General features: G+C 44.3%; 56 protein-coding genes, 1 pseudogene and 1 riboswitch (1 of these 58 running past the window's edge). Of the genes and pseudogenes, 36 read left to right on the forward strand and 21 right to left on the reverse strand.

Features of this window, described 5'->3' with window-relative positions:
- Window positions 1-431: the 3' portion of an MBL fold metallo-hydrolase gene (locus AB6E30_RS06055; protein WP_102427727.1), read on the forward strand. It extends 361 nt beyond the left edge of the window; 431 of the gene's 792 nt are visible here — the last part of the coding sequence; its start codon lies beyond the left edge, outside the window; its stop codon occupies window positions 429-431.
- Between the two features lie 294 nt (window positions 432-725).
- Here AB6E30_RS06055 and AB6E30_RS06060 read toward each other — a convergent pair whose 3' ends face one another.
- Window positions 726-1,241 (reverse strand): DUF3299 domain-containing protein, encoded by a 516-nt coding sequence (locus AB6E30_RS06060; RefSeq protein WP_102320869.1) that lies wholly within the window; start codon window positions 1,239-1,241, stop codon window positions 726-728.
- A 116-nt stretch (window positions 1,242-1,357) separates the two neighbouring features.
- On the reverse strand, window positions 1,358-2,179 hold the full coding sequence (locus AB6E30_RS06065; protein WP_102320870.1) for a DUF4437 domain-containing protein: 822 nt from the start codon (window positions 2,177-2,179) through the stop codon (window positions 1,358-1,360).
- 136 nt (window positions 2,180-2,315) lie between these two features.
- Here AB6E30_RS06065 and AB6E30_RS06070 point away from each other — a divergent pair, with 136 nt between their 5' ends.
- The gene (locus AB6E30_RS06070) at window positions 2,316-3,269 is read left to right on the forward strand and encodes a LysR family transcriptional regulator (RefSeq protein WP_102320871.1); all 954 of its coding nucleotides are present in this window, start codon (window positions 2,316-2,318) and stop codon (window positions 3,267-3,269) included.
- A gap of 211 nt (window positions 3,270-3,480) precedes the next feature.
- A complete protein-coding gene (locus tag AB6E30_RS06075) occupies window positions 3,481-4,017 on the forward strand; it encodes a tyrosine-type recombinase/integrase (RefSeq protein WP_102394471.1) in 537 nt (178 codons plus the stop codon).
- Between the two features lie 163 nt (window positions 4,018-4,180).
- Here the strand turns inward: AB6E30_RS06075 and AB6E30_RS06080 are convergent, their stop codons facing one another.
- The 5 genes from AB6E30_RS06080 to AB6E30_RS06100 all read right to left on the reverse strand — a co-directional run bounded on the left by AB6E30_RS06080 (window position 4,181) and on the right by AB6E30_RS06100 (window position 7,822).
- Window positions 4,181-4,411 (reverse strand): hypothetical protein, encoded by a 231-nt coding sequence (locus AB6E30_RS06080; protein ID WP_004735670.1) that lies wholly within the window; start codon window positions 4,409-4,411, stop codon window positions 4,181-4,183.
- Window positions 4,412-4,777: a type II secretion system pilot lipoprotein GspS-beta gene (gspS2, locus tag AB6E30_RS06085; RefSeq protein ID WP_016788065.1), complete on the reverse strand. Its 366-nt coding sequence runs from the start codon at window positions 4,775-4,777 to the stop codon at window positions 4,412-4,414. It lies immediately after the preceding gene.
- Window positions 4,734-5,870 (reverse strand): alanine/ornithine racemase family PLP-dependent enzyme, encoded by a 1,137-nt coding sequence (locus AB6E30_RS06090; RefSeq protein ID WP_065584873.1) that lies wholly within the window; start codon window positions 5,868-5,870, stop codon window positions 4,734-4,736. Before AB6E30_RS06090 ends, gspS2 begins: the two co-directional genes overlap by 44 nt.
- Window positions 5,867-7,072 (reverse strand): DUF1611 domain-containing protein, encoded by a 1,206-nt coding sequence (locus AB6E30_RS06095; protein WP_102398493.1) that lies wholly within the window; start codon window positions 7,070-7,072, stop codon window positions 5,867-5,869. Before AB6E30_RS06095 ends, AB6E30_RS06090 begins: the two co-directional genes overlap by 4 nt.
- A 582-nt stretch (window positions 7,073-7,654) precedes the next feature.
- Window positions 7,655-7,822: a hypothetical protein gene (locus AB6E30_RS06100; protein ID WP_017062447.1), complete on the reverse strand. Its 168-nt coding sequence runs from the start codon at window positions 7,820-7,822 to the stop codon at window positions 7,655-7,657.
- Window positions 7,823-8,039: 217 nt separating this feature from the next.
- Between AB6E30_RS06100 and AB6E30_RS06105 the strand changes: the two genes are divergently transcribed.
- A complete protein-coding gene (locus AB6E30_RS06105; RefSeq protein ID WP_102320367.1) occupies window positions 8,040-9,089 on the forward strand; it encodes a cysteine synthase A in 1,050 nt (349 codons plus the stop codon).
- Window positions 9,090-9,185: 96 nt separating this feature from the next.
- Here the strand turns inward: AB6E30_RS06105 and AB6E30_RS06110 are convergent, their stop codons facing one another.
- Entirely contained in the window at window positions 9,186-9,752 is a 567-nt protein-coding gene (locus tag AB6E30_RS06110) for a helix-turn-helix domain-containing protein (RefSeq protein ID WP_017064371.1), read from the reverse strand.
- Between the two features lie 98 nt (window positions 9,753-9,850).
- On the opposite strand from AB6E30_RS06110, the gene AB6E30_RS06115 reads away from it, so the two are divergent.
- Window positions 9,851-11,044: a benzoate/H(+) symporter BenE family transporter gene (locus tag AB6E30_RS06115; RefSeq protein WP_372102944.1), complete on the forward strand. Its 1,194-nt coding sequence runs from the start codon at window positions 9,851-9,853 to the stop codon at window positions 11,042-11,044.
- A gap of 113 nt (window positions 11,045-11,157) precedes the next feature.
- On the opposite strand, the gene AB6E30_RS06120 is transcribed toward AB6E30_RS06115, so the two are convergent.
- Complete coding sequence (locus AB6E30_RS06120; RefSeq protein WP_136982649.1) at window positions 11,158-12,141, reverse strand: hypothetical protein; 984 nt, start codon at window positions 12,139-12,141, stop codon at window positions 11,158-11,160.
- A 423-nt stretch (window positions 12,142-12,564) separates the two neighbouring features.
- Here AB6E30_RS06120 and AB6E30_RS06125 point away from each other — a divergent pair, with 423 nt between their 5' ends.
- A complete protein-coding gene (locus AB6E30_RS06125; RefSeq protein ID WP_372102945.1) occupies window positions 12,565-12,951 on the forward strand; it encodes a hypothetical protein in 387 nt (128 codons plus the stop codon).
- A gap of 148 nt (window positions 12,952-13,099) precedes the next feature.
- Here the strand turns inward: AB6E30_RS06125 and AB6E30_RS06130 are convergent, their stop codons facing one another.
- Window positions 13,100-14,032, reverse strand: a complete 933-nt coding sequence (locus AB6E30_RS06130) for a LysR family transcriptional regulator (protein WP_372102970.1) — start codon at window positions 14,030-14,032, stop codon at window positions 13,100-13,102.
- A gap of 199 nt (window positions 14,033-14,231) precedes the next feature.
- Between AB6E30_RS06130 and AB6E30_RS06135 the strand changes: the two genes are divergently transcribed.
- On the forward strand, window positions 14,232-15,257 hold the full coding sequence (locus tag AB6E30_RS06135) for a zinc-binding alcohol dehydrogenase family protein (protein ID WP_372090482.1): 1,026 nt from the start codon (window positions 14,232-14,234) through the stop codon (window positions 15,255-15,257).
- A gap of 113 nt (window positions 15,258-15,370) precedes the next feature.
- On the opposite strand, the gene AB6E30_RS06140 is transcribed toward AB6E30_RS06135, so the two are convergent.
- Both AB6E30_RS06140 and AB6E30_RS06145 read right to left on the reverse strand, forming a co-directional pair.
- Window positions 15,371-15,982 (reverse strand): CIA30 family protein, encoded by a 612-nt coding sequence (locus AB6E30_RS06140; protein WP_065584785.1) that lies wholly within the window; start codon window positions 15,980-15,982, stop codon window positions 15,371-15,373.
- 48 nt (window positions 15,983-16,030) lie between these two features.
- A complete protein-coding gene (locus tag AB6E30_RS06145; RefSeq protein ID WP_372090480.1) occupies window positions 16,031-16,297 on the reverse strand; it encodes a DUF3081 domain-containing protein in 267 nt (88 codons plus the stop codon).
- A 345-nt stretch (window positions 16,298-16,642) separates the two neighbouring features.
- Here AB6E30_RS06145 and AB6E30_RS06150 point away from each other — a divergent pair, with 345 nt between their 5' ends.
- The gene (locus tag AB6E30_RS06150) at window positions 16,643-17,623 is read left to right on the forward strand and encodes a bile acid:sodium symporter family protein (protein ID WP_032545880.1); all 981 of its coding nucleotides are present in this window, start codon (window positions 16,643-16,645) and stop codon (window positions 17,621-17,623) included.
- A gap of 71 nt (window positions 17,624-17,694) precedes the next feature.
- Here the strand turns inward: AB6E30_RS06150 and AB6E30_RS06155 are convergent, their stop codons facing one another.
- Window positions 17,695-18,315, reverse strand: coding sequence for a heme-binding beta-barrel domain-containing protein (locus tag AB6E30_RS06155; RefSeq protein ID WP_017062436.1), 621 nt, complete (start codon window positions 18,313-18,315; stop codon window positions 17,695-17,697).
- 396 nt (window positions 18,316-18,711) lie between these two features.
- On the opposite strand from AB6E30_RS06155, the gene AB6E30_RS06160 reads away from it, so the two are divergent.
- Window positions 18,712-19,131: a VOC family protein gene (locus AB6E30_RS06160; protein ID WP_017065925.1), complete on the forward strand. Its 420-nt coding sequence runs from the start codon at window positions 18,712-18,714 to the stop codon at window positions 19,129-19,131.
- Window positions 19,132-19,288: 157 nt separating this feature from the next.
- Here AB6E30_RS06160 and AB6E30_RS06165 read toward each other — a convergent pair whose 3' ends face one another.
- Both AB6E30_RS06165 and AB6E30_RS06170 read right to left on the reverse strand, forming a co-directional pair.
- On the reverse strand, window positions 19,289-20,188 hold the full coding sequence (locus AB6E30_RS06165) for a DMT family transporter (protein WP_048610851.1): 900 nt from the start codon (window positions 20,186-20,188) through the stop codon (window positions 19,289-19,291).
- A 42-nt stretch (window positions 20,189-20,230) separates the two neighbouring features.
- Window positions 20,231-21,241 (reverse strand): LysR family transcriptional regulator, encoded by a 1,011-nt coding sequence (locus AB6E30_RS06170; RefSeq protein ID WP_136982644.1) that lies wholly within the window; start codon window positions 21,239-21,241, stop codon window positions 20,231-20,233.
- A gap of 100 nt (window positions 21,242-21,341) precedes the next feature.
- On the opposite strand from AB6E30_RS06170, the gene AB6E30_RS06175 reads away from it, so the two are divergent.
- From AB6E30_RS06175 to AB6E30_RS06195, 5 genes are all read left to right on the forward strand, one after another.
- Window positions 21,342-22,694: an MATE family efflux transporter gene (locus AB6E30_RS06175; protein WP_136982643.1), complete on the forward strand. Its 1,353-nt coding sequence runs from the start codon at window positions 21,342-21,344 to the stop codon at window positions 22,692-22,694.
- Window positions 22,695-22,894: 200 nt separating this feature from the next.
- Window positions 22,895-23,140, forward strand: a complete 246-nt coding sequence (locus tag AB6E30_RS06180) for a hypothetical protein (protein WP_136982642.1) — start codon at window positions 22,895-22,897, stop codon at window positions 23,138-23,140.
- A gap of 327 nt (window positions 23,141-23,467) precedes the next feature.
- The gene (locus tag AB6E30_RS06185) at window positions 23,468-24,472 is read left to right on the forward strand and encodes a response regulator (RefSeq protein ID WP_136982641.1); all 1,005 of its coding nucleotides are present in this window, start codon (window positions 23,468-23,470) and stop codon (window positions 24,470-24,472) included.
- 1 nt (window position 24,473) lies between these two features.
- Window positions 24,474-24,911 carry a PAS domain-containing protein gene (locus AB6E30_RS06190; protein ID WP_004731659.1) on the forward strand — a complete coding sequence of 146 codons (438 nt, stop codon included), beginning with the start codon at window positions 24,474-24,476 and terminating at the stop codon, window positions 24,909-24,911.
- Between the two features lie 866 nt (window positions 24,912-25,777).
- Window positions 25,778-26,821 carry a GMP reductase gene (locus AB6E30_RS06195; protein ID WP_017062429.1) on the forward strand — a complete coding sequence of 348 codons (1,044 nt, stop codon included), beginning with the start codon at window positions 25,778-25,780 and terminating at the stop codon, window positions 26,819-26,821.
- 103 nt (window positions 26,822-26,924) lie between these two features.
- On the opposite strand, the gene AB6E30_RS06200 is transcribed toward AB6E30_RS06195, so the two are convergent.
- Window positions 26,925-27,599: a glutathione S-transferase family protein gene (locus AB6E30_RS06200; RefSeq protein WP_372102948.1), complete on the reverse strand. Its 675-nt coding sequence runs from the start codon at window positions 27,597-27,599 to the stop codon at window positions 26,925-26,927.
- Window positions 27,600-28,096: 497 nt separating this feature from the next.
- On the opposite strand from AB6E30_RS06200, the gene AB6E30_RS06205 reads away from it, so the two are divergent.
- The 10 genes from AB6E30_RS06205 to thiM all read left to right on the forward strand — a co-directional run bounded on the left by AB6E30_RS06205 (window position 28,097) and on the right by thiM (window position 36,790).
- The gene (locus AB6E30_RS06205) at window positions 28,097-29,194 is read left to right on the forward strand and encodes a YdcF family protein (RefSeq protein ID WP_017061919.1); all 1,098 of its coding nucleotides are present in this window, start codon (window positions 28,097-28,099) and stop codon (window positions 29,192-29,194) included.
- 107 nt (window positions 29,195-29,301) lie between these two features.
- Window positions 29,302-29,553, forward strand: a complete 252-nt coding sequence (locus tag AB6E30_RS06210) for a DUF2999 family protein (protein WP_004731647.1) — start codon at window positions 29,302-29,304, stop codon at window positions 29,551-29,553.
- Between the two features lie 245 nt (window positions 29,554-29,798).
- Entirely contained in the window at window positions 29,799-30,539 is a 741-nt protein-coding gene (locus tag AB6E30_RS06215; RefSeq protein WP_017061918.1) for an AraC family transcriptional regulator, read from the forward strand.
- Window positions 30,540-30,616: 77 nt separating this feature from the next.
- Window positions 30,617-31,534: a DMT family transporter gene (locus tag AB6E30_RS06220; RefSeq protein ID WP_017061917.1), complete on the forward strand. Its 918-nt coding sequence runs from the start codon at window positions 30,617-30,619 to the stop codon at window positions 31,532-31,534.
- Between the two features lie 98 nt (window positions 31,535-31,632).
- Window positions 31,633-31,744: riboswitch (TPP riboswitch) on the forward strand.
- 98 nt (window positions 31,745-31,842) lie between these two features.
- Window positions 31,843-32,727: a bifunctional hydroxymethylpyrimidine kinase/phosphomethylpyrimidine kinase gene (gene thiD, locus AB6E30_RS06225; protein ID WP_017064402.1), complete on the forward strand. Its 885-nt coding sequence runs from the start codon at window positions 31,843-31,845 to the stop codon at window positions 32,725-32,727.
- Window positions 32,717-33,475: an ABC transporter ATP-binding protein gene (locus AB6E30_RS06230; protein WP_017061915.1), complete on the forward strand. Its 759-nt coding sequence runs from the start codon at window positions 32,717-32,719 to the stop codon at window positions 33,473-33,475. Before thiD ends, AB6E30_RS06230 begins: the two co-directional genes overlap by 11 nt.
- Window positions 33,468-34,283 (forward strand): ABC transporter permease, encoded by an 816-nt coding sequence (locus AB6E30_RS06235; protein WP_372102950.1) that lies wholly within the window; start codon window positions 33,468-33,470, stop codon window positions 34,281-34,283. Before AB6E30_RS06230 ends, AB6E30_RS06235 begins: the two co-directional genes overlap by 8 nt.
- Before the next feature lie 46 nt (window positions 34,284-34,329).
- A complete protein-coding gene (locus AB6E30_RS06240; RefSeq protein ID WP_102428986.1) occupies window positions 34,330-35,286 on the forward strand; it encodes an ABC transporter substrate-binding protein in 957 nt (318 codons plus the stop codon).
- Between the two features lie 8 nt (window positions 35,287-35,294).
- Complete coding sequence (tenA, locus tag AB6E30_RS06245; protein WP_017061912.1) at window positions 35,295-35,975, forward strand: thiaminase II; 681 nt, start codon at window positions 35,295-35,297, stop codon at window positions 35,973-35,975.
- A 29-nt stretch (window positions 35,976-36,004) separates the two neighbouring features.
- Window positions 36,005-36,790 carry a hydroxyethylthiazole kinase gene (gene thiM / locus AB6E30_RS06250; RefSeq protein ID WP_372102952.1) on the forward strand — a complete coding sequence of 262 codons (786 nt, stop codon included), beginning with the start codon at window positions 36,005-36,007 and terminating at the stop codon, window positions 36,788-36,790.
- Between the two features lie 123 nt (window positions 36,791-36,913).
- Here the strand turns inward: thiM and AB6E30_RS06255 are convergent, their stop codons facing one another.
- Complete coding sequence (locus tag AB6E30_RS06255; protein ID WP_102428987.1) at window positions 36,914-38,857, reverse strand: methyl-accepting chemotaxis protein; 1,944 nt, start codon at window positions 38,855-38,857, stop codon at window positions 36,914-36,916.
- Window positions 38,858-39,118: 261 nt separating this feature from the next.
- Here AB6E30_RS06255 and thiE point away from each other — a divergent pair, with 261 nt between their 5' ends.
- The gene (thiE, locus tag AB6E30_RS06260) at window positions 39,119-39,736 is read left to right on the forward strand and encodes a thiamine phosphate synthase (RefSeq protein ID WP_193841486.1); all 618 of its coding nucleotides are present in this window, start codon (window positions 39,119-39,121) and stop codon (window positions 39,734-39,736) included.
- 99 nt (window positions 39,737-39,835) lie between these two features.
- Here thiE and AB6E30_RS06265 read toward each other — a convergent pair whose 3' ends face one another.
- On the reverse strand, window positions 39,836-40,180 hold the full coding sequence (locus AB6E30_RS06265; protein ID WP_017631329.1) for a hypothetical protein: 345 nt from the start codon (window positions 40,178-40,180) through the stop codon (window positions 39,836-39,838).
- Between the two features lie 404 nt (window positions 40,181-40,584).
- Window positions 40,585-41,487 (reverse strand): LysR family transcriptional regulator, encoded by a 903-nt coding sequence (locus tag AB6E30_RS06270; RefSeq protein ID WP_372102954.1) that lies wholly within the window; start codon window positions 41,485-41,487, stop codon window positions 40,585-40,587.
- Between the two features lie 137 nt (window positions 41,488-41,624).
- On the opposite strand from AB6E30_RS06270, the gene AB6E30_RS06275 reads away from it, so the two are divergent.
- From AB6E30_RS06275 to AB6E30_RS06295, 5 genes are all read left to right on the forward strand, one after another.
- Window positions 41,625-42,053 carry a PACE efflux transporter gene (locus tag AB6E30_RS06275; RefSeq protein ID WP_017071983.1) on the forward strand — a complete coding sequence of 143 codons (429 nt, stop codon included), beginning with the start codon at window positions 41,625-41,627 and terminating at the stop codon, window positions 42,051-42,053.
- A gap of 180 nt (window positions 42,054-42,233) precedes the next feature.
- On the forward strand, window positions 42,234-43,214 hold the full coding sequence (locus tag AB6E30_RS06280; RefSeq protein ID WP_372102972.1) for a helix-turn-helix domain-containing protein: 981 nt from the start codon (window positions 42,234-42,236) through the stop codon (window positions 43,212-43,214).
- Window positions 43,215-43,571: 357 nt separating this feature from the next.
- Window positions 43,572-44,951 carry an amidohydrolase family protein gene (locus AB6E30_RS06285; protein ID WP_017071981.1) on the forward strand — a complete coding sequence of 460 codons (1,380 nt, stop codon included), beginning with the start codon at window positions 43,572-43,574 and terminating at the stop codon, window positions 44,949-44,951.
- Window positions 44,952-45,032: 81 nt separating this feature from the next.
- The gene (locus AB6E30_RS06290; protein WP_372102956.1) at window positions 45,033-45,692 is read left to right on the forward strand and encodes a DUF3299 domain-containing protein; all 660 of its coding nucleotides are present in this window, start codon (window positions 45,033-45,035) and stop codon (window positions 45,690-45,692) included.
- 73 nt (window positions 45,693-45,765) lie between these two features.
- On the forward strand, window positions 45,766-47,007 hold the full coding sequence (locus tag AB6E30_RS06295; RefSeq protein ID WP_372102958.1) for a carbohydrate porin: 1,242 nt from the start codon (window positions 45,766-45,768) through the stop codon (window positions 47,005-47,007).
- A gap of 96 nt (window positions 47,008-47,103) precedes the next feature.
- On the opposite strand, the pseudogene AB6E30_RS06300 reads toward AB6E30_RS06295, so the two are convergent.
- Window positions 47,104-47,430: pseudogene (locus tag AB6E30_RS06300) on the reverse strand (hypothetical protein); the annotation flags it as partial.
- Between the two features lie 87 nt (window positions 47,431-47,517).
- Here AB6E30_RS06300 and AB6E30_RS06305 point away from each other — a divergent pair.
- Both AB6E30_RS06305 and AB6E30_RS06310 read left to right on the forward strand, forming a co-directional pair.
- Entirely contained in the window at window positions 47,518-48,522 is a 1,005-nt protein-coding gene (locus AB6E30_RS06305) for a Solitary outer membrane autotransporter beta-barrel domain (RefSeq protein ID WP_372102960.1), read from the forward strand.
- Between the two features lie 118 nt (window positions 48,523-48,640).
- Window positions 48,641-49,702 (forward strand): diguanylate cyclase, encoded by a 1,062-nt coding sequence (locus AB6E30_RS06310; RefSeq protein WP_372102962.1) that lies wholly within the window; start codon window positions 48,641-48,643, stop codon window positions 49,700-49,702.
- On the opposite strand, the gene AB6E30_RS06315 is transcribed toward AB6E30_RS06310, so the two are convergent.
- Window positions 49,680-50,735 (reverse strand): helix-turn-helix domain-containing protein, encoded by a 1,056-nt coding sequence (locus AB6E30_RS06315; RefSeq protein ID WP_372102964.1) that lies wholly within the window; start codon window positions 50,733-50,735, stop codon window positions 49,680-49,682. The two genes, AB6E30_RS06310 and AB6E30_RS06315, sit on opposite strands and share 23 nt — an antisense overlap.
- Window positions 50,736-50,894: 159 nt before the next feature.
- On the opposite strand from AB6E30_RS06315, the gene AB6E30_RS06320 reads away from it, so the two are divergent.
- Genes AB6E30_RS06320 through AB6E30_RS06335 form a run of 4 tightly spaced genes read left to right on the forward strand, consistent with a single transcriptional unit; the run spans window position 50,895 to window position 54,808 of the window.
- Window positions 50,895-52,016 (forward strand): HlyD family secretion protein, encoded by a 1,122-nt coding sequence (locus AB6E30_RS06320; protein WP_372102965.1) that lies wholly within the window; start codon window positions 50,895-50,897, stop codon window positions 52,014-52,016.
- Complete coding sequence (locus AB6E30_RS06325) at window positions 52,006-53,025, forward strand: DUF2955 domain-containing protein (RefSeq protein ID WP_372102967.1); 1,020 nt, start codon at window positions 52,006-52,008, stop codon at window positions 53,023-53,025. The genes AB6E30_RS06320 and AB6E30_RS06325 overlap by 11 nt, the downstream gene beginning before the upstream one ends.
- A 22-nt stretch (window positions 53,026-53,047) precedes the next feature.
- Entirely contained in the window at window positions 53,048-54,148 is a 1,101-nt protein-coding gene (locus AB6E30_RS06330; protein ID WP_017068458.1) for an AI-2E family transporter, read from the forward strand.
- A complete protein-coding gene (locus tag AB6E30_RS06335; protein WP_017061900.1) occupies window positions 54,149-54,808 on the forward strand; it encodes a potassium channel family protein in 660 nt (219 codons plus the stop codon).
- The last annotated feature ends 114 nt before the right edge of the window (window positions 54,809-54,922 follow it).

The raw sequence follows: 54,922 nt of genomic DNA on the forward strand, positions 1-54,922 counted from the left end.
ACTGGCAAACTATCGACTTTCTAGACGGAAAGCTCACCGCGGTTCCGGCTTTGCACGGCCATGGATGGATTCACAAGGTAATGGCTAATGGTGTTGGATTTTTCTTGGAGCTCCCCAATGAGCCTTCTATTTACATTAGCGGTGATACAGTTCTAACCGATGATGTAAAACGAGCGTTGACTGAGTTGAAACCTGATATCACAGTAGTCGCGGCAGGTCGTGCTCGTATGGACGTTGGTCAACCGTTATTGATGTCTATTGATGAGGTCATGGAGTTTATTCGCCTTTCCCCTAATAAGGTGGTTGCGAACCATATGGAGGCACTCAATCACTGTGCAGTGACTCGACCAATTCTTAAAGAAGCAATTGATAAAAACGGTTTGTCAGATAAAGTCCTTATTCCTGCTGATGGTGAGACCTTGGAGTTTTAGATACCTGAACTAATCCGGTGACTCCCGATTTAAGTAAATAGTCTAAATGATTTCTGTCCAAAAGCTTCTCGGATTGAATTTTTACCCGTGGCACTTTCTAACTCGAAAGTGCCCCATTCCAATTCGGGATGCATGTCTGTCACACTTCAAGGCTAGCCATTTGGCCTACATTTTCTAACCAGTGCAGTGTCTAGTGAAGTGCGGGCTAACCAAATGGCTCTTTCCTTAGTTGTTCACTACCAGATCATTGGTTTGGGTCACCCGCAGCCCTATAGAGTCTCTAGTTTTACTAGATCACACTTTGTTATATATCTCTAAGCTCGCACCTTCAATGGAATAGCCTGACTCGACCCCTATGTCATCAGAAATTACTGTTTCTGTTTTCAAGGTTCCTGTGATGTAAACGATATCCCAAAGGTCTTTAGTTGGAGTCCCTTCTTCAAACTTGACGTAAATAATCTGGTTTGGAGGTGGTGGTGGAACGTGAATACACGCACCATAAAAGGGAACCAAAAGAAACTCAGAGATTGACTCTGAGTCCCCTTCTAATGGAATCACGAAACCCGGTATTTTGACGTTGCTGCCATTCAGTTCTGGACGAACACTTCCCACTAGAGCCTGCTGAGCAACATTCGCACTATGGTCAAGGGCAGCAAGGGTTTCATCGCTGACGCGTGCACGTTCGCTTTCTGGGATCAGATCAAGCCACTCAATTTCTACCGTATTTTCATCGCGCACTTGGTTTGCTGCAAAAGAGGCAGAGCTGAATGTCACCATGATCAAAGAAGCGATGAACAATATGTGTTTCATATATTAACCTTTGTATTGTACATAACCCTTGTGCTGCACAGATTTGCGCGTCGATGGAAATTGCCACCGGTTTAAGGGGGATTAAGCCGATGGCGAGGGACAAAGCGAGCTAGGGCTTATTTCACTTGGTACTTGCTGTTAGTACGGATGTAGATTGTTGCCTCAGAGTCCCCCGTGTTGGTGATGTTATGAGAGAACTTGCCCTCAGATTCCACGTAGCTTCCCGGGTTTAAAGTAAGATTGCTGCTTTGTTCTTTTGAGTTGTACTCAATCGAGCCTGCAATCACAACGGCGCGGAACTCACTTGCGTCCGTGGTGATTTTTCCTTCAAAGCCGGCAGGCAGTTTGATCATTGAACCACCCATGTCAGAAGTGCTACCCCAAACATACGTTGATTGAACACCGTCTACTTTGATATCGTGAAGATCACTGCTGTTTAGCCACACGATATTGTCTTTATGCAAGTTTAGAGGACGTTCGCCATTATCGAACTTCTCTTCAGATGGTTGAACTAGATATGGACCCGCATCAATCTCAAGGTAGATTAGGTTTGTTTCACCGTTTGCGGCAGTGGTGTGGTCTTCACCTGCTGGTTGCGTCCAGAACGAGCCTGTTGGCATCCACATCTTTTCTGATGTTGGATCGTCATTATGCATTTGACCTTCAATGACCACACCGCGGTACGTGATGTTATGAATGTGCGGTGGTGACTCAAAACCCTTGTTAAAGCGTACCAACATACCTGTTGCGGTATCCGTTGTACGGTCACCCCAAAGGTCCGCAGCTCCCGGGCTAAGTACGCCGCGCAAAGGGTTTAGATAACCCCACTCAATATCGTTTACCGCGACAACTTTTGAAGAACCTTCATCGGCAAAAGAAGGTGTAGTAAGTAGCGTTGCGGCTAGTGCTAATGTCGATGCTTTAAATAATGATTTCATAGTAATGCCTCTGCTGTATTTGCTTGAGGTGAATATTATTCAAAATTATTCATTCGATAAACGGGCTAATCTTTAATACACTTTCCTTAAATCATGGATAATAAAACTGACCATTCGAGTAGTGAAGAGTATAGTGATGAAAATTTCAGATTTACAGGTTTTGTTGAAAGTTGCTGAGCTTCAATCGATTACAGCCGCGGCGAATCAACTTGATATGAGCTCTTCTGCTGCAAGTGTGTCATTAAAACGGATAGAGCAAGAGTTAGGAGCCGAGTTATTTGTTCGAACGACGCGAAAGATGCGCATGACCCCAGAGGGTGAGCGGTATCTACCTTTGTGCCAACAAGCATTGGATTTGTTGCAACAAGGGCAGGTGTTGGTCAATGAAGAGCAGCAATCCATCAGTGGGGAAGTTCGTATCGCGGTGTCTTCTGAGATGGGGCGCAACCTGATGCGCGTTTTGCTTAATGATGTAATGGACAAGCATCAAGACCTGTCATTGAGGCTCCATGTGAGTGATAGCCGAACCGATTTTTACCGCGATGGGGTCGATGTGGCGTTACGAGCTATGACTAAAGGTGCCGCGCAAGAATCCAACTTGTATGGATTTAAGATCTGCGATATCCCTCATGTTCTATGCGCTTCTCCTGATTATATTGAAAATCATGGTCGACCTTTGGTTCCTGATGATTTATATCAACATAAAGCCTTGCTCTACAAACTGTACGAAGTCGTGCACGACGGTTGGGATCTTTATCATGGTGATCAAAAATACAGAATAAAAATGAACAGTGATCGAGCTGTGAATGATGGTGATATTGTTCGTCGGTGGTGTATTGATGGGGTGGGGATAGCGAAGAAATCCGCTATTGATGTCGGTGAAGATTTACTCGCGGGCCGATTAGAGAGGATATTAGTTAATAGCGATATACCACTGACCGAAATGTGGCTGATATTACCGAGTCGTCAGTTGATCTCTCCAGCGATTCGATTAATACGTGATGAGCTAAAAGTCAGGATTCACCAGCTTCGCGACAACTTGCTTGAGCAAGGGTTGATTGAAACTCGTGAATGGCCGCTGGATAACTAGCTATGGTCGCCAATAATTGTTCTAGAGACAAGCTAAACCAGCGTTTGCCATACTTCAGTTAATTCGTCTTTCCCTAATTTAGCAAAAGTGCTAACTCAGAAATGTCCATTTCCTTCCAACTACAATCGTGATGACCAAATTAAAAAGGAGGTCATCATGGTAGTTTTCAACAAAACGAAGTGGCGTCAAAAAGCCTTTTCGGCTTGAGGAAATTTGGCGGATCAGAACCAGATTAGAAATTGAAAATAATTTGATGCAGCTTGCGTTGCTCAACTTAGCTATTGATAGCAAACTTAGAGCAAGTGATTTGCTCGTTCTCAGAGTTTGCGATGTATCTTCGCAAGATAGGATATTTAACCGCGTTAAGCATATCCAGCGCAAAACAGATATTGAAGTTCAATTTGAGATAACGACAAGAACTCAACAGAGTCTAATGAAATGGATTTTGATGGCTTCGCTACATGACAGCAATTTTATTTTCCCAAGCCAAAGGCGAAAGCAACAAGCGATTAGCTATTCGTACTATCGATACTTAGTGAGGAGATGGGCTTCTAATCTGGGGTTGGATCCTAACTTGTATGGCACTCACTCGATGAGGCGAACAAAAGCGACGTTAGTCTACGCAAAAACGAAAAATATCCGAGCGGTGCAGCTACTACTTGGTCATACCAAGGTAGATAATACAATCCGCTATCTTGGGGTTGAATTAGAAGATGCATTGTTGCTTTCAGAAGGTACTGAGTGTTAATCGAAAAGGAACCTAAATACTTAGGTGTTTCAATTGCTATTACGCTGAAAGTTGTTACCCATTCACCGCTACACTTGATTATTTTCAATACGTTAAGTGCAAATACTACTAATCTGTCCAAGGTTTGAGGACCTTGAACAGATTAGGTATACACAAGCTTAAATTAAACGTTGGAACGCGCGTTTTTCTTCTTTGATTTATAGGCTTTCATTGAAATTTTTAAAGCAAGCTGTTTTTGTTTAATTGAAATGAGTTGTCTAGTTACGACCTTATGGTGTAACTCTGTGATAAAGTTTTTTTCCCAAGGCGTAAGGCGGTCAAACCTCAATAAAATAGTGTCATTGAGTACATTGAACAACTCGTATTGGCTTTTATCCATTCGACTGCTAAGCATTCAATTAGAGCACTTAGCTAGAGAAATGACGTTAAGGCTTTCTACTTTCTCATTTTTTCCTAAGGTAATGATTCGATAAGAGATCCCACTCTCTAATAGTGGTCTTATTTCGATGTTGTCACAAAAACTAACGGCGACTTTTTCTACTAATCGGTCCATATTCAAAGTTTTCTTTTTTACGAAAACAAGAGTGACACTATCGCCCTCTGACTGTGCATTTACGAGTGTGATTGAGCCTAACTCTTGTGGAAGTTGGCTTGAAATAACTGTCGCTCTATAATCGGCAAGTCCATTAGATTTTATTGGGCTTATCTGACAACCGTTAAGCATGACACTGACGAAGAGAATTACAGTTGTTCGTAGCATTATGCGCTCCTTCTTCCTTTCTTCTCCCTTTAGGTGCCTTAAAATATTTATGGATATAACGTGAAGACATAGAAGATAAGAGCGCACTGTAATCTAAACTGAATGTGACTTTTTCCCCTACAAGTAGTGGTTTCTGTGAGGATTCAAGGACAAGGTGATCGCTAGTTGAAGACATGATCTTAATCCCATTCGGAGCCTTAAGCCCGCCGACACAAACATCTTGGCGGCCTAATGCCAGAATAGCTTGCGATACCTCCCCTCTATCTTGAAGGTTTTCTTTTTCACCAAAAGCATTTAACCCCCGACTTCCCCAAGGCAAAGTCGGTTTAATTTTGGATTCAATCACTTCAGCGGTCAAAGAAATCGCATCCGTATGTAAGCCTTTGATATTTTCGTGCTCTAAAGGCTCACAGCCTAAAAAAATTGCTTCTCCTATACGAAGGTGATTGACTCGAGTTAAGCCTGTTCTCTGAAGAGCCCAGTTAACTGAAGCAGAATTACCCCCTGAAATAATTTCTAGATTGATCCCAAATGTAGCTTCAATTCCATCGGCAAGATCAGAAAGAATATTCATATTTTTGTCATCTGGAGCGACACCATACCGACAAGCTAAATTCGTACCAATTCCTTTTATCGTGATGTTTGGTAAAGAAATAATCTCACGGATAAAATCAATAACGCGATTAGGCATCACACCTTCTCTGAGATCGCCAAGCTCAACCATAATAATAATATCGTGACGACAATTTTGTTGTTCCGCTGCATGTGAAAGCCTCTGAATCACTTCAACTTCAGAGTTTAAACTCATATCACTGTATTTTATTATGCTCGCCACTTGACTGAGCATGGGTGTACGTATCAGCATTTTGGGGATAGAAATGCCAGATTCAGTCATCTTTTGAAGATTTTCGATTCTTGAATCGGCTAACATTGGTGCGCCAGCATCAATAAGAACTTGTGCGATGATAGGGTGACCGAGGAAGGCTTTTGTTACAGGCGTAACGGATATATTTTTCAGTGAGAGCTGAGTAATCAGGAATTGAGCGTTATGGTGAACTTTCCCACAATCGATGTCTAACCTAGGGTAGTTCACCCTTTTTCGGCCAGTTTACTTTCTATTTTAGGGAAAGCTGACGTTACGATGTGCAACAGATGTTCGACAGGTTGTGACAAGACATCAGTAACAGGTAGACCAAATTCGGTAGTGTAACTGTCTATCACACTGCGTGTTTCATCCAACGACATATCTTCATGATTCAGTGTTAGTCCAATAACATTGGTATTAGAAAACGTTTCGATAAGATTGATTTCTGAGGCAATCGAAGGCATTGGGCAATCAGGAAAATCACTACGATATAAACGTTTAGGGGCATGTTGCAGTATCACACCCGTTGGACAGCTGCCACGTAAGATAAAAGCGCTGGTTGAAAACGCAGGGTGACTCAAGGCTCCTTGCCCTTCAATAATAATCAGATCCGGGTTTTCTTTTTCATAGGCCTGTACAATGACAGATTCCAACTCACCGGCACAAAATTGTGAAGGAACAGCATCGAGTGCAACGCAGTATTGTGCGCCTTGCATAATGCCTGTTTGACCGGTGGCAATCAGAACGACGTTAAGGCCTTTTTTAGTCAGTTCATTCGTTAATATTGTTGCTGTTGTTCGTTTTCCTAGCGCGCAATCCGTCCCCATGACAGCAATTCTCGGACATTTAACGTTGTGTATTTTCCCGATAAACGTTTTCAGATCGCCTTTATTTTTGGGTTTGCGAGTATCGAATATTCGAACGTTATTCTTTAAGCTGGCTTCTAAAAATAGAGGATCATCGGTTAGGAATTCATGTAAGCCATTTACGATGTTCATTCCTAGTGACATGGCATTTAAAATTATGCTTTTATCTAAGTCAGATAAAAAGCCACTTGATGGCGCAATGCCAAAAATGAAGTAATCAGGAATGCTTTCTGCGTGAATGATAGCTTCTTCAGCATTAGCAAGGATAGGTATTCCATTGGCTTTGTTATCAAGAACTTCACCAGCATCTAAGCCAGCAGACTCACTATCAATAACCGATAGAATACGATAGCTTAACGAATGTCTCACTAACCCATTAGCGGTTTTACCATCAATTTTACCAAAATTACCTTCGCAATATATAATCGCAGAAGGGATGACAGGTTTTACTTTCTGAGCAAGTGGTAACCAAGGTGAGAAATGGGGTACATCGTTGTTGATTTCTACATTTTCAATTCTAGTGAGTTTGAAGATGTTTCTTAACTTTTGGGTTGAAATGGACATAATTAAAGCCTGCGGTGAGGCTTAGGAGGGCAACTAAGGAGTGCCGAGATGTGAGTTCGGAAAAGAAAAGAAGTCCCCACTAAGCGGTAGGGATAACAACCAAGATAACACACTCACCAGACTTTTGTTGATTATTATTAATACGCTTTCTAAGTCTATCACTTTCAGGCTTCACCCATACTAACGTGATTGATTAGAGATCTAAGACTCATTGTTCAACGTCGCCGTATCAACCTCTCAGCTTTAAGGTTTCAAGATACTTTTTCTAATATTAGTTAAGTGAATTAGAGTTTTGAGTTTAACGCGTTTTTGTCCAAACCCGTGTTAATAGGTGCGATTATAATAGCTTGCCAACCAACGAAGAATTCGTGATTGCTCAACAGTCGGTAGAACTTCTGTAATCTGAACTGAAGTCTAAGCAAGAAAAAGACAATCAAAAGCGAGCCCAAGTGGCTCGCTTTTTGTGTCTAGTAAAGATGCGTCTGAATGTTTTAACAGGGGGATAGCCTACAAGGCGATCGTGAAACAGTTTTAGAACAGAGCTTAAATTGCGACTCATCGGGTGCTCTGGAAGCGCTAAGGTTATTTAGTCCCTGAGCGGTAGTTTGGATCTGTCCAGCATCGAGGTAACTCTTCCCCTGACATAAACATCAGTTCGGACTTTTTAAACATCTCAGGGTCTTGCTGTTCTTCGCCTGCTTGAAACCGACCTTCGATACTGTCTTGAAATAAGTTGGTTAATTTGGTCATTTCAGTTACATCAACGAGGTCACCGGTTTTTTCTCTTTTAGAAACATTTTTTTGCCCTCAATCTAATCGGTCACCCCAAATTATAATTGCTATTTGGAAAATGAGAGTCTTTTCAATTCCGGCACTTCTTGACTAAGCAGACCCCAGAGCTACGCTTATGATCATCGACAACCCAATCGATGAACAAACTTATCCTCAACAAATAAATGGAGTCGCGATGTCATCTGCCCATATTGCAAACAATCTCAGTGAACTGATTGGCGATACCGATCTTGTTAGAATCAACAGTCTTTCAGAGATATCAGGTTGTGAGATTCTTATTAAGTGCGAACACCAGAACCCGGGTGGTTCGATTAAAGATAGAGCGGCACTTCAGTTGGTTATGGATGCAATAGAAGCCGGTAAGCTTAAGCCGGGAATGACAATCGTTGAAGGTACTGCTGGTAATACGGGAATAGGACTTGCTCTGGTCGCTAAATCCCTTGGTTACAAAATGTTGGTGGTGATGCCAAAAGGGCAGGCACAAGAGAAAGAGCGCATGATCTCGCTTTATAATGCTGAACTGTTATTGGTCGACCCTTGTCCTTTTGCAAACCCTGAACATTTTTACCACACGGCTAAGCGGATTGGTGTCGAAAATGAGAGTTATTGGTGGGCAGATCAGTTTGAAAATCTCAGTAATTATCGAGCGCACTATTTAAATACTGGACCTGAGATCTGGCAGCAAACACAGGGGAATATTGATGCTCTAGTTTCAGTGGTGGGGACGGGTGGAACCATTGCCGGAAACTCACACTATCTATCTGAGCAGCAACCCAATCTCGAAACTTGGTTAGTTGACCCAAATGGGTCCGGCATTTATTCGTTTCTACGTAATGGACACTATCAATCAACGGGAAGTTCGTTCACGGAAGGCATAGGGATCATGCGAACGGTTGAAAATTTCAGGCAGGCAAAAATCAATCGTGCCATCACGCTTCCCGATCAGGATTTGGTGACGATATCCCGCCTTGTTGCGGAACATGACGGTATTCTTCTAGGAAGCAGTTCGTCGTTGAACGTAGCAGGTGCGCTATACGCTGCGGCTAGAATGGGGAAAGGGAAAACCATCGTTACATTTAGCTGTGACCTTGCTGAGCGCTCGTATTCGAAGCTGCACAACGAAACGTTTCTGAAAGAAAAAGAGATACAGCTTAATAAAGAAAACCTCTCTCAACTATGGGCTCGTTATCAAGCCGAAGATGGCAGCATGGTCGTCAACGTATAGTCGCTTTAAGTTAGTAACAGCCAGTGGTCTGCCAGCTCTTTCGTTAGCGCTGAACATCCGGTTAGAGCTAAACATCCGTTAGCACCAAATCCGGCACTATTGCTTGTTATTAGGGTAGTGAATCACATTATGAAATACGGCGTTTCCTTCACCGATATTTTTGTAGGCATGGGTCTGGTTGGCATTGAAGCGAACGGCTTGTCCTGCGCGTAACGTATGCCACTCATCATCAAACATCACGGCCATCTCTCCTGAAATGCATAAGATGTGCTCAGTGACGCCTGCGTTATGTGGGGCGGATTCATGCTGGTAATCGGGTGCTAGGGTGAGTTCGAATATTTCAAATCCTAGTGCTTCCTCAAAAGGAAACAACAAACTGACGAAAAAGCCAATGTTGTATTCCTCATGTCTTAGTTCGTTTGCATCTCTGAATAAACTCGTCAGTTCACTGTTTGGGCTAGCCGCGATAAAATTCGAAAGTGACACCTCGAACCCAGAAGCTATCTGCCAAAGCTTAGCGACTGTCGGGCTGGATTCTCCACGTTCAATTTGTCCTAGCATTGCTTTGCTCACGCCAGTTTCTTTCGCTGTTTTGTCTAAGCTCCAGCCTTTTTCTTGGCGAAGGCGTTTCAAGTTAACGCCAACTTTAATTTCTGTTTGCATATTTTCTCTACAAGTTTTTTACAAATAAGTTGTGCGTTATAGCGCACAGTGCTAGGTTTAGTCTATGGACGTTATAACGCACGCCGGAAGAGATTAACATGACTAAGCTAAAATTTTCTCACGTCAGTACCGGCTTTATCGCTATTTTCATTGGTTATGCGAGCGCCGCGGCGATTATTTTCCAAGCGGCAATGAGTGCTGGAGCAACCGAAGAACAAGTGGCGTCATGGTTTTGGGCGTTGGGAATTGGCATGGGGATAACCACAATACTGCTCTCGTTTCATTACAAGAAGCCTGTGGTTACAGCGTGGTCGACGCCTGGAGCGGCGTTGTTAATCACATCTCTTGAAGGGCTGACAATGAATCAGGCTGTGGCCGTGTTTTTGTTCAGTTCGATGTTGATCACGTTAGTTGGATTAGCGGGGATATTTGAGAAAGTCCTAAAACAGATCCCAACATCGATTGCCTCTGCGATGCTCGCGGGGATTCTATTGCAATTCGGTTTGGGTTTGTTCACGTCGTTAATGGAAGAGGCACAAGTCGTAACGGTCATGCTCGCTGTATTTATTCTGGCGAAAGCGCGGTTAGGAAATTTACTGATCCCAAGCATTTTTATTATCGCACTGGTCATGTGTGTGGGTTTTGGCAAACTCGATGTCAGTCAGGTGACTATGGGATTAACGACCCCGGTGTTCATTACGCCCGATTTTGAGTTCTTTTCGTTGTTCAGTGTCGGAATCCCATTGTTTATAGTGACGATGGCTTCACAGAACTTACCGGGATTTGCGGTTCTAAAAGCGAACGGATACCAAATCGATTCATCGAAGATCATTACCACCACTGGGGTGACGGGTTTGATTTTCGCGCCGTTTGGTGGCTTTGCGTATAACCTTGCAGCGATTACGGGCGCTATTTGCATGGGCCCGAATGCGGATGGCAATCCAAAGACACGTTACATGGCGGGGATCTGTATGGGCGGGTTTTACTTGTTAGCTGGCGTGATGGGGATGTCATTTGTGTCGCTGTTTAGCGCCGTGCCCTCCGAGATTGTCATTGCGGTTGCTGGCTTAGCGGTGATGCCGACCTTGATGAATTGCCTTGCGGTATCAATGGCAGACAGTCATTACCGAGAACCCGCATTGCTTACTTTCTTATTCACTGCTTCTGGTACTAATTTACTGGGAATCGGCAGTGCATTTTGGGGTTTGTGTATCGGGTTGTTTTGTTGCTGGTTACACAATTACAAAGCTAAGTCGCTTGGAGCAAGCAAGACTTCGCAAACTTCGTCGTAATGAAAGGACTCAAGATTATGATCAGGTTCGCTGTGAATTAGAAACACCAGCAAGTTGTTTGAGTAGTAAGCCCAGTCATACTTGTGACTGGGCTTGCTTACAAAGGAATAAAGCTACTTAACTTCGTATCTCAGTAGCACTTCATTATCGAGAACGACATTTGTCGACCAGATAAAGCTTGCGCCAGCACCACTGAATTTTTCGATAAAGTTCATGTACGCTTTTTTATTGTTCACGCCAATATCGTCTTCTGAATATACTGATGCTTGAGGCCAAGATGTTGAATCGAACTCTTGGTTCATCCAGTTGGTTGGTGTTTCCCAATGAGCGGCGTAGGCATCTTGACCGTGGTCTGTTCCTTCCGTGGTGCAGCTTTCAGAAAGACGCTTCCCGTCCACTTCACTCAAACAAGTCAGGTCATAAATCGGTGAGGTATAAAAGGTTTGTGCTTGCCAGTCTGGTCCTGTCACGGTTCCGTCACTAAAGCTCGCGATAAAGCCACCATCACCAGCGTGGTATGCCTTTCCGCGGTTATCTTCGCTGCCAAGACCTAGGTTTTCTTCCCAATCAATCACTTTCACGGCAATCGTGTAAGGCTTCTTCACCTTAAATTTGACGATGTTTGAGTTAAACGGTGTGAAAGGAACGGTATCTACCGCGATTAACTTGCCGTTGATATAAAGTTCGAAATAGTTATCGGCAAAAATATAACCTGTTATTTCCTCACCGTCTTGATCCACTATCGCTACAGGTACAGAGCTTTGATCGACTTCGGCTAGGCTACTTGGCGTGGTGTTTGAGCACTCTTCATAAAGATCAAAGGCTTTTGGCCCTGTCGCAAAGTTGTTCTTGGCTGGAACCGTCCAAACCTTTCCTTCGGAGTCCGTAATTTCCCCGACGCCCGCCACTCGGCTACGTCCGTTTGCACACTCAAAGAGATTCGATTCAACGGTGGTCGCCACACCCTGAGTAATACTCGCTGAGCCTTGGTAATCACTGATGTTGCTGACCGAAGGCGTATCTGATGATGGTGAGCAGCCTGTAGCGAGCAAAGCAACCGATGAAAGGGCAAGGGCTTGATATTTTTTGATGATCATTGATTGGGTATCCTAAATGGGTGATTTAAATAAGCGTGGTTCAAAATAAGCGAAGTGCAAGTAAGTTAATTGAAAACAAAGCTACTTCAAACAAATCCGAGCTAAGTAGCTAAGTAGCTAAGTAGTTAAGTAAGCCGTGAACTCATAGCTAATAGTTGGAGCGATGAAGCTAAGCAATGACCCAAATATTTGTGAGGTGCCACGCTTGTTATCTGATAAGGCATATATTACCCGTACAAATGTAAACAAGCGTAAAGGTGAGTAAGCATGGGTAAAACAGCGCTTTTATCGAATGATCACATCAGCTTGCGCGGCGCTGGTAAAAATACTCAGCATGAAGCGGTTTCAGGTTGTGATTGAGATAGTATTTTGCTACAAAACGCGCATAATCTCGCTATACAACATTTAAAGAAGAATTTACCTATGACTACCTTTCAATACTACTTTCACCAACTGCCTTGCTTCGACTGTAAAAAAACGACAGTAAGTACTGATCTTGGTTGGTTAACGCCTACGATGAAAGACGATGCTATCGCACAAGTGACAGCAACACTTGCACAAGGCGAGATTACACCTGATCTTTCAGCGGACGTGGTTTGTACGAAAGATGAAGCGCGTGAGTATTTACTACTGAACTTCTTCGGTTATTCAGAAGAAGAGCTAGCAAGCGGAATCGAAGCGGATGATGAAAAAGAAGTGGTAGACGAAATCGCAGAGCTAGTAGAAGAAGGTAAAGACACCATCACCTTCGAACATGAGATTGCTCTTCAGTGCTGTGCAGACTGCGATGTTGAAGACGAGTCAAACTAAGCTCTTGTATTAAGAGTATTAAACTAAGTACTCTTATTAAGGTTCATCATGAAGCTATGATGTTCAAATGATTAAAGGCGTTAGCGAATTGAAGTTCGCTAACGCCTTTTTTGTATCTCTGTTTCTTATCTTTAAGCTGCATTAGATCCTATGATATTTTTCTTTCTATAATGCCTTGTTCGCTCAATTGCGAAAGGATCTCAGCGGTTTTCTCTCTGAATAAATCTCTCAGTAGACGCACAGTAGGGGTGATGGATTGACGACTTGGACACACTAACCACAGCTCGGTAGGTGTCGGCTTAAATTCAGGCATAACTTTAACCACTTCGCCTGAAAGCAGGTGAGGAGACATGTCTAGACAAGATTTTATTGCCACCCCTTTACCTGCGATACACCAACGTCTTACAAGGTCTGCGTCGTTCGAAGCGCGATTTCCTTTTAGTTTCACTTTATGATCTTGAGTACCATCGTTAAACACCCACTCGTCTTGCAATATGTCATGAAGTTGGTAAAGCAAACCATTGTGCTGAGCTAAGTCACTCGGGTGTTTTGGTGTGCCCATTTCAGCCAAGTATTCAGGAGCCGCACACAATATCCTCGGCACATCGCATATCTTGAAACCATACATGTTGGCATCGGTCGGGGAGCCGTAACGCAGCGCCATATCGACGGAATCTCGGTAGAAGTCGATATTGCTATCACTGATGCTAGTGCGAAGCGTCGCCTTTGGGTATTCAAGCAAGAACTCATCTAACCAAGGTGTGATTAGGTTGCGTCCTAGATCCGATGAAAGCGCTATGCGAATTTCACCGTCAAGAATACCAAGCTCTTCGCGCATGTTGAGCTTCGCTTGCTCCAACATCTTTAAGGCTTGTTCGCATTCCGGTAAATAACGCTCGCCAGCTGAAGAGAGCCTTAGGTGGCGCGTGGTTCTTACAAATAACTCCGCACCGAGTGCCGCTTCAACACGTTTTACCGCTGCACTTGCTGTGGCAGTACGCATATCGAGGTTGGTGGCTGCTGCAGTAATACTGCGAAATTCCGCCACTTTCAAAATGACCTGTAAGTCTTCAAGAAGCATTTCGTTTCCCTGTTCTGAACCTTGAATCGGTTGTTCGGTTACCCATAAATTAGGCATTTTCAAATTGCTAATCTTAGTATTTTTCCTGCGCATATACATCTTATTATCAAAAATCATTTGATAATAATTCAAATATTAGGCTGTTTATCTAAAGCGAGAATTCTCTAAGATTCAATTATCGAATTTAAGGAGAAGTATCATGTCATTACCATTAACAATGAAAGCAATCGGATTTACTCAATCACTTGCGATTACAGAACAAGACAGTTTATTTGAGTTTGAAACGAGTCTGCCAGAACTAAAAAATAATGACTTGCTGGTAAAAGTGAGCGCGACTTCTATCAATCCTGCTGACGCTAAAATTCGTATTCGTAATGCCAAAGACAAAACTCTTGAGCAGCCAAAAGTGCTGGGCTATGACGCAGTCGGTGAAGTTGTTGGTAAAGGTGCTGACGTTGAAGGCTTCGAAGTCGGTGACCGTGTGTACTATGCGGGTGACGTAACACGCATGGGGGCTAACGCAGAATACCAAGCTGTGGACTACCGTATTACCGCTAAAGCGCCGAAGAGCCTTTCTGATGAAGCTGCAGCCGTTATGCCACTAGCGACGCTTACAGCATGGGAAGCGTTGTTTGACCGCTTGCGTGTTCGTCCTGAAGAGAAAAAGTCTATCCTGATCATTGGTGGAGCGGGCGGCGTTGGTTCAATTACGATTCAACTGGCTAAGCAACTGACCAACCTAAATGTTATCGCAACAGCTTCAAGACCCGAAACTGAACAGTGGGTAAGGGATATGGGGGCGGATTATGTGGTGAACCACCGTAACCTTGTCGAGTCTGTGCGAGAGCAAGGCATTCAACATGTCGACTACATTTTCAATGTTGCAGACACAAAAGGGCACTGGGATGCGATGGTTGAATTGATCGCACCGCAAGGCATGATCAGTTCGATTGTTGAATTTGATGGTGGCATTGACTTGTCAGCGCTGCAAGGCAAATCAGCAGGCTTTGTTTGGGAGCTGATGTTTACACGTTCACTGTTTAACACCGAAGATATCCAGAAGCAGCAAGACATCCTATTCCAAGCCGCGAATCTGATTGATGCGGGCCGTATTAAATCGACGCTAACCTCGACCCTAAATGGCTTTAGTGTGGAAACACTTAAAGATGCACACCAACGTATTGAAAGCAGTGCCTCGATTGGTAAAACTGCCATCAAATACTAATTGCTGATGTTTTAATCAGTCGTTGTTTTGAGTCGTTGACGGTTTAAATAGAAGAAGCCCCTGATATCTGATTGCTAGTCAAAAGGTTTCAGGGGCTTTTGTTTGTTTTCAGTTTAGTCAGCTTCTGGTGATGTGATAGGTTTCGATGTTCTGAAGTGAAGCTGTATTAGGTCTAGCTCAAAAGGCGAGGGCTCTTTGTCCGCAATCAAAAAACCGATTTGTTTGATGTCTCGTGCCTTAAGTTCCGGCGCATCGCTCAGTAGCCGACCTCTGAACACAGCTTGAAAATCATTGAAGTGGAACACCTTGTTAAGCCGCACTCCCTTTATCGTAACGAAATCGTGTTTGTATTGAACTCGATTACCATCTTTCGATGTTGTGAGCCTCAGTTGGTAGGTGCGACCATCACCAACGAAAACTAGCTCTGCGCTATCTATTTCATGGGCTGGTGATTCAATGGAGCGCTTTACAGAACTGAAACCACCATTGTTTTCTAACGATAGCTCGCCCCTAAATCGACTCATATCATCAAGATAAATGAGCCCGCCCGTTGAGATGCCACCCATTACATCGTCGTTGGTCGCTGTCCAATTCTTGTGTTCGTTCGGTTGTATAAAATCAATCATACCTATGCCTGCTACAGATACTTGAGACCATAAAAAGGAGAGGCTGAGTACTAGCCAAAAAGGGTGTCTTCGCTTAAGCAATGAAGCCGTTTCGTTCATGATTGTCTCCGTTAGCCGTTAGCCGTTAGCCGTTAGTCTGTTCGCGTTTTATGGAGAAGGTTCAGTGGCAAGCATACCCAGACAACGCTCAATAAATTCAGAATAATTTGAAGCATTGTCGTACTCGATTTTCAATGAACCATGAAACATCAGCGTCACCGTGACGTCTTTATAGCTTAGCCAACAGGTATAACCATCATAATCATGCCAAGCCGCCATTTCGTCCACTTGATATTTATTGTCCAGTTGCTCGCCAGAGGTGCGAATGCACTCAAACACTCTGAGAAACTCAATAATGGTGATTCTGTTGTCCATGTTTTGCTCCCGCTGAGTAGTTATTGGTAATAGGCTGAATATTGGTATCTAAATTTGTTACTGTTTGATTGCTGTCCCTACGGCTTGCCTTTGTGTTCCGATCACTGAAAGTGATCTTATCTTCTCGATAAACCTCTGTTTTCTAATATTTTCATCGTCATTCCATACATCCGATTAATCCTGAGCAAAACGGGTGTAACAAACTTAATAACGATGTTAACCCTCAAGATAAAGACAAGCTTAATTTACGTTTATGGTGGTTAATTAAAATTAGAGTCGATAGGATAAATAGCGTCGGAGCCTTGTTATTGGCTGAAATGGAATCTACAGAAAGTGCGTGTCAACATGATAGAAAAACTGAAAAAGGAATGGTTTCTTGTAGGGATGGTGGTGGCTATGGTCGTTGCTGTTTTTACGCCGGATTGGGGCAAATCGGGTGGGGTACTTCATCTCGATACGGTGACTGTTCTCGGCATCGCTTTGGTGTTTTTCTTACACGGTTTGGGTTTGTCTCCCAAAGCCATTCTTGAGGGGCTTTCGAATTGGAAGCTGCATGTTTTTGTACAAAGCGCGACATTCTTAGTTTACCCACTGCTTTGGGTGATATTCGGGCAAGGCTTTGTCGCTTATATGCCAGCAGCTCTGGCCTTTGGTTTCTGTTACCTCTTCGTATTACCGAGTACGATTTCGTCTTCGGTCGCGATGACGGTGATTGGAAAAGGAAACCTACCGGGTGCGATATTCAATGCATCACTTTCTAGTATTTTAGGCGTGTTCATTACGCCTCTACTGATCCAGCTCTTTATGGGGTTGGAAGGTGCAGAGCTAAACCTGATGGAATCGGTGATCTCTATATCTAAAATGCTGCTATTGCCAATGATTGTCGGCCAGTTGATGCGCCCGTTACTTTTTGAATGGACTCAGAAACACAAGTCAGTGGTCAATAAGTTAGATAAATACGTGATACTTCTGATCGTCTACAGTGCTTTCTGTGACTCTATTGAACACGGTATTTGGAGCGACTTTTCACCAATGCTGTTGTTGCTGTCAGCGGTGATTTGTTTAGTGGTATTGATGGTGATGGTACACGGCATTCAATGGAGTGCCCGAAAGGTTGGATTCAATCATCAAGATGAAGTCGCGGCAGTATTCTGTGGTACTAAGAAGACCTTAGCGGCAGGTATTCCTATGGCTAAGGTGATCTTTGCTCACAACCCTAATCTAGGGATGATATTACTACCAATCATGCTTTATCACCCGATTCAGATCTTTTACTGTGCAGTGCTAGCCAACCGTTACGCCAAGGTTGATACACAATCTAGTTAAACTTGTTTGTTGTTACAAGTACAACAGAAAAACGCCTTTCACTTCGCTGTGAAAGGCGTTTGTATTTGAATCTACTTCACTTTAATTAGAGTGCTTGAATCTGTATGAGCAAATGCGTTGTCGTAGATCTCTAAGCCTGTTGTTTGAGAGTACGTCAGCGTATCGTCTGAAATGCTAATGTTCATCGTGAAGCCCGTGGTGGTTGCGTTGTCCGTCATGTATTCGGACTCAGCGATGCCACGCTTAGACGCAACTAACGTCATTGTATCGCCAGCAGGGCCTTCTGCGGTGACACATGTGGTGCGTGGTACGCAGTAAGAGTTGTAGACGACCTGATTTTTTTGGTCGTAGATGAAGTAGCCACGTTGATCGTGGAACTTAGAGTCGTCGGCCTTTCTGAATACTTCTTGTTTGTAGTACAGAGCAACCAGATATTGATCGCTGGCATTGGTTGCATCTGCCGCAACCTCAAACGTCATTACTTCATAGAATGGTGTAACCGCGGGACCACCTGCACCCACTTCTGTGCCTTCTTGGCCTGGAGAAATATCAACGCCGCCAGTTTCGACTGATTTCCATGTGCCGACTAACTTTGCGAGTGGACCAAAATCCATACCATTGATTGTGTTGTGGTCGGCTACTGCTGGAGCCGAGATTACCGCTGCGATACCAAGTGCTAATAATTTTTTCACTTTAACTTCCTTTTTATTAATTATCTGACCCCAATAAAAATAAGGTTATTGTGAAACCAGTTTATTAACCCAGATCAGTGTTGTTGGCTAATATGAAATCGAATTGTAACTTGATGTATCAGTCAATAAGGAGATGTTAATGTGTATATATTGAGCAAGGTGCAGTGATTGGATCGTCTAATCTCAGCGATACATCATGTGTTTTTTGGCTCTTGAGGCTGAGTTAAGTCACATTGGATTAGGTCGTCTAAACTTAAAGCTTGTATCGCATCAAATACGACAATTTGGGCTCTAAAGACGTTCTCGAAATAAATGCAAATTAGTGCTTTACCTCAACTTAACTTGAGGTATTAGGATATGCAACGTTGCTTACGAGAATACTTTAAGGAGAGATGAATGATCCAACTTGAACATGTGAATTTAGTCGTCAAGGACATCCCTGAAATGCTGACTTTCTATAAAGCGGCGTTTCCACACTGGTACGTTCGTGATGAAGGAAAAGGCGAATGGTCAGGCAAGCCACGTAACTGGCTGCATTTTGGCGACGAGTACCAATACATCGCATTGAGTGATCACGGTGAGGGTGAAAACAGAGATTTGGCAGGGCACTCTGTTGGCCTCGCGCACTTCGCTTATGTGACCAATAATATCGAAAGCGTCACTCAACGTCTTATCGATGCGGGTTTCCCGATTGCTAAACCTGGCGCTGAAGAACCTTATCGAAAAAATGTCTATTTTGTGGATCCGGCAGGTTTTGAAATCGAGTTTGTTGAGTATTTGAGTGATGATCCCAAGTTACGAAATGCCACAAGTTAATCACGTAATACGCCGCTTTATTAAAGTTGGTTAGCGGCATGAAAACACGTTAGAGAATATTTATAGAAAAGGGCATCGTGGAATAATCCGCAATGCCCTTTTTCGTTCTATTTAATCGCTGATTAGCTAACTGATGTTGAGCTCTTTTCGCTGGTGTTTACTTAGCTTTAAACGGCACCAAAAGTTGTTTGCCAAACACATTGATTAGCGCGCCAGTCACGATTAGACCACCACCTAGGTAGGTCCAAACTGATGGAATCTCATTGAAGATCCACACACCTAATAGTGCTGAGAATACGATCTGAACGTATGAGTAAGCTGAAGCCTTGCCTGCTGCTTGGGTTTGCATCGCTTTGGTTAAACCGTATTGGCCTATTTGTGTGAAAATCCCGACCAGAACCAACATCATGGTTAGGAATAGGCTAGGCCACACAAAGTCGTTCCAGATAAGGGCGGTGGAGATTGGGAGAGCAACCAGTGGGAAGTAGAAGATGATGACTGAACTGTCTTCTGTTTGGCTAAGCTTCCTCACAATCACATAAGCAATTGAGCTACCAAATGCACCACATAACGCCACCATAATGCTGAATAGCGGTAACTCGCTGCTCGCGCCACTGTTCATGCTTGGCTGTACCATTACTAATAGCCCCGCTAAGCAGAACGCAATGCAGATCATGGTCGACTTTTGGACGCGTTCTTTCAGGAACAACACACCAAGTAGAGCGGTAAAGACAGGATGCACGTATTGTAGAATGGTCGCTTCTGCTAATGGCAAAGTGGTCACAGCGTAGTAAACACACATCAAGGCTGCTGTGCCAACTGCGCCTCGAACAAACAACAAAGGTTTGTTATTTCCCCAGATCGAAATGCCTTTTCGCTTAACGTCGATATAACTGATGATCAAAGACACTAAAGCCCTTGCTGCAACAATCTCGAATACAGGTATGCCGTAGTTGCTGATGTACTTCACACACGCAGACATCAGTGCGAATCCAAAAGCAGAGAGGATCATGAACCTAACCCCAACAGGGATCATTGAAAAAGAGAAAGAAGGCATAAAAATATCAATCGGTTGAGGGAACAGGAATCATAACTTAGTTTAGAAGAGCCGACCAAAGTCTTTGTCCTGTTCTATTACACCAAACCATTGATATTTCTGTGCGAGTACTTTCAGCAACTCGATCTCTTTCGTTGTCTCTTCTCTAAGCCATTCAATAAGGTCGTTGATGATAGGCGTGTGACTACGCTGGTGAATGAAGTAAGTCCAAGCACTGTGTTGGATCTTTGCATTCTTAGGACAGTACAAGAAGCCTCGTTGGAGATCTTGTTGTACTAACAATAGATCCGTGACCGTAACGCCTTCACCGGATAAACAAGCACTGAGTGCCATATCTAAAGACAAGAAACTGGTATTTCTGACGGGTTTCTTTGGTGGGAATTCAACATCGGCCAACCACACTTTCCAGTCGTGATGATCTAAGGTCGGGTGCAACCGTGGCATGGTTAAGATCGAATCGAGGTCGGTGTCTTTATTCGTTAAGTTGGTCGAATTAGTTAAATTGGCAGAATTAGTTAAGCTAGTCGAGCAAACCGGTGCCATAAACTCTTCCCGCAAGAAGGTAATGTCTGGTGCTTTGTCATAGCGTTTTTTGAAGCGCGTGTGGAAGATCAGTAGGTCATATTCGCTGCTATTGATTGATTCGTCTTCCTCAATTACAGGAACTATGACGATCTCATGATCTTGATAGCGCTCGTTTAATTCCCGTACTTTGGAGATCAATACTCGCGTCGCGAAACTCAGAGTCGCTTTGATCACAATACGTTTCTGCTTGGGCTCACTCCAAGAGGCGATAACGGCTTCGATATTGCCATAGCTTTCTCGCAAAGCGACATACAAATCATGACCTTGTACCGTTAATTCAATGGCTCGATGCTTACGAATAACCAGTGATGCGTTTAACTCATCTTCAAGCTGTTTGATCTGTCGACTGATCGCACTTTGTGTCACATGCAGCTCTTCGGCAGCCAGAGTAAAGCTCATCAGCCTTGCGGCAGCTTCAAAGGCTTTTAAGCCATTATGTGATGATGGCAAGCTAGGATATGGGGTCATAATTCGTTCGCATGAGTTTATGGAATGTTAGAGTCGCAAATTTATCAATTGAACGCCAGCCTCATCGATCGTATTTTGGGCGAAATTAACTGAGGCGCTCATGAAAAAAATACTCACTCTTGCATTCCCTTTGATCATTTCACAGCTGATCTCTATGGCTTTAGTCCTTACTGATGTTTGGATGATGTCGCGTATCAGTGTGTCAGCCCTTGCGGCTGGTGGCTTAGGCGCCTCTATCTACTTTTTTATCTTCATTATTGCGAGCAGCACTGTAGGTTGTGTCGCGAACTTGATTGCGATCGCTTATGGTCAGCGCGTCGCTCGCCCAGAGTTTGGTAATACTCAAATTAGATTGGCGGTGAAAGGCGCAACCATGTTGGCATTCGTGCTCAGCGTGACTTTAATGGCCAGCTTCTGGTTTGCTCCGTTGGTGTTAGAAGCCGCCAAACAGCCGCCAGAAGTGATCACTTTAGCCATGGAATATGTCCATGCTTTGAAGTGGGTGATGTTGCCTTCGCTTATCTTGTTGGTACTTCGTGGCTTAACCAGTGCGTTTGGCAACGTGCGCTCCATTCTTGTGATGTCGATTATCACCGTAATTCTGAATGTGCCCGTGAGCTACTTTCTCACCTTCCAATTAGACATGGGCTTAACAGGTTTGGGGCTTGGTACGGCTATAGCGGCATTTATCGTGATGGTCGGGTACACGGTTTGGGTATTTAAGCGTGACGAGTTTAAGCAGTTCGCCCCTTGGATAAATACAGAAGAGTACTCAATCAAGCTGATGAGCCCATTGTTGTTGATGGGTCTACCTATCGGCTTGGCAGCTTTACTTGAGCATGGCTTGATTTACGGTGGCACCTTAATGGCGGGCACGATCAGTATTGCTTCGCTAGCTTTGCACCAAATCCTGCTGCAATGCTTAAGCTTTACTTGGAACTTCAATTTCGGCTTCTCACAAGCTGCGGCGATTTTGGTTGGTCGTGATTTTGGCGCGGGTAACTACGAAGGAATAAAAAGAACTTCGATTCAAAGCTTCATATTGGTGTCGGTGTTGAGTGTGGCGTTGTCGGCCGTGTTTATCATATGGCCTGAGATGATCGCTTCTATCTTCAAGTTAGACGATGGCACTGGCGCGATGACCTCACTGTTGGCTTCAGTTATCTGGGTAGTGGCGCTGTGCTTTATCGTTGATGCTTGGCAACTGCTGGCGATTAACTTGCTAAGAGGGATGAAGATTGTCTCTATGCCAACCGTGATGACTGCCATCGGTTACTGGGTATTTGGGTTGCCTGCGGCTTGGTATTTGATGCCTAAGTTCGAATTGGCAGGGATTTGGGGCGGAATCGGTGTTGGTTTAGGCGTGACAGGTATTTTGCTGCTGATTCAATTGATGCGTGTAATCCAAAAGAATAACCAATCTCCAGATTTGTCGAATCATGCTTATACGTGATTTGCTTGTGATGCTCGCCTTTACCATGGAACCTTGAACGATAAACTTTGTACTGCTGACCGAGAACTATAAATTACCAACAATGACCTATAAGCCCTGAATTTCGTACTTCGTAATTTAGACCTTGGTCTTACAGAAACCGAGCTAAAAGGTGACTAGAATGATTTGAGTTGCTCACCGTTTTATCAAGGAATACACAAATGGAAGTTGGATTGTTCTGGGCTGAAAAAGGAATGTTAGTGCTTGGCGCACTGTTTGTTTTGACGAGCATGATGCAGTACGGAAGACGCAGTAGCGATTGGAAGGGCGTGATTACGATGTTTTATAAGCGTATCCCAATGAACATCTCCGAATACAAATGGTACCGTTTAGGCATCGCTCTGTTGGTCTTCGCCGTGGTGATTCGTTTCGCATTACTGATCCTATGGCCTTCATATCAGTTCTAGTTATTCACATTACGTCTCTTATCATGGCTACATAAAGCCGATAAATGAATGAGCAAACCGAGCCTTAATAAACTCACTTATTAAGGCTACCATTTCATAAACTAGCTCGATTGTTCTATCAAAAAGTGCTATTACTCTATAACGATGAACGATTATTACCTTTGTAGCATATTGTTTTTCATGAAGAATAATGCGAAATAATAGCTTACCTACCTGTTTCATCATTCTTACTAATAATCTGCACATAAATCCATTCACCCCGTACCTGATACCATAATGTTCTGTTACACTCGGTCGAATTAGCTCTAATTTGTCAGTGGTGCATTTATGTCGTTCCCAGTTCTTATATGTGATGATTCTGCGTTAGCAAGGAAGCAGATGGCTCGGTCACTGCCTAGTTCTCTAAATGCGGATATAACTTTTGCTGTTCATGGGCTTAATGCACTTGAAGAGCTCGCTCAAAACCAATTCAAATTGATGTTCCTCGACCTAACCATGCCGGAATTAGACGGCTATGGCACATTGGAAGAGATGAAACGTTTAGGCGATACCACGCCAGTTGTCGTTGTTTCTGGTGACATACAACCAAAAGCACAACAGAAGGTGCTGGATCTTGGCGCCAAAGCATTTTTGCAAAAGCCGATCGATAAAGAAGCGCTAAAAGCCATTTTACGTGAGCATGTCGAGCCGCCAAAACAGCCTCAAATCATTACCCCAACCGCTTTAGAACTGCCAATACTTCGCAGACGCGATATCTATATGGAAGTCGCGAACGTAGCGATAGGCCGTGCCGCTGATGCACTGGCTCGTCACTTTAATGTGTTTGTTCATCTACCGCTGCCGAACGTCAACATCTTCGAAGTGAGTGAATTACACATGGCACTTCGCGATCTAGCCGACAATGACCAAGTATCAGGTGTTTGCCAAGGCTTCAGTGGAGAAGGCATTGCAGGTGAAGCACTAGTTTTGTTGAGTGATTCCAGTGTGAGCGACCTTAAGAAGCTCATGAAGGTGCCAACAGAAAGCGAGCAGCTAGAAGAACTAGAGCTGCTGATGGATGTATCGAACATCTTAGTCGGCTCTTTCTTGAATGGGTTAGGGGAGCAATCAGAAGTTCGTTTCTTCCAGAGCTCTCCTGTGCTGCTAGGGCAACACATCTCGATTGATTCGGTGATTGAAAATACCAGCGGCTCGTTCAAAAAGACCATGACGTTCGAAGTTAGCTACAACATCGACGGCACGTCCATCCGTTGTGACCTTCTATTTATGTTTGTTGATGAGTCTTTGCCGCTTCTAGACAACAAATTGGCCTACCTAATGGAGGAGTTTTAATATGCTGAATCTTCCTGCTGAATTTGAACAGTTCCACTGGATGGTCGACATGGTTCAAAACGTCGATATGGGGCTGGTGGTCATTAATCGTGACTTTCAGGTACAAGTTTGGAATGGCTTTATGACGCACCATAGCGGTAAGCAATCGCATGATGCGATCGGTAAGTCTATCTTTGAACTGTTCCCTGAGATCCCAGAAGAGTGGTTTAGACTGAAAACCAAGCCAGTCTACGATTTAGGCTGCCGTAGCTTCATTACATGGCAACAAAGGCCTTATCTGTTTAAGTGCCGCAATGTTCGCCCTGTAACTCAACAAGCCGATTTCATGTATCAGAACGTGACGCTAAACCCAATGCGCTCTCCAACAGGGCAAGTTAGCTCATTGTTCTTGTCGATTCAAGATGCGACCGCAGAAGCGTTAGTCTCTCAAAAGAACTAGCACTGCTCTATTTACTAAACAGCACTTTTCTATGTGTGTATTAGCATCAGTCTAATCAGCGAATAAAAATGGCTAAGGTTAATTACCTGAGCCATTTTTTGCTTTTTATTCTTCAAATCTTATCTTTTCCCCCAGTTTTTCACGTCAACCAATCCTCTTTTTTTGAGCGCTTTGCAGAGTATTCTAGGTTACATGAACGAAAGGGCGACGACGAAACGTGCTTTTGGAGCCGTAATGCTATGGGTGAGTAGAAATTGGATTTATAAAGTCCAAGCTTGAAAGCTTCATTTAATGGAGTGCGAGGGCTCGACTCTCAAACCCAAGTGAATATTGGTCTCTAGATTGAGTCCTTTTCACTCTACTTTTCTAAGTGACCGCAAAACAGAAACGTCACGAGATTAGCCAATTTGGTCAAAAACAGAGAAAAATTAGAAAAAAATCGAATTTATTTAAGAAAAAAGGCATTTTTTTGTTGGATAAAAGTGTGGTTTTTATGTGATTTCGAGGCACTTTCTTCACATATTTGCATTATGAGGGCGATATTACGTGAAATATGAAGGAAAACGATTGCGCAATAAACCAACAGCGTTTGCGCGAATGGTTCGCTAAGTTATTAATTAATAAGAATTTAGTTGGGAAGTGTAACTGAGGGGTTTTTAGCGGATATGGAATCTTTGAGAGGATAGCATAAAAAAAAGTGAAATATCAGACTTGCTGTTACTAAATCACGACCTATAATGCTGAAAACCGGAGCGTCTGCCAACGCTCCGGTTTTTTTGTGTCCGAAGAAAAGTAAACTCGTCTGCCAACGGTTTTACGACGCATTTCGCGAGAGACACATAATTTTATGAATCAAGGAAAACACCATGCGTATCGAACAAGAACTTAAGTTAGGTTTCAAAGATGTACTCTTCCGTCCGAAGCGTTCTACCCTTAAAAGCCGTTCTCAAGTTGAATTAACCCGCGATTTTACATTCAAGCATAGCGGTCGTCAATGGTCTGGTACTCCAGTAATTGCAGCGAACATGGATTCGGTAGCAAGCTTTGAAATGGCAGCTGCTCTAGCAGAGCACGGTGTTATGACTGCAGTACACAAGCACTACACAGTAGAGCAGTGGGCTGAGTTCGCAAAAACAGCAGACAAGAAAACGCTGAACAACGTATTTGTTTCAACAGGTACTTCTGAAGCTGAGTTTGAGAAAACTAAGCAAATCATGGCGCTTAGCGACGAATTCGTATTTATCTGTATTGATATCGCTAACGGCTACTCAGAGCACCTAGTTGAGTATGTACAAAAAGTACGTGCTGAATTCCCGACTAAAGTTATCTCTGCTGGTAACGTTGTAACGGGTGACATGGTTGAAGAGCTAATCCTAGCTGGCGCAGACATCGTTAAGGTTGGTATCGGCCCTGGTTCTGTTTGTACTACACGTGTTAAAACAGGCGTAGGTTACCCTCAACTTTCTGCAATCATCGAGTGTGGCGACGCAGCACACGGCCTTGGCGGCATGATCATCGGTGACGGTGGCTGTTCATGTGCGGGTGACGTATCTAAAGCGTTCGGCGGCGGTGCTGACTTCGTAATGCTAGGCGGCATGCTAGCAGGTCACTCTGAGTCAGGCGGCGAAGTTGTAGAGCAAGACGGTAAGCAATTCATGAAGTTCTATGGAATGTCTTCACAGTCGGCTATGGACAAGCACTCAGGTGGTGTTGCTAAGTACCGCGCAGCTGAAGGTAAAACTGTTTTACTTCCGTTCCGTGGTTCTGTTCACAACACAATTTCTGACATCCTTGGTGGTGTACGTTCAACTTGTACATACGTAGGTGCAGCAAAGCTTAAAGAGCTAACTAAGCGTACTACTTTCATCCGTGTGCAAGAGCAAGAGAACAACGTATTCGGTAAAGAGTAATCTGAACGAGTTCGAATAGTTTGAAGATCAAGAGCCGCTTTTTAGCGGCTCTTTATGTTTGAGTTTTAGCTATCACTCAGTAGAGCATTAACTCTCAATTTTTCTACTTCGCATAATTCGAAGGAAACAGTGCTCGTTTCGCTTCTTCATCACGTTCGGTTTTAAATTGAACGTCTTTACCAGTTTCGCGAGCGCGAATTGCGGCAGGGCGGGCGTTGATTGCATCGAACCAGCGCTTTAAGTTCGGGTAAGGTGCTAGGCCTTCTTCACCAAGCACGAAAGGTGCTTTATCAATCCAACCCCATGCAGCAACATCGACAATGGTGTACTCATTTCCGACGAAAAACTCACGACCTTCCATGTGCTTTTCTAACACTTCGTAGTGACGTTGTGCTTCGCGTAGATAACGATTTACTGCGTAATCTAAGCCTGCTGGCGCAGCATGGCGGAAGTGTACCGATTGGCCTGAATATGGACCAAGGCCACTCGCGATAAACATCATCCAAGAGAGTAGTTCAGCTCTGTCTTCTGGCTGACCGCCAAGCTTGCCTGTTTTCTCTGAGAGATACAGAAGGATAGCGTTAGAGTCGAATACACGTTGTCCTTCATCTTCAATCGCAGGCGTTTTGCCATTTGGATTGATTAAACGATATTCCGGTGAATGCTGCTCACCCTTTAAGGTATCGACAGGAACAAGTTCAAAATCTAGGCCTGTCTCTTCCAAAAACAGAGCGATCTTCATTGGGTTTGGTGTTTGGTGAAAATAGAACTTAAGCATGGGGTAACTCCTTGTATTGGTCATTTATTAAAGCACCACTTGAACGATCGTTCAATGGTTGATTTTGAATTATTTGAAGATCTTCTGACTCGCATTCCAACTCTATGTGTTGAAGACCTCGTTATTTGAGCGAGGGGTAAAATCGCGCGATTCAGTGTGTTGGATTTTAAGTTGTTGAAAAAATGAGCTTAAAGTGGTTTTTTTGATTCGTTGCTTTATGCGGAGTTCGGATTTGTGATGGGTGGTTTTTGGCGGGATAGGGCGTATGAAATCCGCAGTCATATATTCCAACAAAAACGTTGAGCACTGGTTCAAACCAGAATTATCTGGATGCACAGGCTTATTGGTAAGTTCAAAATCGTGATCTGCTGCCACACCTTATGCAACAAATGAATATAAACGTTAGAGATTAAGGTGTGCTTCACGGTTTTTTAATCTTAGGGACTTACATTGGTGAGCAAATCTGATGTGAACACTTAACGACACAGGATCTTTTCATGAAAAAGAACATTATCGCCCTCGCTCTTGGTGGCATGCTGGCTTTTGGCGCAACACCTTATTCTTTTGCTGCTAACGACGGCGCAGTACAGGCTTCTGCGGATTACGCGCAGTTGGTGACTAAGCGACAAGTTGTCGACCAATTACTTCTTGATGCGTTGCAGGCGTTTAAGTCTCCGGCAAGAATTTCTCACGCGGGCTTTACGGCTAAAATGCCAAGCAACATGGAAATTGTGACTAACCGATTGTTAGAAGCTTACCAACTAGAACCTTACCGTACTGATTTGCTTATCTCGGCAGCGAACGCTCAGATCTACAACAAGAATGCAGAGCGCGCTATTGAGCTGTTTGAGCAAGCGCTGACGGTTGCACCAGACGATGTTGATCTTCATGCTTACCTTGCGGTTTGGCAGCGATTTGAAGGCAATGAAAGTGAATCCAATAAGCACATGGAGAAACTGGAAAGCCTGAACAAAGGTAAAGCAGAAGACATCAAACGCATTTTTGCTACGGTCGACCGCGTGTTAGAAACACCGTTGAAAGAGTCTGCGGATAAAGGCTTGCTTGATCATCATGGCGCGATTGTCACTTTGGGCTATGCGCTTAATCCAGACGGCTCTATGCATCAAATTTTGATTGAGCGTCTTGAGACAACATTGGCGATGGCTAAGGCGAACTCAGATGCGATGATCGTGTTAACGGGTGGCGTGCCCAAGAACCACAAGACTGAAGGTAAGTTAATGGCGGATTGGCTTATCGAGAAAGGGGTAAGCAAAGATCGCATCATCGAAGAGAATTACGCGACCAGCACGGTAGGCAATGCCTTATTCAGTAGCTACGCACTTGCTCGCCATGATATTAAGCACGCGACCATTATTAGCTCGGCAAGCCATGTTCGTCGTGGTCAAACTCTGTTTGAAATCGCTAGCTGGCAAACCGGCCCTCAGGGCATTACTTTTGATACGGTTTCTTACCCAGACAAGCCACTCGCAGATCTTAAGAAGGCGAGTGATGGTGAGCTACTAGGTATCTACCGAGATGCGCTTAGAACCTATGGTATGTGGAGCTACCGCTCTTACCCATTAGAGTCTCGCTAGGCTTAGGGTTACTTCACAGTAGGCAAAGTATAAGTTGCTAGTACAATCGAGCACAGCTAGATGGTATGCTGTGCTCCTACTTAATTTAGTGTTTCAAAGGCAAAAAAATGAACCCGATTTTAGCAATGTTGAAAGAGAACAATATTAGCGACGAGCAGATCAGCGAGCTATTCAAGACGTTGACCGAGAACCCTCTTGCAGCAATGGCGACGATCAGCCAACTTGGCTTACCACAAGATAAACTTCAAATGCTGATGGGCCAGGTAATGCAAAACCCTGCGCTAATCAAAGAAGCAGTTGAAGAGCTTGGCCTAGATTTTTCTAAGGTTGAAGCCGCTAAAGAGCAACTTCAAAAATAATAGAGTCTGAATGAGCGATTTTGTTAGGAAGTGATAGCCGATTCGGTTAACTGTTCTTGAGATTGCGAATTAGACTTGAGTAAAAAGCCGTTTGAGTATCAATACTTAAACGGCTTTTTTGATCCGACTTAGAAAGGCTAGAAAGAGATACGACAAAAATACTAGTCCGATGTGACTCCCTCGCTTAAATCATGTAATTTCTTTTTAACACTCATGTTTCAATAAACTGAATTCCGGCGTTGCTCATGAAATCTAGCCTAAGCATTCGATCTTACACCAAGCAATTTAATACTCATGCCCATGATGGCTACCATCAACTCGTGCTGCCTATTCAAGGGAGTATTAGTATTGAAATGGTGGGATATGTCGGCAAGGTGGCCGTGGGCGAATGCGTGGTGATTCCGGTAACCACAGCGCATGCGTTTAAGGCGGATGAAGCAGCGCGGTTTATTGTCGCAGATATGGCAGAGTTACCGCAGCACTTGTTAGAGCATGAGCTCTCGGTGTTTACTATCACGCCACCCTTAATGAGCTTCTTGCTGTTTGTTGAAAAGCAGTTGGAATACCAAGTGGACAGTGGCATTGAATCATCCATCTTGGATGTGTTTTCACTGTTATTAGAGCAACAAAAAGTCAGCAAGAGCATCGACCCTCGTATTCGAGCGGTCCAAAGGCTCATTGCGGATAATTACGCCCAGCCTCTCTCTATTTCTCAGCTTGCAGAAACGGCTTGCTTGAGCCCCACTCAATTTAAGAAGCGCTTTAAAGAGTGCATTGGAATCAGTGCGCTTAAGTACATCACTCGCTATCGTATGGAGAAAGCTCAAGCCTTGCTTAGCCATACCGATTTACCCGTTCAATTGGTCGCAGAAAATGTGGGTTATAGTGACTTGTCTGCATTCAGTCGACGCTTCTCTCAGCACTTTGGCATGTCTCCAAGGGCGTTTTTGGGCTCGATGAAAGAGAGTCTTCCAAAACAAGAATAGCGTCCTTTTGGCAAACTCAACTTAGTATATGTTCACTATTATCTATTTCAGAAATGAAAATAGACTAGGTAATAGAAATGAATCTTGCCATCAATCGCGTTAACGAATTCCAAACGGGCACTTTAGCCATCGTGTTTGCTTCTGTTTTATGGGGCACGACAGGCACCGCCGCAAGCTTTGCGCCTGATCTCAGCCCATTAGCGATTGGTGCTTTTTCAATGGGCGTCGGCGGCTTAATGCAAGCAGTCTTGGCGTATCGAAAGATCTTATCTTCACTTGATAAGCTTTTGCTCAACAAAAAGTTGTTAGCGGCGAGTGCGCTGGCTTTGGCGATCTATCCTCTGGCTTTTTACTCTTCGATGAAGTTATCGGGTGTCGCAATGGGCACAGTGGTGTCGATAGCTACTGCTCCTTTCTTTTCTGCACTTTTAGAGTGTCTTATTAGCAAAAAGAATAATATCAACAAACGTTGGTTAACGAGCTTTGCCATTGGCGTGGTTGGTATTGGGCTACTGGTATTTTCAGAATCATCATCAGCGAATGATTCTGGTGACGATCTGAAGCTTTTGGGCATTGGATTAGGGTTGATTGCTGGGTTGTGTTACGCCATTTATTCATGGGCGACAAAAGCTCTGATAGACGAAGGCATTAAGTCGCAAGCAGCGATGGGCAGCATATTTGGGCTAGGAGCGATGTTGCTACTGCCAACGCTTTGGTTTACGGGGGATAACTTGTTCGCATCGAATACCAATATATTGGTGGTGAGTTACTTGGTGTTACTTCCTCAATGTTTAGGCTATATCGCTTTCAGTTTTGGGCTACGCCATGTCACAGCGAGTAGCGCCAACTTGATTACCTTACTTGAGCCAGTCGTTGCCGCCGTGTTGGCCGTGTGTATTGTGGGTGAGCTTATTCCATTGGTTGGATGGCTAGGTATGTTCTTGATAGTGATGTGTTTATTCATCCAATCTCAGCCAACTAAAAAGCCATTATAAGTATTAGTTAAAACGGGATTAATTGAATTAAATTCATGCGTGATTCTTATAATTGAATAAAATGAGTATCTCAGTTGCGAGAGTGCTGTTACTATCGTTATCAATAGTCGGGGGGCATATACCTTAGTTGGTGTTTGCTGAGATCGTTATTCGAGACCCGTTGAACCTGATTCAGTTAACACTGGCGTAGGGAACTATGATTACTTTGCCTACGTGGTTCAACAATGATCTCTCATTGCTTTCACCTCCACACTCTCTTTGCGGCCAAAGTTCGGTTCTCTTACGTCTTTTAGACAGTAGGAGCGACCATGACACAGCATTCCAATTCTCAAGTATCACCTAACAGCACTCAAACACCAGAAAACCAATCTTCTTCGATCAATACTCCGATTGTTTTGACCATTGCGGGTTCTGACAGTGGTGGTGGCGCGGGCATTCAAGCTGATATTAAAGCCATGTCTGCAACGGGTAGCTTCGCTTGTTCGGTAATTACCGCGATTACATCTCAGAACACCCAAGGCGTGTCCGCTATATTTCCAATCCCACTAGAGCATGTCGCTAGTCAGTTAGATGCAGTGTTTACCGATTTGAATATCGTGGCGGTAAAAGTCGGCATGTTGGCGGATTCGCAAATCATCAAAGTCGTCGCGGACAAAATCAAACAATACCAACCTAAACACCTAGTGATTGACCCTGTCATGGTGGCGACAAGTGGCGACCTTCTTTTAGAAAACTCGGCGATCACCACGCTAAAACAAGAACTGATTCCGCTCGCAGACATCATTACGCCTAACTTGCCGGAAGGCGCAGCACTAACGGGCAAAGCTGTGCCTGAAAGCGAAGCCGAAATGCAGGATATGATTGAAGACCTGCGTGCTTTAGGTGCTAAAGCAGTCCTGCTAAAAGGCGGTCACTTGGAGAAAGATGAAAACAGTAACGATTTACTGATTCTGCCAACCACGTCTGCTTTGATTAGTGCGAAGCGTTTTCCTACCAAAAACACCCACGGTACGGGTTGTACGCTTTCATCTGCTATTGCTTCTTTCTTAGCGCAAGGCAACACGCTGTCAGAGGCTGTTGAGCTAGGCAAACAATACATTTCGCGCGCGATTGCTCATGCTGATGAGTTGCAAGTCGGCCAAGGTCATGGGCCCGTAAATCACTTCTTCGCTGGGCACGGGAATGTCCGTTAATACGGTGGGTGTTCAGCTCAGCAATGCCTCTTTACGTTATAACGACAGTGAGCACGCAACCTTATCGGGATTGTCGCTTAGCTTAAACGCAGGTAAGTGGACGGTATTGCTAGGTCGAAGTGGCTGCGGGAAAACCACGGTATTGCGTTATCTGGCAGGCTTGTTGGACGACAAGGTGGAGTGGCAGGGAACATTGACAACCTCTGATGAATTGCCTTTAACGGATCGCATCGCTTACATGGCGCAGCAGGATTTGTTACTGCCATGGCTGTCGGTTATCGACAATGTATGTCTGAGTCATTGTTTTCAAAATTCAGCTTCTGACAAAGCACTGCAAACCAATCAAGCACTCGAGTTGCTCGCTGCGGTTGGTTTGGCTGATTATGCGAATGCGATGCCGGATCAGTTGTCTGGTGGTATGCGTCAACGTGTCGCTTTGGCTCGAACTTTAATGCAAGACAAGCCAGTGGTGCTGATGGATGAGCCGTTCTCTGCGCTGGATGCGGTAACGAGACACAAACTACAGAGCTTAGCGTGTGAGCTGTTGAGAGATAAAACCGTTGTGTTGATCACCCATGATCCACAAGAAGCGGTGCGTTTGGCGGACAATTTGTATGTGTTGCAAGGCACACCGGCGAACGCTCAGTCTTTATCTGTGCCTCTCACTGCCACACCAAGAGTGTTAGATGGTGAATGTGCTGAGTTACAACAAGCGATCTTAGATCAGCTGGAGCGTGACTATGAATGATCTAACGCGGAGCGAAGCTGTGGCTCGTTCAACTAACACACAGATCACAACTACACGTCCTCGTCAGATGAATCCCGTTATGCGTTTGGTTATCAGCAGTGCTGTGATTCTCGGTTTATGGCAGTTAGTTGTGGTTGTCTTCGAGATGCCGAGCTTCATTCTGCCAGAGCCTGCAGAAGTCTTTATTAAACTATTCGAACGCTACGATGTGTTACTCAAACACACTTGGGTGACTGCGCAAGAGATCTTACTTGGCTTGTTACTCGGTTTGTCGATGGGGCTATTTTTCGCCCTGCAGATGTTGATGTTCGAACCACTAAAACGCTGGCTGTTACCTATCTTAATCGCTAGTCAAGCGATCCCTGTGTTTGCGATTGCTCCAGTATTGATGCTGTGGCTTGGTTACGGCATCGCCTCAAAAGTGGTGATGGCGGCGATCATTATCTTCTTCCCAGTAACCACTTGTTGTTACGACGGCTTACGTAATACTCCGACAGGCTATCTCGATCTTGCCAAAACGATGGGTGCATCGAAATGGCAATTGCTGCGTTATATCCAACTGCCTGCTGCGCTGCCAACATTAGCGTCTGGCATTCGTGTGGCTGTGGTTATTGCCCCAATTGGCGCGGTCGTCGGGGAGTGGGTGGGTTCGAGTGAAGGGTTAGGTTACCTAATGCTGCAGGCCAACGCGCGCATGATCATTGATGAGATGTTTGCTGCCTTGTTCATCTTGGCGGTGCTGTCTATCTCGCTCTACTTCGTTACAGATAAATTACTCAAAAAAGCTATCCCTTGGGAAAACCAATGATGGCTTCGCTCAACATAAGAATAATATTCAAAAGGAAAGGTTAACCGTGAAAAATACAAAATTGATAGGTGCAGTGGCACTGCTTGCTTCGTTAGTTTCAGGTCATGCTCTAGCGGACTCTGAACAAAAGAAACTGACATTGATGTTGGATTGGTTTGTAAACCCGAACCACGGCCCGATTGTGATTGCTCAAGAGCGTGGTTACTTTGCTGACCAAGGCTTAGAGGTTGAAATCCAAGAACCAGCAGACCCAAGCACGCCAGCAAAATTGGTCGCGGCAGGTAAGGTCGATTTAGCGGTAACTTACCAACCAAGTTTAACCATGGATGTGGCAGCGGGTCTTCCTTTAGTTCGTGCATCAACCCTTATCGCGACGCCACTGAACACACTAATGGTACTGGATAACGGCAAGAACGATTCGCTAGCGGATCTGAAAGGCAAGAAGATCGGTATTGCGATTGCGGGTAACGAAGAAGCGACTATCGGCACTATGTTAGCGCAAGAAAATGTTGCATTTACAGATGTGCAAACCATCAATGTCGGTTGGGCACTTTCATCTTCATTGGCATCGGGCAAGGTAGACGCAATCTGGGGTGGCTTACGGAACTTCGAAACCAACCAGTTAGCACTTGAAGGTTTTAAAGCTAAGGCATTCTTCCCTGAAGAGCACGGTGTGCCCGCTTACGACGAGCTTATCTTTGTTGCGAACGCAAAGAAACACGATGATGAAGCGATCAAAGCGTTCAACAAAGCATTGGAACAAGCAACGACTTACATTGTGAACCACCCCCAAGAGTCATGGAGTGAGTTTGTGGCGTATTCACCAGATACGTTGAATAACGAGCTTAACCAACGCGCATGGAACGACACGCTGACTCGTTTTGCACTTCGTCCTTCTGCTGTAGATATGAAGCGTTACGACGATTACGCACAGTTCATGTTTGACAAAGGCATTATCAAATCACTACCGAAAGCCGCTGACTACGTACCGACTTTTGACTAAGGAATCTCATGAAATACCAAGACTTAATCCAAGCCTGTCAACAAGATTGGCAAGACTACACCGAGCATGATTTTGTTAAAACGCTGGCAAACGGCACACTCGCTCAGCCGTGTTTTCTGCATTACTTGAAGCAAGATTTTCTGTTTTTAAAGCAGTATGCCCGCGCTTATGCATTGGCAATTTACAAGGCTAAAACCTTGGCTGATATGCGTCGTGCACTGCCAAGTGTTCATGCGTTGCTAGATTCTGAAATCTCTCACCATGTGACTTACTGTGGTCAGTGGGGTTTAACCGAATCGGATTTAGAAAACGAACCTGAAGATTTCGGCACTGTTGCCTACACGCGCTACGTTCTAGATGCGGGTATGACGGGTGATCTTGTCGACTTATATGCGGCACTGGCTCCGTGTTCAATCGGTTATGCCGTGATTGGTAAAGCGCTGTTAGAAAGCAGTGATACTGTTTTGGAAGGCAACCCATACGCAAGCTGGCTGCAACTGTATGGCAGTGAAGAGTTCCAATCTGGCGTAGCAACGGGCGCGGAATACTTCAATCAGTTGCTTGCTGAAATTGATATCAACAGCGAACGCGGTCAGAACATCGTTCATATCTTCAAAACCGCAACGCGTATGGAAGTGGCTTTTTGGCAGCAAGGGCTGAACGCTCTTGATGATTCAACAGCGGCTTAAAAGCGACTTTCACGAATAAGGATTTACCCATGCTTACTGAACAAATTATTCAATCGCTACGCGCAGTACGAGAGCAAAAACCACTGGTTGTGAACATCACTAACTATGTAGTGATGAACAACACGGCCAACGCGTTATTGGCGATTGGCGCTTCGCCTATTATGGCGCACTCGCAACAAGAACTGGCAGAGATGATGTCTTTCTCTGGTGCTTTGGTGATTAACATCGGCACGCTCGACAGTGTTTGGACGCCAAGAATGTGTTTTGCTGTTGAGCAAGCGAACGCGAACAACAAGGTTGTGGTTCTTGACCCTGTGGGTTGTGGGGCAAGTACGTTGCGTACCGAGACTTCTCGTGAAATTGCACGCTTAGCCGATAAGTTGATCATTCGTGGTAACGCGTCTGAGATTATCGCGTTAGCGGGCGAACAAGCGCAGAGCAAAGGCGTTGATGCGCTTGATAGCAGTGATGCTGCGTTAGGTGCTGCACAGTGCTTAGTGGCTGAATACGGTGCAAATGTGGTGATATCTGGTGAGACAGATTACGTTGTCACCAAAGACAGCGTGGTGACGTTAAACAATGGACACCAAATGATGCCGTATGTGACGGGTATGGGGTGTACTTTAACTGCATTGACGGGTGCTTTCACGGCTGTTGGTGATGATAGTGGTTTAGCTGCAGCAGCGGTATTAGGCGTGGTTGGTGAAATCGCGGCTGAAAACTCTCGCGGCCCAGGTAGCTTGCAAATTAACTTGCTTGATGAGTTGTATCAGTTAGACGAAGAGACTCTGATTCAACGCTTGAAGATTCAGTAGGGCTAATCTAACTCTAAGCCACAAGTTAGAGTTAGATTAACTTAAAAAAGCCCCCGACACTTATGTGTAGGGGGCTTTTTATTACTGGTTTGGAACTGTGTCAGCTGTGTATAGACTGGCTGGCTAGGTTCTAAATCGGTTAACTTGGCTCTCTAGGTGATGAGCAACCTCGGTTAAGTCGCTCGCAGCACCTGAAATGCTGCTTACCGACTCTTGGTTGCTTTGAGCAATAGTGTTTGCACCTTGCGCGTTTTCACCCAGTGATTTGGTAAGACGATCCTGCTCATCAACCGACACCGCGATTTGGCTGTTGGCTTGGTTCAGATCTTGGATGTGTTGATTAATCACATGCAAGTTCTGAGAAGCTTGTTGCGCCTGAGTCGAAGCATCTGAAACCGTGCTGTGACTCTCTTTGATCGACTCTAACGCATCTTTAGCGCCACGTTGTAGCGAGGTAATGAGTTCATCAATTTGGCTTGCTGAGTCTTGAGTTCGTTTAGCGAGCGTTCTCACTTCATCGGCTACCACGGCAAATCCACGACCTTGTTCACCCGCACGAGCGGCTTCAATGGCAGCGTTCAATGCCAATAGGTTAGTTTGCTCAGAAACGCCTTTGATTACTTCAAGAATGGCACCAATGTTCATCGACTCTTTGTGTAGGTCAGTCACTTTCTGGCTGCTGACCTGCATGCTTTCATCGGCGCTGCCAATTTCATGCAGTGTTTTGTCTACTTCTTTGAGTCCCATCGCCACATTCTCGGTTGCTTGGTTAGCAACTTGAGACGCGTGGTTAGCACTTGCAGCAATTTCTGATGTGCTGGAAGCCAATTGATCAACGGCAGAAGAGATATTTATCATCTCGCTATTCAATTGTGTTGCGTTGGTCGAGCTGTTATTGGTCACTTGATTGAGTGACTCCGACATCTCACCAATACGCACGCTAGAACGGTTCACTTGGCCAACAATATCGCGCAGAGATTCAATGGTGATCTCCATATTAGTCAGCAGTTCGCCAATCTCATTTTTGCTCTCAATGTTCACTTCCACATTCAGGTTGCCCTGAGAAAGCTCGTTGGTGATCTGTTTAACTTGTGCGATGCCTTTAGTAATAGAGCGAGTCACCAACACGGCGCTCGTCATGCCAATAACTAAAGCCACACCCGTCAGCAATATGATGATTTGAATCGAGCGCTTTTCGCTGGCTTGCAGTTCTGGTGTTAATGCTTGTTTCTGTTGTTCTAGAATGCTCTGAGCATCAGCTACCGAAATCGCTAAGCTGTCACCAATAGAGGCGAGGGTAGCGGTTCTTTGCGTGTTCTCAATCATCTGTTGATGAACTTGCTCAAAGCCTTTCGCGTACGCTTCCCGTTGGTTAGAGAAATCTTCAATCAATTCACTTTGATAAGGAGATGATTTAAGAGATTCAATATCGCCTTCTATACCTGGCAGAGCATATTCAAAAATGTCTTTACCAGCTTCATAGGTTTTGAGGTCGTTGTTGTTTGAGTAACTCAGCACTGTGATCTTGGCTGCGAGGAAGTTCTCCATCAACATGCCTGCGTATAAGCTCGCGTTTGGATCGTTGTTGTTGTAAGACTCATACAACAAGCTCTGCGCGGCTTTTAGTGCGTTAGTTTCTCGTGTGACCATCTCAACGTTGACCAGTTGGTCAATGAGCAGTTGGCTCTGTTTCATTGATCCATAAGCCGCATCAAAAGCTGCAACGCTGTCTTGCACTAATTGCAGGCTCGACAAGCTATCAGTATTGGTGGTGGTTTGGATTAAGTTGTTCAGCAGTTCATCAATCGCAAGTTTGCTCGATTGATAATTCGCTTCGTATTGATCATCCAATGACTCTAAGTAACGTTCAGAAGCTAAACGCATCTGAAGAAAGTGCACTTGAATGTTGCCTGACAATGTCGCCTTGTGGCTGAGTTCACTGTACTGGCTAAAGCCGTTCGACAAGGTTTGAATACCTTTGTAACTCACAAGGCCTGAAATGACGAAAAAGAGCAAGCAGATGGCATAACCCAGCTTGATCTTGAGCGCTATAGAAAGGTGGCGCATAACTATCCCTATATTTACCTGATTCCTTCATAGGGGAGTATTTCATAAAACAGCATTCTGGGCATGCTAAAGCGAATAGTTTGTGTAATAAGTAACGCTTTTGTTAGAAAAATCGGGTTTTTCGACATGCTTTCAACGAGTTGCGTATTTGAATTCAACCGCCTAACTTAAGGAATTAAGTGCTAACTTCCATGCATAGGATGTGATTTGTCGGTAAAATGGTAGAAAACCAATTTTAGAAATCGACTTCAAAGGTACGCGATGAACCCTTATAAACTTTATCTGGTGACTGACGACCAACAAGATCTAGAAACGCTTAAATTCGTGGTTGAACAAGCGGTTGCTGGTGGCGTCACTATGGTTCAAGTAAGAGAAAAACATGGGGACGTAAGAGCCTTCATTGAACGAGCACAAGCGGTTAAGTCGATTCTGGCTGGCTCAGGTGTGCCGCTGATCATTAATGATCGAGTCGATGTGGCATTAGCCGTTGATGCCGATGGTTTGCATCTGGGGCAATCGGATATGCCTGCGGAGTTAGCACGTCAGTTGATTGGTCCGGATAAGATTCTTGGGTTATCAATTGAAACTGAACAGCAGCTACAAGAAGCAGATAGTTTGCCGATCGATTACATTGGCCTTAGTGCGCTGTTTGCGACACCGACCAAGACAAACCTCAAGAAACACTGGGGTTACGAAGGTATTCAAATGGCGTTAGAAACGACCAAGCTTCCGATTGTGGGTATCGGTGGAATCAACGAGTCGAACATTCCGCAGTTGGTTAACACAGGTATTCATGGATTAGCCTTGGTCTCAGCGATATGTCACGCTGAAAGCCCAAAACAAGCGACGCAGGATTTGCTATCTCTAATGGGAGAGTGAGTGTAGAGAAGCTAGAAAACAAATGAAATGAGTCATTTGTTTTCTAGTTAGAGCGCATTAAAGTACTCGCAGTAGTAGCCAATAAAATACGTGCCTATCTTACTGAATACAAAGAGCAACCGTGCCGATAATCATCAGAGCGATGGCAGCATACCAACCGTATTGCGAGGTTTTATCAGCAACAAACACCTTAATGTAGTTGATCTCTTCATGCGCCATCGCAATAAAGTCTGTGTAGTTAATCGACAACTCACGGCTAGCTTCTTTCAGGTCTTGTTGAAGCTTGTTGAAAGACTCATCGATGAAGCCTTTTGTTTCCGACGCAGACGGAGTAGCAGTTAACGCTAGGCTGTTCCAAACCGCCATACGCGATTCATATTCACTTTCACTGACACAATTAAGTACGCGTAAATCATACTCTCGTTTGTTACGCTCTTTACCCATTTTCTCAGGGCAAATGTTTCTTAAAACGTTCACGACAAATTTTCCAAAAGGTTCATTTAGATATAAAAAAGCACTCGAAGAGCACTCATAAACTGGGGCGAATTAAATTCAAAAAGTGATCTATTTGAAACCGACATAAGCAACAGCAAGGCTGAGCGCTTATCTGGGAGATTTGAAGTTGGGTCAGTGGTGTTAAAGAGCGATTTGGGTCTGTCGATATTCGTTTGAAAAGACAAACCCGTTGGGATCGCATAGTAGTTATGTCACTTTGGGACATCAACTAGGGTGTTTTGTCTAAACGATAAAGATCTTTATCAGCAATAAAAGTGAAAATGGGGTAGCGGTGGTGTGTTCCATGCCGATATTGAATCTATGAATTGACGATGAGTGAAGAACAGGGGAGGTTAGTTAGCCTGCCATTGATTGTACTGCAGTGAGTGCCCCTTAAGCTGCTCAATAAGGCTGGTGAGAACTGGGCCATTGATGTGGCTGCGAGAAACTAAACAACCTACTGGAGTAATCCAACCACCATGCTCGTGTGAGACAGGTAACGCCACAATATCGCCTTTTTGAATGCCTTCCATCACCATCATCTCGGGCACATTTGCCCAACCCACGTTTTGTTCAACGAGATCAACAATGTTCTTGTGGTTGTTCGCATACCAACGCATCGAGCTAATACCATAGGTGAACCACAGTTCGCGCTGCTTTGAGCTGCGATGCACACATTGGCGATAGCGCTTGAGGTCTGAGTCTTGTACTACCGACATTTGGCTGAGTTCGTGAGTGGCAGAGCTAACGGTTAGGAAACGCGCTTGGCCCAGTAAGAAGAAGTCCATATCCACTTTAAGTTCACCATCCGCATAGATGATGCCAATCTGTGCTTTTCCGCGTCTTACTAGGTCTTCAACATCAAAGGTTGAGGTGGTAATGATATCGAAGTGTGTGATTGGAAATTGATCGGCGAGTGAGCTGATTATCTTAATAAAGTTCTTATCTATGATGCTTTCATCAACCGCAATGATCAGTTCGTGCTCATCTTCTTGGGTCAGCGATTCTACTTTTTGATCGAAGTACTTTTGCTGGTCAAGAATGGACTTAGCCACAGGCAATAACGCTTTACCTTTGCTGGTTAAAACGGGGATGTTTTTCTCTCGGTTAAACAGCTCTTGGTCAATGGCAATTTCGAGGTTGGCTATCGATTGGCTTACCCCAGACTGAGCGCGTTTCAGTTTGCGAGCGGCGGCAGAGAAAGAGCCACTTTCACACACCGTGACGAAGACTTTTAGTTGCTCAAAACTGTACATGTTATCTCTCGCTCAATACAAAATGGGGTACTTATACTTAAGCTATCACTAAACGTGATGGCTGTTAACTTTCTCTTATTGTTTTCGGTGACATAATTTCGGTAAGTCCACCATGTTATAAATTGCTATAGGAATGTATGAGTACGTTAGAGAGAGTTTTCCACTCGGTGTTGTTTGAAGTATTGGCCGTCACACTGTCAATTATAGGTTTAGCGATATTTACTGATCACGATGTGAATGCCTTATCAGGAACCATGATAGTTGTTGCGACTATCGCGATGATTTGGAACTACTGTTTTAACCGTATTTTTGATCGTTATTTCACGGGTGAAAAATCAAAGCGTTCGCTCAAATTACGTGTTTTTCATGTCGTGCTATTTGAGGCTGGCTTGTTGATCGCGACGATCCCTGTGATGGCATACTTACTTAACGTGGGGTTATGGCAAGCATTTTTGATGGACATCGGCGTGACCATTTTTATTACCATTTACGCGTTTGTGTTTAATCTGATTTATGACCATGTTCGAGCATTCTGGGTACGCAGAGCGGACTTAGCCGTTCAGTAATCTACCAAGTCAGTAAACACGAGTTTGGCTACTAACCGTTTGTTTATTAGTTATTTTGACGGAGACATCCGGTTAGTAGGTCTAGGTAACGCGGCGTTTGTTCTGCTATCTTAAAAAAGGTGATAATTTGAGTTCGTGAACGAATAGATAAGGGAAAGGATGCCAAATACCCCTCAGATAATGACAGTTGTCGATAAGAAAGAAGTCGAATTGTTCGCGGAACTGTTCAAACATATTGATGGTGAAATCTACACCTTACTACGCAGTGCCCAAATCCCTAATGATATTCTCACCAGTAATGACCATTACGATTATCTCCCTGAGACAACGGTTAAGAACGTGGTCAAGATTATGGGGGAATCTGCGTCGAGAGAAGAGTTTTCGCTGTTTATGTGGAGTTTTTGCAAGCAAACCTATGTGCCAAGGTTTGTGGCTAAGCTAAGCCAGCAGGATTCATTGAAAAACGCGCTAGACCAATTTGGTGAGCAATTGAAGCTCGTATCCAATGGTGCGAATGTCTATACCAGGCAATCCGGAGGCAAGTGGTGGTTGGTTCGCGAGAAGCCGTTTACTAACGCACCGTGGTTTAAGTTCGCTGAACTGTTCTCTGTTATTTTCATCAACGAGCTACTTTCAGTATTAACACAAGGTCGTTGGAAGCCGTCTGAGGTCGGAATTCAAAATGGCGATCTCGAATGTTTTCAATCTCTACCACAAATGGGCAGTGCTCAGTTTTATACGCATAGACCGGTCACTGCCTTTGAGATCCCTGAAGACATCATGCTTGCACCGATTATTTTACCCAAAATTGCTCAAGTATCAGATCTCACTAAGCCTTTACCTAGCTCATTCTTGAGCGCTTTTAAGCTTGTTATTAAACCTTATCTCACGATGGGGAAACTCCCAATTAGCTTAGCTTCTGAGATTCTGAATATTCATATCAGAACAATCCAGCGTCGGTTGGAAAGTGAAGGGGTGGTCTACAAAACCTTGATTGAAGAGATGGTTCTTGAGCAGGTTTTAGAATTGCTTAAGCAGTCAGATCTATCGATCACGCAAGTAGGTGCGAAAATGGGCTATTCCGATTCTTCCCACTTTACCCGAGCCTTTAAACGACAGATGAACATGACGCCAAGACAGTATCGAAAAGAGCACAGCTAACCTCGGTAAGCAGCAGTACAAAGCTACCAGTAAGAGCTTCGGCAATAACAGCTCCGCAGCGAAACTCTAGCCAGTAAGTAAAAACTCCAGCCAGTAAGCAGAAACCGGAGCCTGAACGCATAATTATTTATTGTCACCAAATGGCCATTTATCAACCTTGAACACTGGCAGTATCACTACTAAGTTATTGAATGTTGATGAGTTGTTTTTGCCTCGATTTTTTCCCGGAATTTTGATTAGATTTTTGTGATTATCGCGGCTGACAAAAACACCTTTGAAACCTCATGACACTCATTAGTAGTTACGGAATCGTTATGGGAAGTGGACTCCACTCATAAACGGAATCAAGGTGTATAAATGAAAAATGCAGGCTTAAAACTCTCTGTTGTTGCTCTTTCGTGTTCATTTGCTCTTTCTGCAAATGCTGCATCAACGCTATTTACTAACGTCGATGTATTCAATGGTACTGAAAACAAATTGTACGAAGACCATCATGTATTAGTCGAAGATAATCTTATCAAACAAATCTCTGCAAGCCCGATAGAGGCTGGTGATGCTGTAGTGATTGACGGCGAAGGCAAAACGTTAATGCCGGGTTTAATCGAAGGCCATGGTCACTTGTTGCTGAATGGCGGTAATCTAAGTGACCACGAAAACAACCGTACGATTGAAGAACTGGCTGCTCGAGCAACAGTGAACGCGAACGCCGCGTTTCAATCAGGTTTCACCACGTGGCGTGATGCTGGTGGCTTGAATACTGGCTTACGTAAAACAATCGATTCTGGCATGTTGCCGGGCCCACGACTTTACACATCAGGCGCATTTATTGGCCCGACGGGTTCGCATGCCGATTTCAGTAACCTAACCACGGCTAACCAACACTTCTTTGGTTCATCGACCAGTATGGCTCGAAATAGCGTGAGCTTTAATGCCGATGGTATTACAGAAATCAAAGCCGCTGCTCGTCAAAACTTCAAGCAAGGCAATACTCAAATTAAGATCATGTCTTCGGGTGGTGTGGCTTCAACATTTGACCCTTGGCAGCTGAATGCGATGTCTGCGGAAGAAATTGAAGCTGCCGTGGAAATTGCTGATGCGTATGGCTCTTACGTGATGTCGCACGCCTACAGTAAAAAAGCGATCATGCGTAACTTGGATGCGGGTGTTAAAACAATCGAACACGGTTTCATGTTCGATGGCGATATCGCTGACAAGATGGAAGATAAAGACGCTTACATCACAACTAACATGACCGCGTTTTCACCTTACCTGACGCAGATCGAAGCGATCAACTCGAACCCTGCCTCTAAGCGTAAAGCGGAGTCGGCAACCAAAGCATTCAAAGACTACATATCGAACGTCAACAAGTACCAACCTAAATGGGGTTTCCACACAGACTGTGTTGGTGACGTGGTTTCTTGTATCAAACAAACCGACCACACGATCTTCCTTGCGGGTAAAGAGTTAGGCAACTTCTTCACTTTGAAAGGGATGACATCGGTAAACGGTGAGATCGTTAAGTTATCTGGCGTGATGGACCCATACCCAGAGGGTAAGTTAGGCGTGATTGAAGCGGGCGCATACGCCGATATCATTATTGTTGAAGGCAACCCACTTGAAGACTTGTCAGTGATTGGGGCAAACGAAAAATGGTTTGATGCAGAGCCGCGCAGCCCTGAAATCGACACCATTAAAGTCATCATGAAAGATGGCAAAGTCTACAAAAACACGCTGTAACTCAGTTCGACAATTTAGTTAAAAATTAAGCTTTAATGGGTGATCTATTTGGGTAGGTCACCTCTATTCAAGGTGTTCCTTATGCAAAAAATGCTTTCTCTTATTCTGTCGGTGGTATCACTGACGGCCGTTGCTTTTCCTACTTTTGCTGAAACTGCGATGAATCTTGAGTGGCAAGATCTGAACTCAGAGTCTCACGAAATGAAAGTAGAAATGCCGGATCTCACCGATCAACAAATGCGTCTATTACAAGGTGTGATAGCAATGAGTGCATCAGAGGAAGAGCAAGCTCAACAACAGGTTCTATTATTCAAACAAACGCTAAAAGAGCAGGGCGTGGACGCAGACGAAATGATCGCACTGCGTGACGAATACATGCAAACCATGAAAGCAAACGCCGAAGCTATCACGACAGAGTTTGATGGCAAGAAAGTACGAGTTCCCGGTTTCATCGTTCCACTGGAGTTCTCAGAGGGAATGACAGCAACAGAGTTTCTGTTAGTGCCTGTGGCGGGTGCGTGTATCCACATGCCGCCACCACCTGCAAACCAGATTGTGCGCGTGTCTTTCCCTGAAGGCTTTCAGGTACAGAACGTTCAGTATCCAGTGTGGGTAGAAGGTGACTTTAGCTCCAACAAAGTGACTGAAGAGGTCTTCCTAGTCGATGGTAAAAGTAACCTCACCATGGGTTATGAAATGAAAGCTTCGATGATTGAAGACTATTATGAAAAAGAAAATTAATGGTTGTCATCAAATGACAATTTTCAATGTGAGTAATGAATAAAATAAAACTAACTTAAAAAGTACTGGTGACATGATGAACTCAAGATTCTCTAAAGTAAGTATGGCTATTGTGATGGCGGCTAGCCCAATGAGCGGCGTTGTTTACGGCGCTAACTTTGAAGGCCCAGATTCTGTTGAAAATACAATTGCAGAGCAGAAAGCACAAAAGAAATCTTGGAGGGATTCATTAGCTGAAGATGGTTTTACATTTGGTGCAGATTACTTTGCTTTGGGGCTGACCTCTGGGGATGGGGTTGGCGGCGATAGCGTTGATGCATCGTCGGGTGTGGCACGATTATACGGTTCATGGCATCTATTAGGAAACGGCACACAGAACTCAGGTAGCTTAGTTTGGAAGGTGGAACATAGGCATGCCTATGGTGATACTCCGCCAAAAGACTATTCATTCGGCCCGCTTGGCTATGTCGGTGCAATTGGTCCGGCATACAGCGACCAAGGGTTTCGTGTTACGGACTTAAATTGGAAGCAAAAAATCAATGATGGCAAAGGCACCATTATTGTCGGTTGGCAGGATGTAACGAACTATGCGGATGTTTACGCTCTAGCAAGCCCGTGGTCTGGTTTTACTAACTTGGTATTCTCGACAGGCTCAGGTGCGATGGGCTTACCGGATGACGGTGTATTGGCCCTTTCTGCCGGTCATATGCTAGGCGAAAACTTTTATGTGGTCGGTGGTATCGCTGATGCAAATGGTCAGTCAGATGATATTTTTGATGGCTTTGATAGCGCTTTTGGTAGTGATGCGTCTTACTTTACAACACTTGAATTAGGTTGGACGGCTTCACAAGACCTGATTTATACAGACAACTTCCATGTGACGTTCTGGGATTTTGGTGACGATACTCGCCACAGTAATAGCCTTGCAACTGAAGGTGGCTCAGGTGTCAATTTCTCATGGAGTCAGTTTATCACGCCGCAAGTTATGCCGTTTGTGCGAGGTGGTTTCTCAGAAGGTGATGTTGCCCTTTACGATAAATCAATCTCTGTTGGTATGGGTTACTTTGGATTAGGAAAACCAACCAACAATTTAGGCGTGGCACTTAATTGGGCAGAAGTGAATGGTGATTCTTTTGCAGCTGATGCGAAAGCAATAAGTGGTAATACAGAGCAATGGACGGCTGAAATTTACTACAACATGCAACTCAACGATTTCATCCAAGTCACACCTGATATTCAATACATTAAAGATCCTGCGTTCTCCAATGAAAGTAGCGCTTGGGTGTTTGGTGTTAGAGCGAGAGTCTTTATCTAACTTCTCTGTTTGTTAATCGCTGAAACGTAAAGAATAGATGTAAAAAGTGAGCCTGTTCGGCTCACTTTTTTTGTCTTAGGTCTGTATCAAAAGCGGCTATGCTTTTTCGGCTTTGGGCGTGTCATCGAGTGCGAAGTAGATCTTTGAAACAATAATCTCTGCGACCAAGATCGTGAATACCACAGCGAAGAACGCTACGACACCATTCCAAGGGCCTGTGAAATCTACCTTGTCTCCAAACAAGATATTGATGGCTTCCAGCATCACAAACTTAGAGCCCACTAGAATCACGTAACTGGATAAACCGCGATAAATCTTAGGCGCAGTCCCCGGTTTAGATTTGAAGTAATCAGCCAGCTTATGTTCTAAACCGATAGACAATTTGAGCAATAGCTGGAGCAGAATCGCAGCTGCAAATGAGAGCAGTATCAACCACACCGTTAACTCTCTGATTGAATTAGTTAAGTTACCAATTACACTTGAAGCATAAGTTTGAATGGAGTCAACTTAATGCTTTCACCCCTATCGCACTATCCCCGTTCTATTATTCTGCTCTTAATGGGCCTCAGTTCTTCCTCGGCCTATGCATCCAATGAATTGATTCAGAACCGCTTAGAGAAGATATTTTCTGTATCAATTGCGCTGACTGACAGCGATGCCATTTCAATTGGCTTTGTGGATTTTGATCCTAATTCGTTTATCAACTTAAACGACAGTGGTTTTGGATCCGATAAAACCATCGATACTCGAAGCCAAGTGAGTGTGGGCTCCATTCCTTATTCTTCGGTGATTAACACCGATGATCCTGATCTTGACCTTATTTGGTCTGTGCGAGGGTCTTATGCGCTTTCTGAACAGGATATTGAAATCTCACCGGAAGTGACCTCTGACCGTCGTGTGAATCCGAATAAAGACTCAGTATTGGGCCTGTATGGCTTTTTCGGGGTTCAAAACCATTTAACCCAACGTTGGTCTATCGCGTATGGCTTAGGCACTCACTTGCTCTATTACCGCAATAAATATAAATACAACAACAGCTACTCTCAAGCATTTCAGTCTCAGCTAGACGGCTACGCGCTAAATACCTCAGCATGGGCATTGGTAGGTGAGCCGTCGGTCAAACTCAAGTATTTAAAGCAGCAAGAGTGGGGAAGCTGGAATGTCTCTTCTAGAGTGCGTTATTTCTATGGGGCTGGATGGGGTGAAGCGAACGATGGTGATATCGGTAACCCTGAAGGGATGCGATTTATTAATGAACTAGAGTTTAGGCAAAATGTCGCGCTCGATGCTTGGTCGTTAAACAACCCTCAGGTCCACTATAACTTTAGAAGAATCGATATAGTGGGGGATTTAACGGATCCTTTAGACACACACTATTACTATGAATTCGGCGCTGGGTTGGTGTTCGATGTCCCTTACGACTCTTACTTCTTTGATAACTTCGGTGTCGGGATTAACTTCAATTATGGCAGCTCACTCAGCGGTGGTAGTTTGCTCTTCTTACTCAATAATTAGCATAAGTTGTTGATCTTCAAAGTACCCATATAATTTGAATTTGTATGTGTCGTAAAATGGTAAATATCTTAATCAAAACTTAGCCATCATAGTCATTCGCCCATCACCAGAGCAAACTATGAACAAGTTAAGTTATGACCGAAAAATGCCGCTATACGTGGTGTCTGCACTTGTCCTCAATATGGCATTTAGCTTGTGGTTGCTGAGTATTGCTTCTACGCCAGCCATGTTTTTTTCGGTGTGTGCGTTGTTTTTACTTAGCACTCTTATTACCGCACGCCTTTATCGACATGAAATGGCTCAAAGCAAGAATAGCTTGTCTGAAGCGATCATTGATGGCGTTGCTGGTTTTATGATCCTCGATAGTCAATTGAGGGTCATACAAGTGAATCAACAATTCTCTCGGGTTTCAGGTTATGCCTTTGACCAAGTCGAATCTCGTCCGATTTCTGATCTCTGTTTTATGAATAACAGCAGCCTAATCACGACCATTACTCGCTCACTCAAGGAAAACCAGAGATGGAAAGGTGAGTTGAGTGGCGTCAGTCGACTTGGTGAGCAGTTTACCGTAAACGTTGTGGTGGAAAAGCTAACTGAAATTCTGCCGCACAATAACAAGTACGTGGTGACCTTTACGGATATTAGCCGACGCAAGATATTGGAGCGTCGATTAAGAATGCTGGTGGAAACGGATTCACTGACAGGGTGCTGGAATCGACGCCGCTTTGATAACGACTTAAAACATTATTCTAACCTGGCAGAGCGTTATGGTTACACACATTCCTGTTTGGCGTTGATCGATTTAGATCACTTCAAGGCTATCAATGATAATCACGGTCATGACCAAGGTGATTCAGCGCTGAAAGAGGTCGCTGAACTGTTGAGAAACAACAGCCGAGACACTGATATCGTCGCGCGAGTAGGCGGAGAAGAGTTCGCTATCTTGATGCCTGAAACCAATTTGGCAGAAGCGTTTGAGGCGATGTATCGACTGAAAGAAGTGATTACCAAAGGGACAACATTGAACCTGACCGTGAGCAGTGGTGTGTCTGAAATACAGGCGCAAGCCGAAGCGACCTATCGCAGTGCAGATAAGGCACTTTACCGCGCTAAAGGTAACGGGCGAAATAGAGTGTGTAGCTCTAGCCCAGGCTGTGCTACTCCAATTGCCCTTGGTTAGATGTAGGCCGTGCTTGGTTAATCAATCGAGCGAAGCCTAAGCCCGAGATTGAGCGTTGGTAAATCTTCGGCGTAAGGCCAGACACACGCTTAAATGCACGAGAAAAATGAGAGATGTTGGTGTAACCGAGTTGGCTAGAAATGTAGGTCAGCGTGTGGCCTTCTTCCATCAGCTCGCAAGCTACAGAAAACATCAGGTTCTCTTTGATCTTTCGATAAGTGGTGTTTTCATTCTTGAGTTTGCGTTGGAACGTTCGCACTGAAAAGTTGAGCAGCTCTGCCGCCTCTTCAAGAGAGAGGTCTTGTTCTTTCATGTACGGTTTTAGAAGCTCATAAATACTATCGGTAAAGCTGGTATGCCACTCAATAAGTGTCGGTTTTGTACTGAGGTCTTTAGACGTAAGACGGATTGGGAGTTGTAAGATCTCATCAGGAATCTGCACAGCAGTCGACGAATGATCAACAAACAGTTGGCAGTTACTTGATACCAGTGTTTTGACGACATCGATGTCATGCCCTTGCAAGCGAACTTTAGTCGGTAACCATGGTGATTGCGATAAAATGGTTATTAACTCGATGATATAAATAACAGCGAAAGCTTCGCCCCATTGAAACATAGGGGAGTTGTCTTCCGGGGCTGTCCGGCAAAACCAGTTCTGACCGTGTTCTTGGATAAACTCGACTTTGCTGCCTGGTGAATCATAGGCAAAGATTGAATTGATCTGTTTTAGTGCATCGCCAATGGTTTCGAATTCGGTAAATTGATGCAAGACATTTGGGATGATTCGACGTCGAAATGCGAGTCCAAGAATATCGGTGAACCGAGATACGCCAAGTTGGGCGGATGTCAGATAAATCAAACGTTTAATCGATTCTGATGGCACAAAGTCGCTTTCTGATTCAATGAGATCGGGCGGTAAACCAGAATCTTTGAGCAAAAGGTGGAGGTCGAGACCATAGTCAGAAAAAACCTGAACCAGAATTTTGGCGTAGTTCGTTTGAATTACCGGGACTTGGTAGTGACTAGAGCTCATTGGAATACAATCCTGTATATATTGTCGCACTATTAGACGTGCATATCATTTGCAACGTTTTGTTTACTAAATCTAACCCTATTTACTTGAGTTTTCCATCACCGGGCTTATTTTTAAAGTATTAATTTTGTTGATGTTAGTTATCTAGAAGGGAGTCCCATGTCAGAAGTCAACGGGAATGCGCAAGAAGCCAAGGAAGAAGTTGGCCAGCAAGAAAATGGAAAAGACAAAGTAAGAAAGGTCACCAACTACTTATTGTTGTTCGTAGCGTTCATGTTGATCTTCAGTATCATTTCAGACCGCATCATCCCTATTACTGATAATGCTCGTGTCAAAGGTTATATCGTTCCAATCAAACCTGAGGTGTCGGGTAAAGTGCTCGATATTCTTGTTCAACCTAACCAACTGGTTAATCAAGGCGATAAGCTAGCCATTTTAGATGAGTCTGATTACCAAATAGCCGTACAACAAGCCGAGCAAAATTTAGAGATTGCTGGCCAAAATGTCGGCGCGCAAACCGCGAGCATTGCTTCAGCTCAAGCGAAACTCACTTCAGCCATTGTTGAAAGACAAAATACCAAACTGCAAGCTAAGCGTGTTTTAGAGATGTCCGATAAAGGTGTCGTTTCTAAATCAGATGCAGATAAAGCGCGAGCAGCATTAGCGACCTCTAGTGCGGCGGTTGTGAATGCAGAAGCTGACCTTGACCGTGCTAAGAAACAAATGGGTAAAGAAGGCGAAGAAAATAGCCAAGTGAAAGCGGCGTTGCTGGCACTTGAACAAGCTCAATTGAATCTAGAACGCACCGTGATTACTGCACCGACACAAGGTGGTGTCTCTAACTTTAGCCTGTCTGAAGGTTTCTATGCATCAGCAGGGCAAGCAATCATGACCTTTGTTTCAACCGAAGATATTTGGATTGAAGCTTATTATCGAGAGAACAGCCTAGGTAATGTAACGGTCGGTGATGAAGTTGAAGTGGCGTTAGATTTCGCACCGGGCAAAGTGGTAAAAGGGCGCGTAAGTAGTATCGATTGGGGTGTTGATTGGGGGCAAAATGACCAAGCAGGTAAGCTTGCTCAAGCTAGCCAACAAACGGGTTGGTTGCGCCAAACACAGATGCTTCCCATAACCATTGAATTTGATAATGAAGAAGTGACAGGCATGCTCCGAGTGGGTGGCCAAGCGGATGTGATTGTTTATAGCGGCGATAACTTTGTATTCAACGCGATAGGCAAATTGTGGATTCGATTTATAAGCGTATTGTCTTATGTCCGATAAGCCCATTCTCGACCAACAAACACAGCAACGGATCCTGCGATTTACGGTCGGGGTTACGTTGGCTGTATTTTTGGCGGCGTGGATAAACTGGCCGCTTGCGTTTGTGGCGCCAGTGTTCACAGCTAAGTTCTTAATTGATAAACCAAATCTCCATAAAGAAACGGTCTACGAATTGCTCTTGGCCGTTGTGGTGACAATGGGGTTAGGTTTATTACTGTCGCGAGGAATTACCCATTATCCAATCCCATTGCTGATTTTAGTGGGGTTAATGATGCTGTGGGGTTACTACTTGTTTGTCGACCCAAAATGGAACCTGTTTGCCACCATACTGTTGATTGCGGTTTTGATGTTGCCATTCATGGCGATTGATAACCCCGGCGTGTCAGTAATGCTGGCCTCTGGCTTAGCGACCTCTGGTGTGGTTTCAGTCATGCTTTTTGCGTTAGTGCATGTATTTTTCCCTGAGCCAAAATCGGCGTTCTCAGGCTTCGCTGCTGCGCCACTCGAAAAGAAACAGCGTTGGTATGCGGCCTTTAGGGCGATGATTATCTCCTATCCTGTGGTGTGCTTTTTCTTTATTTTTCAAATATCTGAAGCTTTACTGACAATGATGTTCATTGCGTTGTTATCGTTGATGATTACGTCAGAGAAGTCGATAAAGTTGAGCGCTTTTTTGGTGATAAGTAACGGTATCGGGGGATTGCTGGCGATTGCTGCTTTTTCAATTCTTTCTATAGTACCCAACATTGTCTTCTATTCTTTGTTTATAGGACTTATTGCCATACTTATGGCTACCAAGATCTACACGGTTCCCGAAAAAGCACCTATTTTCGCCACTGCATTTAGTACGTTGCTCGTACTGGTTGGTAGCACGTTGATGAGCTCCGGTGACATCGATAGCAACACTCTTATACGCATATTCCAATTAGTGTTAATTGGCATATATATGATTTTGGCTTCTCTATTCCTAGAAACACGGAATTGGAAGTTTCTACAAAATCAGTCTTAATTATGTCTAACAAGGACGTCTCATGAAGTTAACCGATGATTTTTCAAAACAGGCGATAGACGCTGCCATCAAGATCGCAGCGATTGCCATGCTCGTGTATTGGTGTTTTTCGATTTTGCGCCCATTCATTCTTCTGGTGATATGGGGTGCGATCATTGCGACTGCGTTGTATCCAGTGGCGGTCGCAATTTCAAATAAAACCGGGATGTCGAAAGGTAAAGCCAGTGCATTGCTGAGCTTTATTGGTGTGATTCTTCTATTTATTCCTTTGGCGGCGCTTTCTTCTGGTATCTACACCAGCGCGACTGACCTGATGACAGGGCTTCAAGATGGCACATTGTCATTGCCTAAACCGAAAGAGTCCTTACAAGATATTCCATTCATAGGTGAGAAGGTTTATTCAACCTTGGTTGCCGCCTCCAACAATATTGAAGGCACTTTCATAAAGTATGCGGATGAACTTAAACAGTTTGCGACGAAAGCGGCTTCTGTTCTTGGCTCGTTAGGTGGCGGCTTTATTCAGTTCATCATCTCTACCATCATTGCGGGTGCATTCATGAGTAATGCCGATAAATGCAAAACCGGCGTGACTCACTTAGTGGCGCGTTTAACGGGCGGTAAAGGTGAAGAGTTGGTAGAGCTCTCTAAATCGACCGTGCGAAGCGTTGTGCAAGGTGTGATTGGTGTGGCTGTGATTCAATCCATGATGTCGGCAATCGGTTTGGTGATTGCAGGCGTTCCAGCAGCTGCGTTTTGGGCGCTAGCTGTGCTGCTCATTGCGATAATCCAACTTCCACCGATTCTCGCTCTATTACCGGCGATCATCTACATGTTCAGCGTTGAATCGACACTGGCGGCGAGCTTGTTCTTAGTGTGGTGTATTTTGGTGAGCGGCAGTGACGCTATCTTAAAGCCAGTATTGCTGAGCCGTGGCTCTCACATTCCAATGTTGGTAATTCTATTGGGTGCACTGGGCGGAATGGCGATGTCAGGCATCGTCGGTCTGTTTGTCGGTGCTGTGATACTGAGTTTAAGCTATGAGCTGATGATGGCGTGGCTTGGACTTGAAGAGAAAAACCAACAAGAAACTGAGAAAAAACCTGCAGAGGTCGAGGGAAAATAGATGAAGCCAGTCTCTAAAGACGACAACTTCTACTTCTTATTCTATGCACTGTTGGTGTTGTTTCTTGGTTGCGCGGTGATGCAGCAGTTTTATCCGCAAGGCCAGAAAACAATCCTATTTCTTATCATTATTACGTTGGCGAGTTCAATTGCCGGTATTCATAAAGAGCGAGCCTTGTATCGCTCTTGGTATGGGCTGTTATTGATTACGGCGCTCGTGTCTGGCGTGTTTTCATTTTTGGAAGGCTATAACCTGTCGATAGTGACGCTATCGGCGTTGGCTGTGTTCTTGTTTTCACACATTTACTCGGCGTTGAAGCAGGTGATGAAAGCCAAAACGGTGACACCCAATCACATCATCGGCTCCATCTGTATTTACTTGTTGCTAGGGTTTGCTTGGTCGACCATCTACTTGTTAATTTTAGAGATATTTCCTAATGCCTTTAACGGGTTAGAAGAGCAAGTCTGGCTGACGAACTTGTTTAATGCGATGTACTTTAGCTTTATCACCTTGACTACGGTTGGTTACGGCGACATATCACCAGCTCTGCCTATTGCTCAATTCTTTGTGTTTATGGAATCCATTATCGGCAGCTTTTACTTAGCTATCATGGTGGCGAGTTTGGTGAGCATTCGACTTGCACAGTCTCAGTCCCAATAGAGCATTTACAAATAATAGAGCACATACAAACAAGCCCGGCAATCGCCGGGCTTGTTCTATTTGTGCGCCGAGCATGGCGTTGATCTAGGAGGTGAAAGTCCTCTACGGGCTCAG

This window comes from Vibrio sp. 10N.247.311.12 (assembly GCF_041467515.1).
GTDB classification, from domain to species: domain Bacteria; phylum Pseudomonadota; class Gammaproteobacteria; order Enterobacterales; family Vibrionaceae; genus Vibrio; species Vibrio crassostreae_C.

What these genes read in the sequence shown, in the direction of transcription:
- AB6E30_RS06230 (WP_017061915.1), top strand. Translation starts at nt 32,717, where the DNA reads ATGTCCGTTAATACGGTGGGTGTTCAGCTCAGCAATGCCTCTTTACGT.
- AB6E30_RS06205 (WP_017061919.1), top strand. Translation starts at nt 28,097, where the DNA reads ATGAAAAAGAACATTATCGCCCTCGCTCTTGGTGGCATGCTGGCTTTT.
- AB6E30_RS06140 (WP_065584785.1), bottom strand. Translation starts at nt 15,982, where the DNA reads ATGAACGAAACGGCTTCATTGCTTAAGCGAAGACACCCTTTTTGGCTA.
- thiM (WP_372102952.1), top strand. Translation starts at nt 36,005, where the DNA reads ATGCTTACTGAACAAATTATTCAATCGCTACGCGCAGTACGAGAGCAA.
- AB6E30_RS06165 (WP_048610851.1), bottom strand. Translation starts at nt 20,188, where the DNA reads ATGCCTTCTTTCTCTTTTTCAATGATCCCTGTTGGGGTTAGGTTCATG.
- AB6E30_RS06125 (WP_372102945.1), top strand. Translation starts at nt 12,565, where the DNA reads ATGACTACCTTTCAATACTACTTTCACCAACTGCCTTGCTTCGACTGT.
- AB6E30_RS06095 (WP_102398493.1), bottom strand. Translation starts at nt 7,072, where the DNA reads ATGTCCATTTCAACCCAAAAGTTAAGAAACATCTTCAAACTCACTAGA.
- AB6E30_RS06270 (WP_372102954.1), bottom strand. Translation starts at nt 41,487, where the DNA reads ATGTACAGTTTTGAGCAACTAAAAGTCTTCGTCACGGTGTGTGAAAGT.
- AB6E30_RS06170 (WP_136982644.1), bottom strand. Translation starts at nt 21,241, where the DNA reads ATGACCCCATATCCTAGCTTGCCATCATCACATAATGGCTTAAAAGCC.
- tenA (WP_017061912.1), top strand. Translation starts at nt 35,295, where the DNA reads ATGAAATACCAAGACTTAATCCAAGCCTGTCAACAAGATTGGCAAGAC.
- AB6E30_RS06265 (WP_017631329.1), bottom strand. Translation starts at nt 40,180, where the DNA reads ATGGGTAAAGAGCGTAACAAACGAGAGTATGATTTACGCGTACTTAAT.
- AB6E30_RS06280 (WP_372102972.1), top strand. Translation starts at nt 42,234, where the DNA reads ATGACAGTTGTCGATAAGAAAGAAGTCGAATTGTTCGCGGAACTGTTC.
- AB6E30_RS06190 (WP_004731659.1), top strand. Translation starts at nt 24,474, where the DNA reads ATGCTGAATCTTCCTGCTGAATTTGAACAGTTCCACTGGATGGTCGAC.
- AB6E30_RS06320 (WP_372102965.1), top strand. Translation starts at nt 50,895, where the DNA reads ATGTCAGAAGTCAACGGGAATGCGCAAGAAGCCAAGGAAGAAGTTGGC.
- AB6E30_RS06275 (WP_017071983.1), top strand. Translation starts at nt 41,625, where the DNA reads ATGAGTACGTTAGAGAGAGTTTTCCACTCGGTGTTGTTTGAAGTATTG.
- AB6E30_RS06215 (WP_017061918.1), top strand. Translation starts at nt 29,799, where the DNA reads ATGAAATCTAGCCTAAGCATTCGATCTTACACCAAGCAATTTAATACT.
- AB6E30_RS06115 (WP_372102944.1), top strand. Translation starts at nt 9,851, where the DNA reads ATGACTAAGCTAAAATTTTCTCACGTCAGTACCGGCTTTATCGCTATT.
- AB6E30_RS06175 (WP_136982643.1), top strand. Translation starts at nt 21,342, where the DNA reads ATGAAAAAAATACTCACTCTTGCATTCCCTTTGATCATTTCACAGCTG.
- AB6E30_RS06200 (WP_372102948.1), bottom strand. Translation starts at nt 27,599, where the DNA reads ATGCTTAAGTTCTATTTTCACCAAACACCAAACCCAATGAAGATCGCT.
- AB6E30_RS06065 (WP_102320870.1), bottom strand. Translation starts at nt 2,179, where the DNA reads ATGAAATCATTATTTAAAGCATCGACATTAGCACTAGCCGCAACGCTA.
- AB6E30_RS06305 (WP_372102960.1), top strand. Translation starts at nt 47,518, where the DNA reads ATGCTTTCACCCCTATCGCACTATCCCCGTTCTATTATTCTGCTCTTA.
- AB6E30_RS06255 (WP_102428987.1), bottom strand. Translation starts at nt 38,857, where the DNA reads ATGCGCCACCTTTCTATAGCGCTCAAGATCAAGCTGGGTTATGCCATC.
- AB6E30_RS06185 (WP_136982641.1), top strand. Translation starts at nt 23,468, where the DNA reads ATGTCGTTCCCAGTTCTTATATGTGATGATTCTGCGTTAGCAAGGAAG.
- AB6E30_RS06335 (WP_017061900.1), top strand. Translation starts at nt 54,149, where the DNA reads ATGAAGCCAGTCTCTAAAGACGACAACTTCTACTTCTTATTCTATGCA.
- AB6E30_RS06160 (WP_017065925.1), top strand. Translation starts at nt 18,712, where the DNA reads ATGATCCAACTTGAACATGTGAATTTAGTCGTCAAGGACATCCCTGAA.
- AB6E30_RS06285 (WP_017071981.1), top strand. Translation starts at nt 43,572, where the DNA reads ATGAAAAATGCAGGCTTAAAACTCTCTGTTGTTGCTCTTTCGTGTTCA.
- thiD (WP_017064402.1), top strand. Translation starts at nt 31,843, where the DNA reads ATGACACAGCATTCCAATTCTCAAGTATCACCTAACAGCACTCAAACA.
- AB6E30_RS06100 (WP_017062447.1), bottom strand. Translation starts at nt 7,822, where the DNA reads ATGACCAAATTAACCAACTTATTTCAAGACAGTATCGAAGGTCGGTTT.
- AB6E30_RS06145 (WP_372090480.1), bottom strand. Translation starts at nt 16,297, where the DNA reads ATGGACAACAGAATCACCATTATTGAGTTTCTCAGAGTGTTTGAGTGC.
- AB6E30_RS06080 (WP_004735670.1), bottom strand. Translation starts at nt 4,411, where the DNA reads ATGCTTAGCAGTCGAATGGATAAAAGCCAATACGAGTTGTTCAATGTA.
- AB6E30_RS06070 (WP_102320871.1), top strand. Translation starts at nt 2,316, where the DNA reads ATGAAAATTTCAGATTTACAGGTTTTGTTGAAAGTTGCTGAGCTTCAA.
- AB6E30_RS06210 (WP_004731647.1), top strand. Translation starts at nt 29,302, where the DNA reads ATGAACCCGATTTTAGCAATGTTGAAAGAGAACAATATTAGCGACGAG.
- AB6E30_RS06290 (WP_372102956.1), top strand. Translation starts at nt 45,033, where the DNA reads ATGCAAAAAATGCTTTCTCTTATTCTGTCGGTGGTATCACTGACGGCC.
- AB6E30_RS06315 (WP_372102964.1), bottom strand. Translation starts at nt 50,735, where the DNA reads ATGAGCTCTAGTCACTACCAAGTCCCGGTAATTCAAACGAACTACGCC.
- AB6E30_RS06295 (WP_372102958.1), top strand. Translation starts at nt 45,766, where the DNA reads ATGATGAACTCAAGATTCTCTAAAGTAAGTATGGCTATTGTGATGGCG.
- AB6E30_RS06130 (WP_372102970.1), bottom strand. Translation starts at nt 14,032, where the DNA reads ATGCTTCTTGAAGACTTACAGGTCATTTTGAAAGTGGCGGAATTTCGC.
- AB6E30_RS06310 (WP_372102962.1), top strand. Translation starts at nt 48,641, where the DNA reads ATGAACAAGTTAAGTTATGACCGAAAAATGCCGCTATACGTGGTGTCT.
- AB6E30_RS06120 (WP_136982649.1), bottom strand. Translation starts at nt 12,141, where the DNA reads ATGATCATCAAAAAATATCAAGCCCTTGCCCTTTCATCGGTTGCTTTG.
- AB6E30_RS06220 (WP_017061917.1), top strand. Translation starts at nt 30,617, where the DNA reads ATGAATCTTGCCATCAATCGCGTTAACGAATTCCAAACGGGCACTTTA.
- thiE (WP_193841486.1), top strand. Translation starts at nt 39,119, where the DNA reads ATGAACCCTTATAAACTTTATCTGGTGACTGACGACCAACAAGATCTA.
- AB6E30_RS06325 (WP_372102967.1), top strand. Translation starts at nt 52,006, where the DNA reads ATGTCCGATAAGCCCATTCTCGACCAACAAACACAGCAACGGATCCTG.
- AB6E30_RS06330 (WP_017068458.1), top strand. Translation starts at nt 53,048, where the DNA reads ATGAAGTTAACCGATGATTTTTCAAAACAGGCGATAGACGCTGCCATC.
- AB6E30_RS06135 (WP_372090482.1), top strand. Translation starts at nt 14,232, where the DNA reads ATGTCATTACCATTAACAATGAAAGCAATCGGATTTACTCAATCACTT.
- AB6E30_RS06060 (WP_102320869.1), bottom strand. Translation starts at nt 1,241, where the DNA reads ATGAAACACATATTGTTCATCGCTTCTTTGATCATGGTGACATTCAGC.
- AB6E30_RS06235 (WP_372102950.1), top strand. Translation starts at nt 33,468, where the DNA reads ATGAATGATCTAACGCGGAGCGAAGCTGTGGCTCGTTCAACTAACACA.
- AB6E30_RS06110 (WP_017064371.1), bottom strand. Translation starts at nt 9,752, where the DNA reads ATGCAAACAGAAATTAAAGTTGGCGTTAACTTGAAACGCCTTCGCCAA.
- AB6E30_RS06195 (WP_017062429.1), top strand. Translation starts at nt 25,778, where the DNA reads ATGCGTATCGAACAAGAACTTAAGTTAGGTTTCAAAGATGTACTCTTC.
- AB6E30_RS06105 (WP_102320367.1), top strand. Translation starts at nt 8,040, where the DNA reads ATGTCATCTGCCCATATTGCAAACAATCTCAGTGAACTGATTGGCGAT.
- AB6E30_RS06150 (WP_032545880.1), top strand. Translation starts at nt 16,643, where the DNA reads ATGATAGAAAAACTGAAAAAGGAATGGTTTCTTGTAGGGATGGTGGTG.
- AB6E30_RS06180 (WP_136982642.1), top strand. Translation starts at nt 22,895, where the DNA reads ATGGAAGTTGGATTGTTCTGGGCTGAAAAAGGAATGTTAGTGCTTGGC.
- gspS2 (WP_016788065.1), bottom strand. Translation starts at nt 4,777, where the DNA reads ATGCTACGAACAACTGTAATTCTCTTCGTCAGTGTCATGCTTAACGGT.